Raw genomic sequence first — 41,129 nt, 5'->3', positions numbered from 1 at the left:
AGCCTGTACCGAGCTGAACCTTAATCCGGTCATGGATTCCTCCATCGCCGTCTATACTTCTAAAGATAATGGCGTTACTTTCTCCGCCCCGGTCATTACATGTGAAGGCTTTGGCCAGCAAATATATAATGATAAACCCTTCATTCAACTCGATAACTCTAACGGAAGTCCTTATCTCGGTCTGGCACATGTTGGCTTTACACGATATTATGACAATTTCGCCACCTCAGGCACTTTTTATCAACGTTCTCTCGATCTAGGACAAACGTGGTCGATTCCCATTCTTTTGTCAAATCAAACGACAGGAACCGCCGTATTCGGCACGAATGTAGCAATAGGACCAACGGGACAGGTCTATGTAGCATGGGCGCAGTATGCACCAGGTAATCCTCAATTCCTCATTCGACGATCCGATGATGGAGGTGCGACCTTTAATCCGATTGTTGTAGTATCGAATATTTCCCTCGTCCCAAGTCCCCTTCCCGTACCCGGATTCGCTTTCCGCGTCTTGACCAGCGCCTTTCTTGCGGTAGATATTTCGGCCAATCTCGGCCAAGGAATACTATACGCCGTTTGGCAAGGTTATCAGACTGGTTTTTCGCACATCTACTTATCGAGGTCAACCGATCAAGGAAATACTTGGTCGACACCGATTCAAGTGGATGACAGCCCCACTGGTACGCAAAATTTTTATCCGAATATTGCGGTTTCTCGTAGTACGGGACTCATCCAAATTGTGTATTACACGAATCGCGTCGACTCCAGTATGCTTGATGTTTATGGCACAACTTCAGGAGATGCAGGCGCCACTTTTGCTGTTAATACCCGCCTATCAGACACTTCATTTGATCCTAACGCAGATCCGAGTTATGGGGAGCCTTGTACGTCTTTAGGCGACTATATTGATGTTGCATTCTCATACCCCGACAGACAGATTACGGTATGGACAGGAATGATCAACAACATACAAAATATTATTTCAAACCTATAACCTAAATAAGCTATTTGCATTAGCTGGAATCTTGGTACCCGGAGCAACGTTCATAATACCGGCAGGTCTGTCATCCACATGGAGGGGCGTAATATATGCCGCTCCATTATTATTTCTGCTGTCAAATTGGCTATAACCTAAGGTATGAATACATATTCCAATCCCTTTTTTATGCATATGATAAATCAAAACGTCATAGTGGGGAGTTGTGTTATGAAAGCTTTGGTTACAGGAGGTGCAGGTTTTATTGGTTCCCATCTTACAGATATGCTTATCGATAATGGTGATGAGGTACACATTATCGACAATCTTACAACTGGGTCAATAAAAAATGTAAATCCTGCAGCAACATTGCATATTGAAGATATAAACAGCGATTCATCTTCTCAAATCATTCAAACAGTTAAGCCGGATGTTGTGTTTCATATGGCAGCTCAGGTTGATGTTCAACGGTCGATAGCCGACCCTGCATTCGACGCTAACGTAAATATCGTTGGTACCGTGCGGCTTATTCATGCTTGCAAGCAAGCTGGCACAGGTAAAATCATTTTCTCCTCTACCTCGGCCGTATATGGTGTCTCAAAAAAAGAACGTGCATCGGAGGATGCATTACCTTCTCCGATTTCCTATTATGGTTTATCCAAACATGCAAGCGAGTGCTATATTCGATTGTTTCATGAATTGAACGGCATTAACTACACGATATTACGTTATAGCAACGTATACGGTCCTCGTCAAACTGCAAAAGGTGAAGGTGGCGTTATTGCCATATTTATGAGCAACCTGCATAAGGGGCTTCCGCTTTTTGTGCATGGCAGCGGCAATCAGAATCGCGATTTTATTTATGTGCAAGATGTTGTCGAGGCAAATATAGCTGCGAGCCGCCAAGGGAATCAAGAAACGATCAACATAAGTACAGCCTTGCCTACTTCGATTAATAAATTAGTGCATAGGTTAAATATGATTCACGGCTCAGCCATAGATGTTGCACATGGCCCAGAGCGGCCAGGTGATATTATGGACAGCTGTCTCGATAATTTGAAAGCTGAACAAATATTGGGTTGGCGGCCGAAAGTTAGCTTAATCGAAGGATTAACACAAACATATGAGTATTACCGTAAATAATTGGCTAAAGCGGCGATCGTTTCTCGGCATTCAGCCAAGAATCGATCGCCTCTTTTTTATTCATTTCATGGCAACAAGAACCGTTGTAAAACCATCATCACGGCCTATAATAAGCTCATACGTCTCATTATCTTGTGTACATACCTGTACAATACGAAAACCACAATCCGTCAACAAGCTAGACAATTCATTAGGTCGATAATGGCGATAATGGTGAGGATTCACACCTCCAAGAAAGTACGGGTTATTCAAATGTGGAATAACCTTTTCATTAGGCGCTGAGATAAGAAGAATGCCGTTTACGTTAAGAGAATCATAAAGCTTCAGAACAAATGATCGATCATCCTTCATATGCTCAACGGTTTCGAAGCAGGTAATGACATCGAACTTTTGGATAGGAAGTTCTTCCCGAAACGATCCAGACAAGTCGCTTTTCACATAGACAGTATTGTCGCAGTAGAAATGGTCAATCGCCCAATTTAATGCATGATCCGATCGATCCACCCCAACAGCAAGTATACAAGCTGAGTTTTTAGCCACGTAATGAGTGCCATACCCCGAGCCGCAAGCCGCATCCAATACAAAATCTCCACTGCGAATATAGTTCAATGCAAAATGATATCGATAATGATGATCCATCATAACATCATTAAAAGAAGTCGCATACATTCGTTCCATCTTCGTAATTTCGTCATCCATATCCTTTCCCCCAATAACCAAAAGAATCGAACCTGCTAGTCTATTTAATTACTCCGCTTGAGAGTATTGTTTCACTGCTATTAAAATCAAACTTTTGAACAGGTACATCTATCCGTGTCAGCAATTCGAAACTATGAATCTACTATAATGTATTATTCAATTGAACGAGAAAGGAGATACGCAAATGGCTCAATTGATTGATTTTGCTTCGCAAGAAGTTCTTATCGGCCAAATGTCGCTTCCTCTTAATTTACCAGTTGGTACAGAAGTTCTGCTCACTTCCATCTTTCTTAATATCGCCAATGCCAATGTGCAAGTAGAACTGACTGCTACGGTCGGCTGGGAAGCTCAACTATCTCTGCTGCCCCTTGTTCCTGAAGTCACCTTCCGTATCCGGCGTGGTGGATCCACCCCAGCTAGCACACTCATCTTTCAGACTACAGATTCTGTTTTTCTCGGAGCTGGCAATTTGATACCGATATTGACTTCAGACTTGACTACATCCTTTCAGCGTTCCAACACTCCTGATACTCCTGCAATTGCGGGAACTTATCAACAGTATTTTTTAACGGCACAACTGAGCGGCACGGGCGGGGCGACAATTAATGGACCCGTTACATTATTAGGAACAATTATCGGGTAAATAACGATTAAAAAGGAGTTGATAGTATGGCATTTTTGGTGGATTTTGCATCTCAAGAAGTGCAGCAAAACACACAGTCATTACCTTTATTGCTTGCTGCCGGTACCGAAACGTTATTAACATCCGTATTTCTTAATGTCACGAGCACAAGCAATAAATTAGTACTACAAGCTACGGTCGGTTGGCAAGCTGAATTACTTTTGCTTCCGATTGTACCCAAACTCACATTCCGCATCCGACGCGGGGGGTCTACGGTGGCATTCCCTGAGGTCTATCAAACAACAGATTCGGAATTTTTAGGCACAGGCGGGTTAACCACGAACATCATAACAACAACATTAAATCACGTAGAATCACCTGATCAAAGCCTTGTCGGCACGTTTCAACAATACTTTTTAACTGTACAAAGCAATGGGATAGGAACAATTACAGTTGTTGGTCCGGTTACGTTAATTGGTTCAACGATTGGCTTCTAAATATCAGGATTATTTATTATGCACATGGAAAGGAGTTGATAGCTATGGCTGTAATCATTAACGACTATCAGTATCAAGAAGTTCCGGCTGGAACGGGGTCTCTTCCCCTTACCATTTCTCCCGGTTCGGAGTTACTGCTCACTTCTATCTTTCTTCAAATTACGAGTATAAACAACCGGATCGAATTAAAAGCAACCATCGGCTGGGAGGCGCAATTGCTCATCCTGAATATCGTACCGAAACTGCTCTTTCGCATTCGACGCGGTGGAACGAGTGCCCCTGCGACGGTTGTCTTCCAAACGACTGATTCCGCATTTTTAGGAACCGCAAGTGAAGGTCCTTGGGTACCGCTCGATTTTACGACTTCGTTCCAACACACCGAGACGGCTATTCCTGCTATCGTTGGCACATTCCAGCAATATGCATTGACCGTTGAACATATCGGTCAAAACGTTGCTACGATTACCGGTCCAGTTCATCTGGACGGTACAGTCCTTCTATAAACCAATCGGCCGATACCCTTTCGTTTCGATATTAAGCAGCATGGCGAATTGATTTTCGGTGAGCTGAAAATCAATTCGCTATTTTTAAATATCTTCAAAAATGTTCTGTGATCCCGTTCGCGTGTCCATCCAGACAATGATTGATGAGCCAGTTGCTTTTACAATTAGGTCGTTATAATCACCTATCGACGGTGTCGGGGTTCCTATTGACGGATCCGCATTCGGATCGAAGGAGACGCTTGTCACGCGAAGGTTAGGCGCAAACGAAGAGCCGGCATTGTTTGACTCCGCTAAAAAAACATCCAATAATGAGCTGCTGACACGGTTCGTATAGTACATCACCTTCACCCCGCCATTATCACGCGATACCGTTAAATTGGGTAAAAAGCTTTGCGTTCCTGCCGGGCTATCATCTACTTGAATTGGCGTTGACCATGACATGCCTTTGTCAGTCGACCGAGAGAGGAATATGTGTGAAGAACCGGTGCGGTTGTCTTGCCAGACGGCATAGACGATGCCTTCTCCGTTAAATGGCGAGATATCGACGGCCAAGTAAGCAATTGTCAATACACGAAAACCAAAGGTTGGTACAGGGAGAGGGGTAGGGACTAGTGAGACTGTCGATATGGAAATAATAGGGCCGTACGTCACTCCCCCATCGTCTGATCTGCGCATAAGAAATTGCGGCGTACCAGGCCCATATTGCATCCACCCGGCATAAATTTCACCTGCAGGTCCAATGGCGACACTCGCGCCAAAATTCGATACATTTTGAACTTGATTTGTTAATAGAAAGGGTGTAGACCAAGTCAGCCCTTGATCGAGTGATCGAGTAATCATAGTTTCCGAGCTTTTAAAATTGTTGAAATAACGTGTAAACGCAATATATGCTTGACCCAGATACGGACTGCCATTCGACGTATCCATGCATATCAAAGGCTTATCGTTATATACAGCAGTACCAAATCCTCGATTTACAATAATTGGACTTGAAAAAGAGGCACCATTGTCTGTCGAGCGGTACACGATAATGGACGAGTCCTGTACCGGGTTCACATTTAAAGCTGTTGCAGCAACAAGAAACAGATTAGGATAACCGAATGCAGCTACAGCATCACCTGATGCCGCGAACCCGATTGGAGGAGCCATCAGCATCTGGGTGTATGAAGTCCCGCCATTGATGGATTGGTAGATCGTCGTCATGTTATTTCCCGATCGCAAATCATTCGTTGTCACGATGACTGTAGATTGATCCAGTGAATTCAGAGCGATGGAAGGTTCTTGTTGCGGGCCTGATGGAGTTATTTGTATATTTGCCATGAAATCTCTCCTTTCAATTCGTTATTTTTATTTTTCTTGATACAGAACGGAACCAACAATATGATCATCAACAATTGAAAAGGAATGAGGGATATGCATATTGTACGTTTCTCGCAGCGTAGCGCTTATCCACGCACCATGCCTTCCAGCATGCTTTGGAGGATGGCTTATTTTTCGCACACGCTTCTTATTTAAAAGCTCTTTATAGAGACGTGTGGTCAACTGCTCCATTGTTTTAAGGGACCAATGCTTCATTCCCCACTTGTAGCCGTTAGCAGCCAGCTTGCTGCGAAGCTTATGATCCTCAAGCAGTACATTCAAGCAATATGACAATTCGTCACTATTCCCTGCTTTTGCTACTAGACCCGTATGATAATGCTTCACCATTTCTGGAATGCCGCCAGCATTGGAAACAACGAGCGGCTTTTGAGCGATTTGCGCTTCCATGACCGTAAACGGATGATTATCATTCAAGCTTGCGAGCACGACGATATCAGATTGATTAATCAATGACGGGACGTCGTTTCTGCTGCCCGTAAATATAACGTGACTAACTAAGCCCAAGCGGTTTGCTTTCAACTCTAACTCTGACCGAAGGTTTCCGTCACCAATGAATAAGCATATCCAATCATTTCTTATTTGTTTGAGTTTATAAAGAGCATCTAGTAAACAGCTGTGCCCTTTCACTTTATCGAACCGCGCCGGACAAACGATGACATTCTCAGCATCAGGTATCATTAAGCTGGAGATTTCATTCATTCGTTGCAAATAAAGCTCAACGTTCATCCCATACGGGATAACCTCCATATGCTGGGAAGGTACCACATATCCAACGAGCGTATCATGAAGCCATTTGGTCGGAACAATAGCCAAATCGCTTGAGGTTGCTCCATAATATTCCCGAGCGCATGCATATTTCCAAATGGAATCGGACGGCATTTTTCCTTCGAGCGATATCGAGAAGTCCGTTGCAAGGCACCCATGGATTGTACTTATTAAAGGTATCTCTTCCGGTTTAATTTGCCATATTGCCCGGGAAGAAATAACATCCTGCGTATGAATCAAATCATATTTTCCTAGTCCAAAATAAGCTGCGGCAATCGCATAAGAGCAGAATTCAATTTCCTCTTCAACGATCCAAGGATCAATTTGCGATTGATAAGGAGCATAAATCGCTCTTATTTCTCCTTCGATGAGTTGCTTGAAGAGCCCTTTCTCTACCCGCTGGCCAGTATTAACCATATAATAGCTTTGCTCATCCGGATGCCTAGCGAACACATCCACCTCGTGGCCCAGTTGCTCCAAGCTCGTTTTTAAATCTTGAATATAGACCCAAACTCCTCCGACATGCGGGAGCAACCAGTACGTAGCAAGCAGTATTTTCAATTTACACCACCTCGCTTAACTTGAAGTGCCTTTGCGTACAGCCGCACAGTCCGATCGCTCATCGTATCCAAAGACCACTCTTTCAGTCCATAAGATCTGGCTTTATTGGCCAGTCGTTTCCCAAGAGAATGATCATTGAATAATTCGGAAATTTGTCTGCATAACAAATCCGCTCTTCCAGCTGGAACTAATAAACCGTTCTTTCCATGAGATATCATTTCCGGAATTCCTCCTACTGCTGAAGCAATGATCGGTTTTCCGGCTACTTGGGATTCCATGACTGTAAAAGGCAAATTATCATGAATACTTGGCACTACAACATAATCCGCTTCCTTTAGCAGAGCCGACATATCGTTCCGATGCCCAAGAAACTGGACATGCTGCTGAAGATTATACTGGATCTTCGCTTGTTCAAGGCTTTCGCGCAGAGGTCCGTCTCCGATCAACCAACAAACCCAATCCGAACGCTCCTGTAGAAGCAATGAAAGTGCATGCAATAAAACGTCATGGCCCTTCACCTGATCTAAGCGTGCCGGACAGGCCAGAAGCTTCACCCTGTCCGGTTTAGAGACAGTCATTCCATTTGTGGATTTACGCAAAAAAGATAACGTATCGAATCCGTATGGGATGACATCCATTTGTTTATCATGCATACTCCTCGACTCATATTGTTGCTTAAGCCATTTTGAAGGGAAAATATTCCAATCCGCTACCATGCTTCCATAATAATCAAGTGCATTGCCCCATTGCTCTGCCTTAGTATCGTCAGAAATAATACCTTGATGTTTCCACTCAACCGCCAATTTCCCGTGAAGGGTTACAATGAGGGGAGTACTACGCGGTTTTATTTCAGATACACCGATTGCAGAGATGACATCTTGCGCATGAATTAGATCATAATCTTTTAATGAAAACTCGGATAATGCTTGCCTGAAAGCGATTCGCTCACCTTCCATTGCTGCCAGCCATGAATTGTAGTTCAGTGATTTCTCATTGAACCGAATTCCGATTTGCTGCATGATTGGAGCCAAAACCGCTTGCTTATCAATTGACTTAACTTTATCTACAATGTGGTAATTGAGTCCAGTTTCATTATGCGAGAGGATATCGACCTCATATCCCCTTGCTTCGAGTCCTTTCCTGAGTGCCAATACATAAGTGGATACTCCGCCTGTATAGGGTACACACCAATAGGATACAAGTGCAATTTTCATCCGTCACTCCTCTTTCGACCAAATGGAATTGTACTCACATATGATTTCGATACCAGTCTATTGTTTTCAAAAGACCTTCTTCCAGCTTCATGGAAGGTTTGTAGCTGAGCAAAGTTTGTGAGCGTGTCAAATCCGGTTCTCTTGCCGGTATATCCTCATAACCCGATCCATATGCTTCATCATACGTTTTGGACACAATCGAAGATGTCGAATCGCTAAGCTTAACAATGAGTGTTGCAAGCTCACCAATCGTAATAGAGCGGTTCGTACCGATATTGAATGCAAGTCCGTTAGCTTCCGGCTTGAGTGCTGCTAAAGTCCCAGAGATCGTATCCTCTACATAAGTGAAACAACGTTTTTGAAACCCATCTCCATAAACCTCAAGTAGCTCTCCCTTCAAGGCTGCCTTAATGAATTGTGCTACAACACCGCCATATTGCGAATTTGTTTGCCTAGGTCCGTATGCGTTGAAATACCGAAGCACGGTAACTGGCAGTCCCTTTTGGGCATAAGCAAAGCACATATGCTCATCCAGCGACTTCGCCGTTGCATAGCACCAACGATGAACAGATGGGGCACCATAGATACGTCCGGACATTTCGTGAAAAGGCAGCTCCTCATTTTTTCCRTATATTTCGGATGTTGAAGCAAAAATGACTTTGACATGGCGCGGATATGCTAATTCAAGTACATTGCGTGTACCGTCAATGTTGCCTTCTATAACTTTAATGGGATCATCTACCGTATTTTTAACGCCTAGAACAGCCGCTAAGTGGTAAACAACATCAGCTTTGGCAATCAATTTCTTCATCACCACTCGATCCATTACTGAGCCTTGGATAAGTGTGTGACGTTTATGATTTTGGAGATGGGATAAAAATTCCGGCCGCCCATTCGAGAAATCATCTATTGTCCAAACGGTGTGGCCTTCCTCCAGCAAACGCTCAACTAAATGTGAGCCGATAAAACCTGCGCCACCAGTTACTACTATTTTCATTGAAATCCCCCCCTTTTAAAGTAAGATGACGTTTTTACGGTCTGCGACTTTGCTTGTAGCATTGCGTGTATCTATAACAACAGGTGTGTGTTTCACAAATAGCTCGTAAGGAATATTCGAATGATCCGTTAAAATTAACGTACAATCAATATTTCTCATATTTCGTGCCGTAAGCGGGACTGCATGAAGCACCGTTTCGCCAATTTTCAGTTCATTTACATACGGGTCAAAATAATCTACCTTAACTCCGGATTCTAGCAGCTGCTCTATAATGTGCAGCGCGATGGACTCTCGCATATCATTTACATCTTTCTTATACGTAACCCCGATGACAAGCACATTGCATTCGTTTAGCTCTTTAGGACGCAATGTCTTTGCAACCCGTTCTACTATTAAACTAGGCATATCCTCATTTACCTGACGGCAAAGCTCAATAAAAGGCAGATCAATATGGTGTTCCCTCGACTTCCACAACAAGTATAATGGGTCAACCGGTATACAATGTCCGCCAACGCCAGGACCTGGATAATATTTCGTAAAACCATATGGCTTTGTACCTGCTGCCTCGATTACTTCCCATAGGCTTATATCCAGCTCCTCGCATATCTTCAACAGACTGTTCATAAAGGAGATATTCAAATAACGCTGACTGTTCTCGAGCAGCTTCGTCATTTCGGCAACGCGCGGTGAAGACACAACGACCATGCGTTTAAACACTGCTTCATATACTTCCTTGGCATACGATGTGCATGATGGCGTTACGCCTCCGACAACTTTGGGGATATGCTCCAATTCCCATTTCGAACCGGGATCAATTCGTTCTGGTGAATATGCGAGCGAAATTTCTCTGCCTACTAGGAGACCAGTGGATTCTAAAATCGGCTTAAGCAGCTCCTCACAAGTTCCCGGGTACGTAGAACTTTCCAATACAATGAGTTGACCTCTTCGCAAATGTGGAAGCAAATTTTGTGCAGCTCCAATCACATATTTCAAATCAGGTTGATCATGATCATCTAGCGGCGTAGGCACACAAATGATTATGACATCGACTTTCTCGATGACATTGAAGGTAGTCCCAACATGAAAACTATTTTTACTGAAAAGATTTCGAATCTCGTTTTTCTTATAGTCAGACAAATAGGATTGACGCTTGTTTAACATATTGATTTTTCGTTCATCAGTATCAATGCCATAAACCGTATTTCCTTTCTCAAGAAACAACTCAGCCAATGGCAATCCAACGTACCCTAGCCCAATAATACCAATTTTATAATTAGAAGCATGCTCTTTCACTCTCTCAACTCCTTTGACTAATCTTCTAGCATCATACGAAAATTAATCAAAATCGCATTAGATAAAAGTCTATATTTTACAGAAATAGTAGAATGTCACGAAGTTTATAAGATTTTGAGGATATTGAATTATACCGATTGGATGCAATTATTGATTGACAATCGCCTGTAATGATACGAGAGAAAAATAGGTGGATGTGCGTTAACATTATTGTAATAGACTCATATGATAGTGGAATGACAGACAAATTGACCGGAGGGGAACAAATGCGAATACTAATCGCCTGCAGCTGGTCTCTACCTCATGCAGGTGGCGTAAATACGTATGTCAATCAGTTGTCAAAAGGATTACAGCTCGCAGGGCATCACGTAGATATATTCTCCCCGACGCCGGATGGACAGGGATTCCATGTCCCAGGAAAAAGCTTATTCATTGAAAAAAGCAAACTAACATCTCTTATTGCCGATCAGACTAGTCTCTATATGAATCACTATTTGCCCGGAACTGATCCATGGATAACTAGCACCGAAATTGAGCGGTATTGTATTGAAGCAGCTGCCTTGTACTTCGACTTATCCGATTATGACATTATCCATGCACAGGACATTGTTAGCGCACATGCGTTGTCACGTGTTAAATCTCCTAAAACTCCTTTAGTAACGACAATTCATGGCTGTCTCACCAAAGAGTGGTTTGTTAAGTTGAAAGAATTGGGGTTACTGGAACAAGACACGAATACCCCGCTTTGGCACTATTCGGCCATACGTGAAAATTTGGGTGCAACCGTCAGTGATGTAACAATCTCGCCCTCGCAGTGGTTAAAAGATGTTTTAGTAAATGAATTTTCTGTTCCAGAACATAGTATTACAGTCAGCCATTATGGTTTTGACATTGACGAGTTTCTTCAAAACATGAATCGAGAATCAAATGTTACAAGACCTGCTGAAAAGAAAGTATTTATGTGCCCTGCACGCTTTGATGTTGTGAAAGGTCAAATCCATCTCATCTATGCACTAGCCAAACTAAAAGAAGAACGTACGGATTGGATTTGTTGGTTCGTAGGAGATGGTTTTCTTCGTGAAGAAATAACGCAAACTGCCAATAATCTCGGTCTTACTGATCACGTTATCTTTATGGGAAACCGCGAGGATGTTCCTGAATTGCTTCGACAAGCTGATTTTGTCGTCCTGCCCAGCATGCAGGATAACCAGCCATTTGCCATTATCGAAGCACAAATTGCAGGCAAGCCAGTCATCACCTCAGACGCTGGAGGTATTCCAGAAATGGTAACCCACTCATCGACTGGACTTGTATTTCATGCTGGAGATAGAGATCAGCTGTTTCATTGCTTAAGATCAGCCTTAGATGAAGATGATTCAACATCACTGATTGAGCTGGCAAATCATGCAAAGAGATGGGGAGAGGAACATTGGTCATTGCATGCGATGACTGAACGTGTCGTCGATTTGTATAATCTCGCGAAAAGCAAGCATCCAGAAATCGATAACGGAATTAGTTTGCAACCTTTACAACCTACACAAATTATACAACCTATACAACCTGTTCAACGGAAGAAAAAGAAAGGAAGAAGTAAATGGCGCATCTTACGAAGAAGAAGATATCTAATCGCATTAAAAATAAGAAAACGAAAAAACAGAAAAAGAAGACTCGCAAAAAGAAGATAATTAAACGAGTGCTTAAAAAAGCACGTCGAAAATCAATACTTTTTAACCTGAGAACACCAGAATTGCTAACTGCTCATAATTTACAGCAGATGATCGATTCCAAATTCTCATCAGCCCATGATATTGAACAAAAAAACATCTGGTATCGTATTCTTCAATTAATGCCTATTGGATACACAATTCCCGATATGAGCATTGTGCAACCGCTTATGAATAAGCGTATAAATTAAGATTCTAAATATAAGTAATTTCTTATTAGAATTAAGAATAGTTGCTGATAGATCGTATGAGCAGGCTGTCCTTTAGCTTAATAGAAACAAGGAGCAGCTACCGTAGTAGCTGCTCCTTGCTCTATTTAACCCGTGTAGTTTGGCAACCATTCCGTACAAGTATCTGCACGTAATTGCAGCTCATTATACAGCAACCCGGCATGGTAACCGTCGCAAATATTTATTTCCGAACGAAAAACTCTCCTGTTAGCGGAACGTCGCCCGAGTTTGGTCCGACCATTACCTCAAATTTACCCGGTTCCACAACCCAATCATGGCTTCTAGTAAGTGTACGGAGTTGTCTGTATCCCAGTGTAAGCGTGATGCGCTTTGTTTCGCCTATTTCAAGATGAATTCGCTTAAACCCTGCAAGCTCCTTGACTGGTCTGACCGTACTGCTGAATTCATCCCTAATATAAAGCTGAGCAACTTCCTCACCTGCGACATTTCCCGTATTAGTTACGTTAAACGATACATCAACTGTTCCATCCGGAGCAATTTTCCTTGCTGAAATGTCAAGATCCGAATACGCAAATGTTGTGTAGCTCAGACCAAACCCGAATGGGTACAGTGGGAGCCAGTCCATTTCAACATATTTATGTCCATAGAATGGTGTGCGGTTATAGTATACAGGTAGCTGACCAACCGATCTTGGGAAAGACATCGGAATACGACCAGCAGGATTGACATCTCCGAAAATAACTTCTGCAATAGCATTTCCGCCCTGCTCTCCAACAAACCATGCCTCTATAATCGCGTGCAGATGCTCTGCCTCCCATGTGATCGACATCGGACGTCCGTTTTGGAGGACAAGAACAACAGGCGTTCCTGTTTCATAAATTCTCTTGACGAGTTCAAGTTGTCTGCCCGGAAGATTAAGGTCCGCTCTGTCCAGGTTCTCTCCACTAGTCTGATCGTTGTCACCCACCGCTACAATAGCAACATCCGCCTCTTGTGCTGCTTTAACCGCAGCGTCCATATAATCGTTGCCGAGGCTGTAACCGAGGATTACCCTTACCCCACGTGAATCATTGAGATACTCAACCTTAACATCGTACTCTTCGCCTTCGACAAATTTGAACGCAACCATCTGATTGGAGTCAAGGTCGCCCCAACCGTCAACAAGCAGCGTGCCGTCGATCCACAATCGCATGCTGTCCATGCTGCTGAGTCCAATGTAACCATCCACAGTATCGCACGGTTTAATTTTGCCTGTCCAACGAACGGTGAAGTTATCTGCGTTTACACCGTCAGCAGGTTTTGTGTAAATCCAGTTGAAGTTTATCTGTTTGTCATTTCGCACACAAACAGGATCTCCCTCAAAAGAAAGAGAATTGTAGTACTCACCTACAAGTCCGTCGTTGCCATCATTGTCCTTGAGCCATTTGCCCGGTATAGTCATTAAGTCGGACTCCAGAATTTCGCAGCCCTTGGCGTAGATAACTTCGGTCTTTTCCGAAACAATGTTTTGGATGCCTTTCAAAAGCGTAACCGCATGCTCAGGCACAACTGGGCTGCTGTAATCTCCGTAACGGGGAACATCCGCGCTTGGTCCAATCACTGCAATCTTGCCAATGTCTCTTTTGAGAGGAAGCGTATTTTTGCTGTTTTTCAACAGGCAGATCGACTTTCTTGCAACTTCGAGAGCCGTCTGTACGTGCTCCTCACTGTGCACAACTTTCGAAGAAAGTTCGATATCTGTATATGGATTTTCAAAGATTCCAACTGTAAATTTAACTGTAAGTACACGTCCAGCAGCTGTGTCTACTACTTTCTCGTCCACCTCACCTGATTTTACAAGGTCAATAATGCTGTCCTGGTATATATCATGCGGGAAGTCGTAAAGCTGCATGTCAACGCCGGCTTCAAGACCCATTTTGATAGCTTCCCGATTGTTTTCAGCAACAAAGTGCATGGTATGCAGCATGGAGACAGCCGTCATATCCGCTCGTACGAAGCCCTTCATGCCCCACTTATCGCGAAGTACACCAGTAAGCAGCGAATGGTCGCTAGCTACAGGAGTTCCGTCAATAGAGTTATAGGAACACATTGTGTTCATTGCACCCGCTTGAAAAGCAGCCTCAAATACAGGCAGACAGTAAAATGCATTATCATGATGCCCCATCATGGCCGGAGCACAATTGTGTCCTCCCCTAGGAGCACCGTATCCTGTAAAGTGTTTGGGTTCCGACACTACGGCATCGGGTCTTGTAAGATCATCCGTTTGAAGCCCTCTTACCATGTTCTCCGCGAACATAGACCCTAGATAAGGATCCTCTCCGTATCCTTCTTCCACTCGTCCCCATCGGATTTCCCTAGCTAGATCGAGAACAGGTGCCCAAACCTCATGTATACCGCATCCGATTCCAATTCCAGCAGATACCATTTCCATCTTTTCGTAGTTAAGCAAATCTGCATTTAAGCCTTCTACTGAATCTGAAATTTCATTTCCAGAATAAATATCAAGCTGTCTTACCTTTTCTTCAAGTGACATTCTCGATATAAGGTCCGCAACTCTTTCTTCAATAGGCAAGCTTGCATTCATATAAGGGTAATGTTGTAAGTCTTTTCTTGTGCTCATTGTTTTCTCCTTTTAGCTCTCTGAGTGCTTGATTCTTTCATTTGTTGGCTAAAGTATCTGTCAAACTTCAAATGAACAAGATCACAAGCCTGAATCGCTATATTGCCCAGCCTGGAATAAGATCATAGCTGTATACCGAATTTCATAATTAAGGTTTTATTCGTTGTCCTGAAGTTGAAACAAATTCTCCAGACTCTAAACTATAAGTCTATTAGTAAAAGCATATTCTTAGATGATAAACTCCCAAACCATATTAGTATTTGAACTAACAAGACTTAATTTTGCACTATGTGGACATGAATGGATAATCGGAGATACAGAAGCAATAGCGAACCATTAGAGTTTCGAAAATCGGCGTACTCAGAAAAAACAACCGTTCCCCTATTATGTATAGGAAAACGGTCGCCGCTTATTTTACTACTTCTTCCCCTTCTCCCCATGTCGTCACTCGGACGCTAACTAGAGGCYTCGGAGCGCCTTCGAACTTGCAACTAAAAGATAGCGGTTGTCCACCTGTCCTTACGATTGGCGCATCGGCGGAAGCATGAACGGTTTTCAGCAGATTCCAGTTCTAATCATAAATTTTACCGATTCTGTCACCTTCACAAACGAGATATTGGTTCACGAAAACTTCTGTATCAAACGTCTTGTATACACCGTTCTTATAAAATGTTGGACGTTTAATCGAGGCGTCATCGTTACCATATGAAGGAATGAAGCGCAGTGTAAATTTTAGCGGTTTATCCGCATATCGGTTGAAATGCGTCCAATCTGCTCCCCCTGGCTGGCCTGGCTGCAGCTCCGCCGGGATGCATACGAGCGGTTTTGAGATATGAACAGGGTATAAATTCCACTTTCCTTCACCTGAAGCTTCCAAATGCCAGTCGCTTTTAAGGTCCTTCAACCGTTCCCGTTGTTCGGATGTGAAGGCGCCGGCTTGTCTTGCTGTCTCCCACTCGCGCACGGATGTAAATACCGACTCGATGTTACCGTTTCGCCCAAGCACCTGCATATCGGCAACTAAAGCAAAACCAGCGTTAAAAACACCAGAGTTAGCCATATAGCCATTTGCAAAAACTAACGCTGCTTCACAGTTTTGCCAATCAGCTAGTTCTTCTTCTAGACAACCATAAGGTAATCGGTTGCCTGTCACATGGCGTGATGCACCTGAACTAGCTCCTTCAGTAAGCAAGGTCTCACGCATCGCTTCAAGTATGGCCGGATGCTGGGCAAGACCAAGGTAGTCATTAGAGGACAAATAGAGCAATGTTCGTTCTCCGCGCATCGTATAACCAGGTGATCCGAATACAGAGCTAGTTATACGCAAAGAACGCTCCCTCGAAGCATCAGCCAATAATTCTAGTTCTTCTTCCATCCATTTCATAGTCGGCACCGCATTAAAGGGCATTTAATTCAATCTCAAAGCCCAAATCCTCAATAATTTGATGATCAGCTGATATGTCTTGGCCTGCTGTCGTTAAATAATCCCCTACAAAGAGTGAATTCGCGGCGTACAAAGATAAAGGCTGCAGTGTACGAAGGTTGACCTCTCGGCCGCCTGCCGCGCGGATTTCTTTAGAAGGGCATATGAAACGGAACAGTGCTAGTACCTTCAACGCTTTCATCGATGGCGTGCGACCTGCGTGTTCTAGCGGTGTTCCTGGTATAGCATTCAGAAAATTGATCGGAATTGAATCCGCATCTAGTTCGCGCAGCGCATAAGCCATTTCGACAATTTCCTGATTTGTCTCACCCATGCCAATAATGACGCCAGAGCAAGGAGACATGCCGTATGTCTTTACTTTTTCCACCGTTTCAATGCGTTGATCATAAGTATGGGTCGTCGTGATGGAAGGGTAGTTGGCTTTACTGGTGTTCAAGTTGTGGTTGTATCGATGTACACCTGCTTCAGCAAGTCGCCTAGCTTGATCATCCCCTAGAATACCCAAACATGCGCAAATTTTTAGAGGCATCGTTTGACGAATTTCTTTTACTGCAGCCACCACTTGGTCTAGCTCCCTGTTTGTTGGGCCTTTCCCGGACGCAACAATACAATAGGTTCCAGCTTTACGCGCCATCGCTTCACGTGCACCTGAAAGCAATGTGTCTTTATCAAGCAGGGAGTATTTTTTAACTGGAGCCGTCGAAACGATCGATTGCGAGCAATAGCCGCAATCCTCTGGGCAAAGACCGCTTTTGGCGTTGATGATCATATTCAGCTTCACTTTTTTACCGTAAAAATGTTTTCTCACCGTAAACGCTGCTTGCATGAGCAGCAGCAGCTCGTCATCGGCAGCTTCAAGCACAGCGAGCCCCTCTTCTAACGTTAAGCATTCTCCATGCAATGCTTTTCGGGCAAGCGATTGCCAATCCATCTCTACTTTAATTGTTTTCATCTCTATCATCCTCCCATGGGTTTAACTGCAAGTGCCTCTCTAATAGGCGCGAATTGTATCGATTTTTTGTAAGGTATGTATTAGCATCTGTGCAGTCTCTTCGGTATGCAAACGAGGAAACCGACCGAGAACTTTAAGGCCGCTGAATTGTTCAATTAGTTGTGCATTAGTAGCAACACTCGGATCGTCATCTGTTTCCGCTAATTCACCATCGTTCAGTATGACGCCAACAATAGGCACCCCCCGATGTTGAAGGAATGAAGCGTTCAGAAGTGTGTGATTAATTGTCCCGAGGGTGGAACGGGCTACTATTAGAGCAGGAATTCGGAGTTCCGCAATGAGATCCCCCATGAGTTTGCCATCGGTCAGTGGCACGGCAACGCCGCCAGCACCTTCAATGAGCAGTGCCTCGTATTGTTTTGTAAGCGGAAAACCAGCGGCAATTAGCTCTTTAATCGTAAGCATCTTACCTGCCTGCTTAGCTGCGAGCATTGGCGCAATTGGAGCTTCGAATGTAAATGGCGCAACTGCTTCAGGCCGTTCGTTGATGCCCGTGCTTTTTATCAGCCGCTCAGCATCAGTATGTCCGCTGCCAATATGAGCACCGGTTTGAATCGGCTTCCAGACACCAGCATTCATTCCTTCAGCACGGAGCATAGCGGTAATGGCTGCCGTTATAAGCGTCTTCCCGACGGCTGTATCTGTACCTGACACAAATAATCCGCGTATCGAATCATCGTTAAAAATGTTCAAAGTACTCACACCCCTTCGGTGACGTGAAGTATCGATTTCATCAAAATATTTGTCATGGCATCCAATTCAGCAACATTGCTCGAGAGTGGGGGAATAAAGACGATCACATTGCCAAGCGGCCTTGTTAGCATTCCGAGCTCTCTCGCCCGCAAGGTTGTGCGAACTCCAATTCGATCTGCCCAGTCATACGGGTCTCGTGGAACCTTGTCGCGAACGAGCTCTATTCCAATCATTAGTCCCTTTTGCCGGATTTCACCGACATGCTGGCAATTCTGCAAGCTTTTGCTGGACAAATGACGCCTTTGCTCTAACTCCTTCGATCATATTGCGCTCTTCAAACAGCTTTAAGCTTGCCAAAGCAACGGCACAGCCAAGCGGGTTGCCGGTATAGGAATGACCTTAACGTCTCATCCATTGCCTGCGTCTCACCGCCTGCATGATGATAAGCATAGGGATATGGAATGGTATAAGAAGAAAATAACATGGGGCGAAAAGTGTCATGATACAGAGGAATGGCACCGACGCTCACCGCGCCAAATGTATCTCCATGGTACGCTTGGTTCATCGTTACAAACTTCGTCTTACCTCGTATCCTCTTTTTATGCCATTATTGAAACGCCATTTTGATCGCGATCTCGACACCGGTTGCTCCTGAATCGGAGTAAAACACTTTKTTTAGTCCTTCCGGTGTAATTTCCACCAATTTTTCTGCAAGCTCAATTGCAGGAACATTAGCCAATGATCACCATCCATTATTTTTAATTGTTAACCTTAAATTTAGAAATTTGGTTAACAAACGGATTTTGCTATTCTAGCAGACCTGCACTCCCCTGTAAAGAGAATTCAAAATGAAAGATTAAAGATTAACTCCGTAAGGAATCAACCGAAAGCCTCATGAATAATAACAAAATATAGAATTATACTTTTGTTCAGCTACTCCAAAAAACACTAAAATAGAAACAACAAAAACCCTTCTGCTCGGATCACAAAAGGGTCGATCTTTTAAATTATGAAATATGATTTATTGTTTTTTTAGCTTGCACATGTGTATGAATAATAAATATTTTCAAGCCCTGTTATAGTTGTCGAACAGACATTTTCCCTCGATCATATGCAAGGATGATCATCGTCGCACTTAAGCCAGCACAGATCATATACATCATAGAATAAGAGGTGAAATCAGATATTGGCCCCATAATAACGCCGCCCAGAGAAATTCCTAAATCAGCCATAGCAATAAAAAGTCCGATTAACATATTGCGGCTCTTCTGCGGCAAAACAAATGTTAAATAGGTTGTTAACGTAGGATAGATGAGAGCCTGAGCCGTTCCCATTAAAATGGAACCCGCATAGAAAAAAACAGCTCCTCCCGTTACAGAAAAGCTCACGCATTGCGCCGCCAATGTCAAAAGGAGCATATTCCCCATCATAAACGATGAATGCCATTTTCCGTCCGATGGAATCTTTTTTCTTAAAGCAAAACGGGCCAAAACAACGGTACCCGCTTGAAGCATTAGATAGATTCCTGCATTGCCGTTTTTTAATTCCGAAGCGTATAAAGGAATAAAGGTGGTAAAGGCTCCAAATACCATTGAAGCTACTAACATCAACATGCTGCACTTAAACAAAAATGGATTAGTTACTAACTGACCGAAGGATTTAAACATACTTTCTGACTGCCCTGTCTGATTTGCAGCAGTCTGATCGCTTCCTTGATCCATTTTGGTGCCATAGCCGAACACCCCCGTAAAGATCGCAATCGCAATCATGACCATCGTAAAATAACTCATATCCCCCGTTTGCCAAATGCCCAAAGCCAGAACAGGGCCAAGGATACCCGGCATATACGTAAATAAAGAATAAAGTGAAATGCCTTGGGAGCGATCCTTCTCTGGCAGTGAATCAATGATGCCGATCTGCAATGCCATTGAGAAAAAAGCAGTTGAAACTCCTTGTAAAATACGGGCAATTAAATAACCCTCTAAACCCGTAATCGTATAGAGGATTAGAGCAAAACCATTGACGATAAGAATAATGCGCAGCACTTTTATCGGTCCGTGCATTTGAATAATTCGGCCTGCCCACGGTCGAAAAAACATGGTAGTGAACAAATACGCCCCCATGATTAAACCGATCGTTGTGTTGCTGGCTCCGAGTGACTCTCCACGCAAAGGTATAATGACATTTAATATGGAATTGCCGCTGAAATAAAGAAGAGCCAGCATATACAATCGTATAAAAGGCCAAGATAATGCTCCACTCACAACTTCCCTTCCTCCTAACTTCTGCATGCAAATATCCTATTCTCCAAAACTCATTCAGCTAAAAAGTGATAAGCATCTGCAGCAATTTTTTCGCATATTCCGACTTGACGTCTTTTAATTGTTCGATTCTCACTATTTCTTCAATTTGACCATCTCTAAAAATAAGGACTCTATCGCAAATGTAGGCTGCAGCCTGTATATCATGTGTGATAAATACATAACTCATGTTGTACATTTTTTTTAAATCTTTTAATAAATCAAGCACTTGGGTTTGAACAGATACGTCTAATGAGCTGATTGCTTCATCTAACACAATGCATTTTGGTTCTGTGGAGATGGCTCTTGCAATACATACCCTCTGTACCTCTCCGCCCGATAGTTCATGTGGATATTTATTTCTATAGGATGGATGTAATCCAACTTGATTTAACAGCGTATCAACCATACTATGTTTTTTTTTATACCTTTTTATTGGCTCCATAATGGCTTCTTCGACCGTAAAAAAAGGGTTAATGGACGACTTATAGTCTTGAAATACCGCGCTAATTTTGCCCAAGCGCACTTTTCTATCCCCTACACTCTTGCCATCAAATAAAACACTGCCTCGGTCAGGCTTTTCAATGCCTAATAACAAACGCCCTAAGGTTGATTTTCCGCTGCCGCTCTCTCCAATAATACCGAGACATTCACCCGCTCCACATTCAAAACTAATATCATTCAACACTTTTTGTTTCTTTTTCGAAAAAAATCCGCCTTTTTCATACGATTTATCCACATGATCAATTTTCAGCATGGATCAACCCTCCCCCATGATCAGCTTAAAGTGATTACTCAACGCCATTCTAGTAGACAACAAATATTTTGTATATTCATGCACTGGTTCTGAAAAAACAGCTCGGATGCTCCCTTGTTCGACAATCTCTCCATCCTTCATAACCAAAACGTCATCAGCCATTTTTTTTACAACGCCGAGGTCATGAGAAATAAAGATCATCGAGCAGCCCATTCGCTCACGCAATTGCATAAATTGTTCAATCACTTCAAATTGTGAAATGGTATCCAGACCCGTTGTTGGCTCGTCTGCGATAATAATGTCGGGCTCCAGTACTATTGCGAGCGCAATCATAACTCGCTGCAGCATGCCCCCCGATAGCTGATGCGGATACTTATTCATCATTTCGATCGGATTGTTCAACATCACGCTTGCCATAGCTTTTTTCATTTTTTCTACAATTTCGTTCGTACTCCAGCCGAAATGTTCATAAAGGGTTTCCTTCAAATGAATGCCGATTACACATGAAGGGTCAAATGCACTCATCCCGTTTTGCATAATCATACATAGCTGCTTTCCCCTTTTTTTCCTCATTTCATGTTCAGAAAGATGATTTAGATGTTCACCTTTAAATACGATTTCGCCGGATTGGCGCAGCCAGGCTTTATTCAACCCCATAATCGACCTGCTGGTGACAGACTTGCCGCTCCCGCTTTCCCCTACTATAGCAAGGCAGCTGCCTTGCTTTAACTCGAATGAGCTGTTATGAATGATCACATGATTCGTTTTCATATCCCATACTTTTAAGTTTTTCACCGCTAATACATTCATGGCTTTAATCTGCCACCTCTTTTTCGCGGAATCTTTTTTTGGTCACGATTCGTTTCTCTTGAAGCAAAGAATTAGAGCTCATTAACTGAGGATCGAGTGCAATCTGAAGGGCATCCGACAAGAAATTAAATGCCGAAACGATAATAATAATAGCTATGCCTGGGGCTAACATGAGCTCAGGTCTTGTAAACATAACTTCCCGCGCTTCATTCAGCATCATTCCCCATTCCGCGTCGGGCGCTTGAATGCCTAATCCTAGAAACGAAAACCCTGATATTTGCAAAATCATCGAACCGATCGCGCTGCTAGAGATGACTGTTATGTCCGCAAATGTAACCGGAATCATGTGCTTATAAATAATTTTTACATTGCTGATGCCAGATGCTTTAGAAAATTTGACATAATTAAGTTCGGAATACTGCATCACAGACGTTCTGATTACCCGAGCAAACCATGCCCATTTCATAACAACAAACGCTATCAAAATGTTTTCAAGACCTACGCCTAGAATGCCGACTATCGCCAGTGTCATAACATATAGCGGGAAAGAAAGCATGATATCGCAAATTCTCATAATAAAGGCATCTACTTTTCCTCTAAAGTAACCCGCGATAAAGCCTAATAGAGCGCCTATCCCTATCGATATCGCTAATGCAGCCAATACCCATAAGACACTGGGACGAATGCCATAAATTAATCGGGATAGAATACATCTCCCCAAGTGATCGTTCCCGAGCAGGTATTCCCAAGACGAAGATGCATATCTTACGCTCATCTTGACTTCGTTAGGATCATGCGGGGCAAAAAAAGAGGGGAATAATCCGACAATAAGCGTTGCAGCAATAACGATTAAGGATATGCTGCCTATTTYATCTTCGCTTATGTTTTTTAATCGTTTCATCTAGATCTCCTTCCTCATTTTAGGATTCAAAGCGGCATTTACGATGTCCGAAACGGTATTAAATAATACAAATGCGACTGCCACTATCAGAATATAGGCTTGGATCACAGGGAAATCTCTGCTTAGAATCGATCTTATACTTAAACTGCCTAACCCTGGCCACGCAAAAACATTTTCAACAACGACGGTGCCTCCTAAAATAATCGGGATAGCCATACCGAATATCGAAATAGCAACCTGCAAGGAATTTCTTAATATATGCATCGTAATTTTCTTCTCAGACAAGCCAGATGCCCTGCCATATAGAACATAATCTTCATTTAGATTGCTTATCATCGAGCTTCTGACGTTTCGAAAATAAATCCCTGCATAACTTATCGCAATCACAGTTACCGGCAAAATATAGCTTTTATACGAATCCATTCCGCTCGTAGGCAGCAAATCCAATTTAACGGATATATACCAAATTAAAATAGCTGCAAGCCAGTATGACGGCATGGATGTTAGTAAAAATGAGATGCCCCTTACTGATTTGTCTATCATTTTCCCTTCATTTATTGCACTAAGCACCCCCAATAGGATGGATAAAACAATAACAACGATAGATGAAACCAGCGTTAGCTTTAACGTATTCAGAAAAGCTGGTCCAACTAATGACCAAATCGGTTTTCCTGTAACGTACGAATCTCCAAAGTCTAGATGCAAGCAGGCAGCGACCCAATGTAAATAACGAATGATAAATGGCTGGTTCAAGCCAAGCTCTTCGTTCGTTTGAGCAATTAAAGCATCTGTTATATTGGGTATGCCTTGCGCTTGCAATATCAATTCAGCCGGATCTTGCGGTGAGAGATTAATCAATACAAACGTTATAAACGAAATAATTAATAGAAGAGGGATTGCTAACAATAGCCTTCTGATGATGTACCTTGCCATAAAAAATCTCCTTTCCAAAGAAAATATCAAATGACTCTATCCTTCTTTGCTCAAAATAAAAAGGGAGAAATCCCCCTTTTCATTTTTGAGTTCTATTCAAAGCTCATTCGCTCGAATGGCAGCTCAAATTGTGTTTGTTTAAACGTGATGTTCTTTAAGTCTTTTGGCGCCACAATCGTGACACTGCCATTCGAGATTGGAATAAAGACAGCTTCATCATGAACGATAGTTATAATCTCAGCGTATAATGATTCCCGTGCAGCCTCATCCGTGGATACCATGACCTCATCAATTTTCTTGTAAAGCTCACTTGCTTCCGCAATTCCGCTTGTTGTATGCAAATAAGCATTCTCAGAAGTAAAAGCAGAGATAGTGCTTTGCGGATCATAAGCGAGTCYCCATGTTTGATTGAATAATAAATCATAATCTCCGGTTGATCTTCTTTTGGCAATTGAGGTTGATTCCTCACCGATAATTTCCAATTGAATACCTATCTCCTTCAAAGAGCTTTGAATAAATTCAGCCTGCGTTTTTTGGGAAGAAGAATTACTGTCATAATATAATTGGATCGCTAATGTTTTGTTTTCTTTTACTCTAGCAGCAGCGCCTTTCTCCAGTTTCCATCCTGCACCTTCCAATAGTTGCTTCGCTGCTTCCAAATCATAGTCTCGTTTCTTCAATTCGACATTCGCATAATTGACGTTAGCTGAAAATAGGGAATGGGCTGCTGATTCAGTTCCGTTAAAAATATCCTTACTAATCGTATCTCTATCAATAGAGTGCCAGATGGCTTCACGAACAGCTTTTTCACTTACGGGATGATTGGATTTACTGCTGTTGGCCACGATCATTTTTGTGTTCATCGCTTCACTTCTAACAAGCTGGTAATTGCCTGTTTTGATTAATTGTTCCATCGCTTCAACATCGATACTGTCTGCACCACGATCGTCAGTGAACACAAAGTTCACTTCACCCTTTTGCAAAGCTAGGAATGTCGTCTCTCCAGCTGGGAGAACTTTAGAAGTAATTTTTTTAATTTTAGGTGCGCCGCCCCAGTATGCGTCATTTGCTTCAAACGAAGCATACTCATCGGTTTTATGGTCCGTAAGCTTATATGGCCCTGTGCCGTTGTAGCCATTTACGCCATTTTTCGTTTCTCCATCAATAAAGTTTTTAGGGGAGATGAATACATACGGCCTAGTCATGGATAATTCAACTAAGGTTGGATAATAGGATTCAGACAGTGTGAGTTCAACTGTATATTCATCTAACGCTTTAACGCTTACTATTTTTGTCGACAGCTTGATCCAAGTATGCTTTTCTTTATTATGTTGTACCGCTTCAATATTTTGCTTTACAGCCTCTGCGTTAAAAGGTTCACCATCATGGAACTTCACATCTTCCCTCAAATGAAAGGTATATAATTTTCCATCCTCAGAAATTTCCCATGATTCAGCCAGTAAAGGCATGATTCCCTCCTTTGTGTTTTCGACTAAAGATTCGTACACCATTCCTTGTGCTGGCATTGAACCTGCATACAGATGCGGATTCATATCATTAATGTCTTTGGCCGATGCATATACAAGTTCTGATTTCTTTTCCTTATTTGTTGAATCCGATTTCGCATCTTTGGCGCCGCTGCAGCCTGCCAGCACAATTGAAAGCATCAGCATGGCTAATACAACAACAAGATAATTTCCTTTTTTCACAATATTGCCTCCTAAAATATATAAGTTCATTATGCTTTCAACATTTACGCTTCTAAATTTTTGCCAATTTCATTGCAGATCCTATTCAAGTCTTCCTCAAAACTTTGAACGGCAAATGCAGCAGATAATCTAACTTCCTTTTGAGATTGAGCAATTTCTTCCAATTTATTCTCATAGGTATGTAAGAATTTATCGATGGTAGGGCAGCTCGAAGCTACATACTTTGCAATTCCCTGAATGATTTTCAGACGATAATAATCTTCCTTCGGCATTCTTGGAATATCCAGATCACCTTCCCTATTAACGAACATCTTTCTGATAGGGACTGCAGAAAAATCAAAATATTTCCCATCCTTATCTGGTTCAGAAAAAGGATCGATCAATAGCGAGGTATAACGGATATATAACAAATACTCTTGATGAATAGTTTCGAATGTGGGGAAATTATCTATATCATGACGTGATAAACTTTCGAGTCGTACCGGATAATTGTCATCCGTCATAAATTTAAGTAAATTAATACCTTTTATATGTAACTTACTGATAATATTCATAATTTCTTTCCAATGGGCCAACATCTCACGAATGAGTAATGGTGTAATTGGCCCTTCAGGATAAATTTTATAAACATACTTTATGGTTTCTCGATCCCCAAAAATCGTGCTTAATGAAACGTCATTCATAAAGAGCGGCGGATGAACATATAACGAAATATTTCTAGTTTCTGCTTCAATTGGTGATTCCATGATGTCTATCGCAATACCTAATTGTTTATATGCTCGACAGAGTTCATCGACATTAGGGGATGGGTAATTTGTGGAGCCTATAAAAACTTTTTTCTTAACCGCTGTCGTTAGAACATGATTTGTGGGTATACCGTCCATCCATCTTGTGTCACCAAAGTAGGTGGAAAAACTAATAATTTCCGTACTCGGATTATAATTATTCATATAATGACGAATTAAGCTATTCGAGCCTAACGTCGGTGAAATTAATAACATRCACTTTACTTTCCTTAAAAGCTTAGGATCGATTTGTTTCAACACTTCGATATAGGCATCCGTTGTGACCGCAAATATAAGGGTATCCCATTCACCTGTGATCGTTCCGTACCCTTTAAAAACGTGATCAACAAAACATTCGCCCTCCATAGAACGATGTTTTTCGTTCTGAATGCTTACTCGTATAAGCTGATTGCTCTGTTCAAGCGCTTCAAAAAATGACTCAGAACGTACGGATTCTCTCCCTACTATCGCTATACGGCAATCCCAATATTTTTTTAGATTCACAGCGAGTTGAATCGAAGCTGGTCCCGTGCCTAACAGCAAAACACGTTCGAAATCACTCATAAAGGCCTTCCTTCCCTTGAAAAAGCACATTATGCTTTTTTGTACAATGCAATATCAAACAAATGATCTGGACGTCTTACTTGTTCAACCAACTTCCACTTTTGAGCATTCACCTCTTTCAACGGGAAATTGAATAATGATTTTAATTGTTCTCCATATCTCACTGCCACAACGACATGCTCATTGGTCAATGAATATAGTTGATCCAATATGTCATATTTATTTTCAACGGTTGAGCTAAATATGATATGAGTCGCCTCTGTCGTAAATTCAAGATTTTCCACCAGTCTTTTCTCTAATCGAATTTTCAAGCCACTGCCAAGTTTCTCCACAACGCTCCGTCCCAGCTCAATAGCTTCATCATCAATATCTAAGCCAACGACCTCCGCTCCTGTTCGCTTAGCAATTAAAATGGGCGTCATCGGAAATGCACCTGAGCCTATTAATAACACTTTTGAATCCGAGGATAGTTGGAAGCTCCCAAATTCTTCTTCGATGCACGATTCTATGTTTTTGAAATAATCGGTTATCCCAGCATTTCCTTCATGAAGCTTCAATGCACGATATTTCTCCATAATCGCAACGCAAAATGCCGATTTTCTTCTCAAATCCACCACAAGTTGAAGAATATCATTGGAATCATAATGTCCAAGTAGATCCCAAGCTTCATGGTTACTTCTGTTTGTTACGAATTTCGAATATTCATCTATTAAATTTTCCATCTCCGAGCTATTGTTAACCGTATGATCATATCGACCTGCTAATTGATCGAATTCATCTGAAAATTTAATCAATTTATTTTGAAACCCTTTCCCAGATCATACTGTCTAGATGCGGAACATAAATCAGCGGAGCTAATTCAGCAGATTTTGATTTAAATAATAAAATACCAACCAAGTTTGCTTTTAAAGTTGATCCAAATAATTTAGCTAATCTTTGCGCTTTATCTCTATTCCATTTATCAAATTGCTCTACTTCTATCACAATATGAGTAAACTCGTGGTAACTCACTAGAATAACATCGAGATCGCAACCGTCATGTTTAATCGTTCTCTTTTCTATCTTGTTAGGAACTGGCATAGCCACTTGACATAAATATTCATCTGCCATTTTTCTTACCTGGCACATGATTAATTTATCTGTTCCTGATACCTCTAATCGCATTTCCGCCAAGGCATCCTGATCCAACCCTTTTTCTGACGCAATAAAAGCTGCCAATGACATGCACGCATTACCGCAAAACTCACCTCCAGCCATAATCAAATGGGCATCCGCTTCTTTTTTATTCGATTTTTCGATAAAACCTACTTGCTCTGCATTCACGTTGTCATAGGACATCATTTTTGTTGCAATATGCTTATACTCATCAACAGGATGATTCGATTTAACTAAAATCGTCATATTTTGTGTTGGATTAAACTTAATAAAATCTATTTCCTGTTTCATCACAACTACCCTCAACCCTCCGATTTTTTATTGGTATTCCTTTAATTAGAGTTTCCCAAGGTATAAAGTGTAATTATTACGATATACCATCGATTTATATGTAATGATTACGATTATCACTCTCAGGTTTGATTATAGCATGATGTTGAAACGTGTCAATATTGATTTTGGTTTTTTTTGGATTTTCAATACTATTTGACGCTACTAAACAGCGGTTGCACGAAATTTAATGTTTTTCAAAAAGAAAAGCCACCTAAAAAGGCGGCTTACAATTCAAAAGAGTGCAAAAGAATATTTTCCATTCCCCACTCCCAGCTTTAAATCCAATAACAAAGTAACAATTTCCTCCCATTAACCTTTTTCATCTGTCCTTGATAGGATGAAAGTGTTCTGATTAACGGGAGCTCTCCCTTGTACATGCTCTTAAAACTCTCTACTGACTTACTATTGTAAATTGTTTTTTATCCAGCTAAGCAGTAACGTTGGTTATAGTGAAGCTTTTCGTCGTACAAAAATTTGTACCAAAATTTTCTTAAAGTTAGTTTTTAACACAGTTTGTTACGTAGCAATATCATGTTGAATGGCTTTACTGCAATCTAAGAAGTCTAACCGCTCTACTTTATACAAATCATAGATCTGTTGCGAATTATTTATCGATTTATATATTTGATGGTTTATATCATTTGCTAATTTGGTGTACGGTAGTTTCTCTATCGCCTTCCTCGATCGAATATTTTGTTTACGGACTTTCAAAAATACCGTTTCGATACTATGTTCAAGGAATAGTTCAGTAAAAAAGGATTCCTTCGCTCGTTGGTTATAACCTTTTCCAAAATAAGGAGCTCCAATCCATGTGGCTAAGAAGCCGCTTTTATTAACAATATCATATAGATCAATAGTACCAATGGGATGTCCATTCTCATTTATAATTGTTCTAGATATACATGTCTCCTGTTCTTCTTCAACAATCAACTGTTTGGTTATGAATAAGTATTGTTCATAAAATTGACAATTATAACGAACGTAAGGAAAAACCGCAGGATCCATCATTAAGTCATAAAGTGAATGGCATTCCTGCAAATCACGTTTTTTTAACATCAAATCTACCACCTAGTCCTTTTATTTCGCTATTTCTAACCATTAAAGTATATAAAAGAACTTCGATGCTTTAATTAAATCTATATGGTCTTTGTGTAAATTCATCGTAGAATTTACTTACGATTTATCTGCGGCAGAGAATGATGTGAGCTGATCTTATCAGCTTGTCCACAATCCCTCATTTATAGCGTATCCTTTAGCAGATAGGTCACTAAATGAGCAATAAAAATAGCCACCTGGAAGGGCAATGTCATTAGGTTAAGCTTTGAGACAAGATCAGAAATCAAAACGAAATCCGAAGCGGCAGAACGTTTTTGCGAATCAGTGCTTCAACCTCGGGCGTGGGTTCATCATCCCTTGAGAGCAGGAAATGTCTTCAATCTACTTCAAGATAGGGAGGAATGGATTTATTCAACACTAGGTAACCCCCAACAAAAAAAAGAAACCTATAAAGGCGATGATGCCAATTTAGGTTTGTTTTAATAAAATCCTTATGATGGTTCTTCAAAATCCCCATATAGTTCAGAAATTTCTTTTATGATTTTATAGAAGTAGTTCTCATGAAAAGATCAACCTATTCAAAATGGTGTATGTGATCGATAAAATACCTAGTATTTTTCAATTGCCTAAAATCAGGAGTAACGGATCAAACCTCCATTCACGTGAATCACTTGACCAGTGACGTACATGGATTCATTTGATGCGAGGTACACAAAGGCTGGTGCTATCTCGAAAGGTTGTGCTGCACGTCCGAAAGGGCTGTTAGTGCCTAAAGTAGATACATGTTCCTTGGAGTAGGTACTAACATTGAGCGGAGTCCAAGACGGACCTGGAGCGACCGCATTTACCCGGATACATTTCTCAGCCAAAGATAGTGCCATACTGCGAGTAAAACTTACTATTGCACCTTTAGTTGCCGAGTAATCAATGACATCCTTGTCTCCTTCGTAAGCGACCCTTGAAGTTGTATTGATGATGGCGCTGCCTTTATCCAAATAAGGCAGCGCTGCTTTAGTCAAATAAAACAAGGGGAATATATTGGTTCGAAAAGTGTTTTCGAGTTGTTCATCGGAAATGTCCATTAAACTGCTTGTAAAAGGTTGAACGGCTGCATTATTGATTAAGATGTCTAGTCTATTATAGTGACTGAGCGTTTCAGCTATTATATTTGGCGAACTGGCTGGATCGCGAAGATCTCTGGGCAGCAGCAGACAGCGAGTGCCAAATTGCTCAACATACTTTTTGGTTTCTTCCGCATCAATATGTTCATTTAAATAAACAATAGCTAGGTCAGCACCTTCTTTGGCGTAAGCGGCGGCAATTGCACGCCCAAATCCGCTATCGCCTCCTGTTATAATCGCAACCTTCCCTTTCAGCTTGCAGCTGCCTACATATCCAGGATAATCAAAAATAGGACGAGGTACCATGAGATACTCCAGACCAGGGACATGATCCTGATGCTGTGGTGGAAATGCTATAGGCTCCTGTACTAACTTGGTTCGATAACCAAGAAAGGGGTACACTGGATAGGAGAATTGCATGGTTTACCTCCTCTGAATATTTGTTTTTGTTTGTGCTAGTTTTTTTAAAAAATACCGCTAGTAAATGAAAATGTTATACTAACTTTTCTTTGAAAGATCCGAGCCACATCTAAACCTATTCTTAATGTAGTATGTTTATTATCAATTCTTTTCAAAATAAGTGTTTTCTTTCGATAACCTCTTATCTCCTCCATCCATTTTCGCAACTACAGACATTCTAATGGATTTCACAACAATGAAAGACAATACAACCGCTACAATAGTAATAATGGCAAAAAAGAAAAGAACCTGTGACACTTGTAATCCTCCTTTATTTAAACTACGGAGAATAGTATAATTTGGCATAAACTAACCTTATTAATTCAAGCACCTTCTAATTAAAAATGACATCATAATTAATACGACTATTGAAATGATCAATGTTTTACGGTTAGTCATTGAAATGCGTATATCGCTGGAAGAAATACTTGCCCTCTCGGCACCTCGGTGCTCATCCGATTAATAGCATATCGATCTGCCAAAAGCTCTGTCCATATTGCATTATTGCGAATTACCGCAATAAGCGCAATCCATTCAATATAACTAAAATAGTACTTCCTTCATGTCCAACAACACCCAAAGGAAGGGGGACTCCCATTATAAAATTGGAAAGAATCAGTGATGTAATCACTAATACTGCAAAAACCAAGTTTTGTTTAACAATCAGCTTCATTCGCCTTCCAAGCACAATGGCTTCTTTAATTTTTTCTAAATCATCATTCATAAGAACCAAATCAGCTGTTTCTAGTGCAACATCACTTCCTGCTACACCCATTGCAATGCCAACAGATGCTGTCGCTAATGCGGGGGCATCATTCACTCCGTCCCCAACCATAGCCACATGGCTATATTCCTCTTTCAAGCGCTTTATCATATCTAACTTATCAGTTGGTAAAAGTTCAGCGTATACAAGATCAATACCTGCCTCACAAGCAATAGCTTCTGCAGTTCTTTTTTGATCGCCGGTTAGCATAGCAACCTGAATGCCAAGCCTCCTTAATTGAAAAATCGTATTTTTAACTTGTGGTCGAATACGGTCCTGCAAGGCAATTATTCCTGCAATTCCTACTGTATTTGCCACTAATATAACCGTTTTGCCTTGCTGCTCTAGTTGATAAATTTGTGATTTAATTGGATCACTACACAAATCGTCATCAAACATCCCTGGCTTCCCAATCCTCCAAAAATCCTCATACATCTTGGCCTGTACTCCCCAACCTGTTAAAGCTTGAAAATCAGTCGGACGTATTAGCGTTACTGACATTTCACTTGCTTTTTGAACAATGGCTTTTGCAATAGGATGAGTAGTTAAAGATTCAATAGAAGCTGAAACTTGAAGCAACTGCGATTCACTAAATTGCTGGAATGGAAAAATGTCAGTCACTAACGGTTTCCCATAGGTCAAAGTACCCGTTTTATCAAAAGCAATCAATTTTATTCCGGATAAATTTTCCAAATGCAAGCCACCTTTCAATAACAATCCTTTCCTAGCGCAATTTGATATTGCCGAAAGCATAGCTGGCATAATCGAAGCAACCAATGCACATGGAGAGGCTACAACAAGAAACACCATTGCACGATAGAAGGTTGTACTCCAATCCCAACCCATTAACCAATAAGGAACTGCGATAAGGATTGCTGTTGAAATGATAATAAACCTAGCATATATTCGCTCAAATTTTTCAATAAATCGTTGAGATTTTGGCATTTCATTTTGAGCCTCTTGGACCAAACGTATAATTTTGGAAAACAATGTTGATTCACTTGATTTAGAGACTTCAACAAACAATGCTCCTTCCCCATTTAACGTACCAGCAAATACTTCATCGCCAACTGCTTTATCAACTGGCATGCTCTCTCCTGTAATGGAGGCTTGATTTACTACAGATTTCCCCTCTTTCACAATACCATCAGCAGGAATTCGTTCTCCTGTTTTGACTACAACCATATCACCGACAGTTAATTCTTCAATTGGCACTTGTTTTTCCTTACCCAAATGAAATAATACAGCAGTTTCCGGTTTCAATTCCTTTAAAGTAGATATATCTCTTGAACTTCTTGCCATTGTAAGTGTCTCTAAAGCACCACTTAATGAGAAGATAAAAATTAATACAGCACCTTCTGCCCAATAACCAATACATGCTGCACCAATCGCAGCCACGATCATTAACAGATTCACATCTAGATCTTTTTTATGAACAAGTGTTAAATATCCCTCTTTGGCTTTTACATACCCACCAACAATATAAGCAAGTAAATAAAGACAAATTGAAATACCTATTGAAAAGTACCCTATAATCCATGCTAATCCAATTATTACGCCACTCACGATTACCGCTGACATTTCACCGTAACGATCGATCCAATGACTAAGCTTCTTTTGTTTAACAGTTTGGTTTCTATTTTCTGTACGTTGAACAGCTTCAATAATTTCAGACATGTAAAACACTCCTTTTCATTGAGAATGATCATTATTTTTACTACCCTTAAAACAGTTCATGCTGCCCCTGGACTYAGGGACAGCATGTTTTGAGAATGATTATTAATGTTGTATTGATGCATAAATTTTGCATCAGGTAAAAACTTTGTTTAGAATCATTATAATTAACACGGATAGAGAAGTAAACTAATTTTTTCGTTCGTTAAATTTTTAGTCAATCATGCAACACTTTTAGAGGAGGGTAATAACATAGTTCATGTAGGCTGCACTTTTAGTGTGCCCCTTTGGCATCTACAAAGGATTATATGCCCAAGCTTAGTCTTCGACGAAGCTGAATAAAATAAGAAGCACATAAAAAAAACTTGCAATTAGTTTCCTTGAGGAATAATATTTGGTTATTACAAAAAGAGTTTACCTAGGGAAACATTTAAGCATTGTGAGGGAGTGATGTTACAATGAGTGATCAAGTTAAGCAAGTAGAGGCAGATATGGGATGGCTACGACACAGCTCTAATGTAAGCTTGGAGGAAGTTAACAATTCCATTAGCATTCCAAGTAAAGCAAGATTTTGGCGGAAATTTTTTGCTTTTGCTGGACCGGGATCTTTAGTGGCTGTAGGTTATGTTGACCCTGGAAACTGGGCGACTTCGATTGCTGGAGGAGCACGTTTTGGCTATACCTTATTATCCATTATTTTAATTTCAAATTTAATAGCGATGTTGCTTCAGTCATTGGCTGCAAAATTAGGAGTTGTGACGGGCAGGGATCTAGCCCAGGCAACTAGAGATGCAGTTGGTCTAAAAACCTCCTTTATTCTTTGGATTTTATCAGAGGTTGCAATTATTGCATGTGATTTAGCGGAGGTCATTGGATCGGCCATTGCTCTTAATTTACTATTCGGAATCCCTTTATTACTCGGTATCTTAATTACAACACTGGATGTGCTGCTTTTGTTGCTTTTACAGAAGAAAGGGTTTCGTATTATTGAATCCATCATCCTCGTATTAATGGCGACGATATTCGTTGTATTCGTATTTGAAGTGATTGTTTCAAAACCAGAAGTAACAGCGTTATTAGGCGGTTATGTACCGAGGTTTGAAATAGTTACAAATCCAGAGATGTTGTTTATCTCTTTAGGAATTTTAGGAGCAACAGTTATGCCGCATAATCTTTATTTGCATTCATCCATCGTGCAAACTAGACAATTCAAGCGAAATACAGAAGGACGAAAAGAAGCCTTGAAGTTTTCTATATGGGATTCGAACATTTCATTATTTATTGCCTTCCTAATAAACTCCGCCATTCTGATTCTAGGTGCARCTGCTTTCCACGGAACCGGTTTGAATGTTACTGAAATTGAAGGAGCCTATGCGCTATTAAGCCCAACTGTAGGTATAGGCATTGCAAGCACTTTATTTGCGGTTGCTCTGCTTGCATCTGGTCAAAATTCAACAATCACGGGAACATTAGCAGGTCAAATTGTAATGGAGGGTTTTATAAACTTAAGAATTTCCCCTTGGCTCCGTCGTATGATTACTCGATTAATAGCAGTCGTACCCGCGTTTGTTGTTACATGGATTGCTGGTTCAAAGGGAACTGGTAATTTACTCTTGTGGAGCCAAGTAGTACTCAGTTTACAATTGCCTTTTGCAGTTATTCCACTCGTATTATTTACTAGCGATAAAAGGAAGATGGGTGAGTTTGCAAACCGAAACTGGGTTAAAGTATTAGCTTGGCTTTCTACTGTGATCATTCTAACGTTAAATATTTTCCTAGTCGCTTACATTGTAATAACCGGTCATGATTTAGGTTAACTTCTGTAACATTATCTTCCGACAGAGGATTCCACTGCCTGCATTTCCGTTCGAGCAAGTGCCCGTGAAAAAGAAAGAACGCGCCCACAACGCTGTGGGCGCTCTCGTTTGATTCTGGCTTTCATCAAAGCGTGTTCAACCATAAACACCTCGTTTAACACCTGTATTTCAAACCCGTTTGGACCCGCTTAGCTGTAACTCTGTGTATCGGTGCAGATCACCGACAGCATTCTCATTTATTTTTATGACAAGTTCCGCGACCTATTCACTAGTTTCTAGCTATCCCAATAACTAATGTTTTTACATCCTTTTTATCCTATCCATGCGAATCAGATCCTCAAGATCCACGCCAATAATGTCGATTGCATTGACGTTATGTACACGATACGATGTCAACCAGGTATGGCAGGAGTAGTCATACTTTCAAGAAACAAGGTCGAATTAATGACTAGAGTTTCTTCAGGCCAAGTTCGCGCCATAATCCGCCACCMTTGCTTTTTCAACTGCGATTCATCAACCGCTTCGTACATGATTCGCTTCATTCCCTCAGCTGTTCGAACAGCTACTAGAGAATCTGGGGATGTACGTTTAATTTGATTCAGCACCCCAATCTTATCTCTAACGAGACTAGCCACGAATACTCTACTATAAGAGCTATAATCAAAATCTGATCCATTCTCCAATACAACAGTCACTTTATTCCCTAATCCCATACGCTCGAGCAAAAAGCATGATGCATCATAGGCCACAGGATCAATTTCCAGGCAGAGAACCTCAACATCCCCGATTAGATGCAAAATAATAGGACTTAGCGGCATCGGTCCACTTCCAACAAAGACAATCCCCGACTTCTCTTTCTGACCATCCGCTCGAGTAATCCGTCGAAGAGTGGACAGCTCCTCACTAACTAATGCCATATAAATGTTCCAGTAAGACAGCCTTCGAATGTTATCCAAGACGGTATCCTCTGATTTGCTAATGTGAAGAGAATCGCCTAACTCTACTAAAAATTCGGCTTCTGACAACTTATCCTGCAAATTTCGTTGGTTCATTCGAATATATTCGTTGCTAAGAACGGCCTGTACCTCCTCCGGTAAGTAGTGGGAACGTAATTGAAGTGAAAGGCGTCTAATCATATTCGTAACTAATTGATTAGCAGGAGACAGATCAACTTCTTTTTGAAGAAGTTCATTTATTTCACGGATAAAAGCGATAAAGCCATCAACCATTTGTATCCTTGTTGTGTTGCCTGTAAGTAAAATAGAACCAGATGAATAAACATCCATTTACCCATTTCCTCCTTCATTCTCGATCCAATTTCTTACTACAAAATATATTCATATGGTCAAGGTTGTATACGAATATAGGAACGTGGATGGAACAAAGTAAGGGGACGCGAATGTTCGCGTCCCCTACTCACTCAATGTGTGTATGCGGATGGAGACAAACCAAATTTCTTTTTAAATAATCTGCTGAAATATAAAGAATTTGTATAACCTACGCTAACGGCAATATCGTGGATGGAGTAATTGCCTGCTTTGAGTAGGTCACTGGCTCTTTCCATACGATAATTAATAACATAGTCAATCGGACGGAATCCGGTATATTTGTGAAAAAAGTCATTCTCTCGATTCATGCAACCAATTAGAACTTGATGTAAGATGCTTAAGAATAATTCCTTGACACGAAGTTTTTCAATCCCTCCAGATGCATGAACATTCTGATGAAGCATGATTAGTAATTCTATCGCTCTTGGATTTGCTCAATCAGAATCGATTACATCAATAGAGCGGCGTAAGAGGTTTCCCTATTTCAAGCAGAACCTCTCGCTGGAATAAAAACCGCCTGAAGGCTGTGACAGCCGGTTCAGACGGTTTGGTTTGGAGAACACGCTTTTCACAGATTCCTACCTAAATATTTCCATATTCTCTTGCAGAAACCCGTCCAGCGTTCGGGGCTGTCTGCCGAGTAAACGCATGACATCGTCCGTTGGCCTTTCCGGCACCAACGTAGACATCGTCTGAATTTCTACAACGTGGTTTGCGAGCCAAGGGGGCATGCGCCCTTGCTCAGTCAGATTGCGAAGCATCACTTGAGGCTCCACGTTTATGTAGCGAATCGTCTTGCCTAGCAAAGCGGATAGCTTATCCGCGATCTGCGGATAGCTGTAGATCTCCGATCCGGTAAGCCTATAAATACGACCGGCTGCCTCCTGGTTGGTCAGAACTTCAACTGCAACGTCTGCTATATCCCGGCAATCGATGAAATTGCAAGGCGCATCGCCCATGACACCGAAGAAAGCACCTTGAGCTGTAATCGTCGGAACATGGCGCAACAAATTTTGCATGAATGCATAGGGACGCAATACCGTGCGAGTCATACCGGACTCGTCCAAAAACGACTCGATATCGCGATGCCAGCCTGCGACTGCCACGGGCGAGAGCTCCTCGAAGGCTGGACTGGATATTTTGACGATATGCTCGATGCCGGCTTCGGCGGCGAGGCGAATGATCGACATTTCCATCTCGACCTGTTTCGGGCTGTTGGATATGGTCATGAAGAGCTGCTTCACTCCGGCAAACGCGCGGCGAAGCGATTCGGGATCGGTGGCATCTGCCCCTGCCACCTCGATCGTGGATTTACCTGCATCTCCGAGCCGGTTGCGCAGCATCTCCGGTTCCCTGCTGAGCGCCCGTGCGTTTACCCCCAGATCGGCCAAACGTTTCAAAAGTTCGCTCCCTATCGTGCCTGTTCCTCCAATAATCGCTATCATCTTCTATCTCCTCCGTTTATCGTATCATTTTTYTCCAACGCCTTGCGCCAACGCCATGTTATGATTGTGCTTGCAATCGTGCCGGATAACGGAAAATCGATCCATATGCGATCAAACCAAATCGAATAGTCGCTCAAACGAACTGAATCCGGCACTTTGTTCGTCACCCATGCGGCGTAAAAGCCGAGCGAAGCGCAGATTATCGCGAACATGACAACGACTAGCAAACGAGGCGGTCCAACAACCCAACGTATGCTTCTCCCCCGTTTGCGCAGCCAGACCCCCAATAGCCATGCAATCAGCGCGGACGTTCCCCCAATTGTGGTTAACGCAGCGATCTGAAGGCTCTCGTCGCCTGTGATCAGTCCCCCGATTCCTGCCATGACGGCGGGCGAAACATAGGCCATCAGTACTTCGCGCCATAGCACAAAACCTTTTAATTCGGAACCTTCCGTTGCAAGGCTATAAGCAGGATCTGTTTTGTGCGAATGCTTCACATTGCTCATGTTGTCACCCCTTTCTTCCATGATTTGCTGCAACTATTTATATCGCCATATAATTAGGCGCCTAACTATATGGCGGTAAATAAGGGCTAGCATGACTAGCCCGTTTTACCCTTTCTTTATGCTACCATTTTCCTTGGATGCGCCCGGCTCGTCGGACAATGCTGACATGCCTTGCGTCACCCGCCCTAACAAATCGAGAAATACACTGCGCTCCTCGACCGTAAGCAAGCGGACCATCGCTTCCAGTCTCTCGAAGTGCTCTGAAGCCATGTTGCGAAGCTTGCTCGCTCCATTCTCAGTTAAGATGACTGACTTCTGACGGCCATCCGCCGAACTGGTCCGGCGGGATACGTAACCGTCCCGTTCGAGATTGTCGATAAGCCCCGTCACGGTAGCACGCGTTACGCCTAGATGCTCCGCTAATTGCGAGGGCAGTTCTTCGCCCTGGTGATCTTCAAGATCCGCTAATAAACGATACCGGCCAGTGGACAAACCGAATCTGGAAAAATGAATTTCCGCGGCATGTTCAAGCTTGGCTCCAGCGGCCATCAGCCTAGACGCGACAAGTACGGCTTGCGCATCGACGTTCAACCCGTAGCGCTCAATCTGACGTTTCGTTTGGACAAGTGAAGGAACAGCTTGACTATCCATCATTACATTTTTATCGTTCGTCATAAATATAGTATGGCACCTAATCATATTTGGGTCAACAATTTTTTTTCGCTGTCATCCCAGCTCCTCTCCCCTTCGTGATTGTCCAGTAACACAAATGGGCGAATGCGTATAGACTAGCGTTGAATATCATGATTCTTTGGCATTGGAGATATGAGAATTGAGCAATACAAAAACAACTAAGGATAAAGCACAGCAATTTCCCATGAAAAAACTTTCACCCGTAAGCATTGTAAGAGAGCTTCCTCCCGTCCGCGGTAATTTAAGGACCTCCTCCTCAAATTCTAACCGCCAACGAGCACTCCGTTCTGGGAAGGATCGACTTTCTCTCAAATCGAGCCTGCCATGGCTTTTCAATTCGGAATTCCAATATTATTAGTTAGAGAGAGGAACTGACGTCAATAATGGCGTTTGGGCTGGAGGAATCACACCTCTCAACATATTTATTGATTGGGATTCCGAGAACCAGTTCGTTAACGATTTCATTAACAGTGTTCAATGGATAGAGGTCTTTGCAAACTGGGCTGCAGAGGTAAGAGCTAACTATATACTTAGAACGGAACCCTTGTTCAATAATCAACATTAATTAAAAATCCACAGCCTTAATGGCTGTGGATTTTTAAGAATGAAGGTGAACCAAGTGGTTGCAAAACCATAATTCGCCGGAGTGTGGTGATTTCACTAAAACAACATGATTTGATCCGGTCCGTGTTTTGCCCATATGCATTTAATGAGGTAATTTTTCATATAAAACCTGCGGGAGGCACAAATGCTCGTTTCTCCATCTAAGCCAATCTTGGTTTTTGCCCATCATTCGCCAAGGGAGATGTTTAAATCTGCCTCGATTTCGAATAGCTTTTGCAAATATTGTTCATAGAAACATTCTTTAGCCTTTAACAGTTCTTCATTTCCTTGCACAAATTTGTTATCAAAAAAATGCAAATCTCCAAATAGCGCCAAACGCATCATTTTATCTCTCCCCTATCTAAATTTGAGTCGATTTCATTATTCGCCAGAAGGTACATCAATTGGCTGATCGATAGGAACCGGAATTCCGAAATTGGGATTACCCTGTTCACCCCATCCGAATTTTTGTGCTCTAGTACTTCGATGCGCACTTCCTGCGCCTGATACTGAAATAGCGTGGTAGATTATCCAATCCTCCTTGCCATCAGGTGACTTAACAAAACTATTGTGCCCAGGCCCAAACACTTCGTTTTCCAAGCTCTTTTGGAATACTGGACTTTCGGTTTTTATCCAAGATTTTGGGTTCATCAGATCATCCTGTTCAGAGCACGTCAGCAAACCTAGTGAATAGTCATCAGACCAACAAGTGCTAGCCGAGAAAACAAGAAAAATCTTCCCGTTATTTTTCAAAATGACAGGTCCCTCATTAATCGCCATGCCACCTTGCATTTCCCAAGGGTCCGTTGGTGCACTTAGCAGGACGTTTTCTCCTTCTATTGTCCAAGGATTGATCATTTTTGCTATATAAATCGCAGACCCATACTCTGGAAAATGGCCATATCCCGCATATAGAAAAAAAAGACTGCCCATATGTTCAAATACCGTACCGTCCAAGCCTGCATATTCTGTATGAATAAATCCTTTATCCGTCCAGCTTCCTTCAAAAGGGTCATCTTCTTCATTTTCAAGGACGAATATTTTACGAGTGCTGTCCCCGCCCCCATCATTCGCCGTATAATATAT

The 41,129-nt window shown here is 41.8% G+C and carries 36 protein-coding genes and 2 pseudogenes; 7 read left to right on the top strand and 31 right to left on the bottom strand.

Translation table 11 applies throughout. The annotated features are described in order from the left end of the window. A partial coding sequence (locus AB4Z17_RS25470) for a sialidase family protein (RefSeq protein WP_441962871.1) occupies positions 1-991 on the top strand: 991 nt, incomplete at its 5' end. Between the two features lie 213 nt (positions 992-1,204). Beyond that, positions 1,205-2,116, top strand: a complete 912-nt coding sequence (locus AB4Z17_RS25465; protein WP_441962869.1) for an NAD-dependent epimerase/dehydratase family protein — start codon at positions 1,205-1,207, stop codon at positions 2,114-2,116. Between the two features lie 60 nt (positions 2,117-2,176). Here the strand turns inward: AB4Z17_RS25465 and AB4Z17_RS25460 are convergent, their stop codons facing one another. Beyond that, positions 2,177-2,815, bottom strand: coding sequence for a class I SAM-dependent methyltransferase (locus tag AB4Z17_RS25460; protein ID WP_441962867.1), 639 nt, complete (start codon positions 2,813-2,815; stop codon positions 2,177-2,179). A 184-nt stretch (positions 2,816-2,999) separates the two neighbouring features. Between AB4Z17_RS25460 and AB4Z17_RS25455 the strand changes: the two genes are divergently transcribed. Genes AB4Z17_RS25455 through AB4Z17_RS25445 form a run of 3 tightly spaced genes read left to right on the top strand, consistent with a single transcriptional unit; the run spans position 3,000 to position 4,437 of the window. Further along, positions 3,000-3,458, top strand: a complete 459-nt coding sequence (locus AB4Z17_RS25455) for a hypothetical protein (RefSeq protein WP_441912140.1) — start codon at positions 3,000-3,002, stop codon at positions 3,456-3,458. Positions 3,459-3,484: 26 nt separating this feature from the next. Next, the gene (locus AB4Z17_RS25450) at positions 3,485-3,934 is read left to right on the top strand and encodes a hypothetical protein (protein ID WP_441912138.1); all 450 of its coding nucleotides are present in this window, start codon (positions 3,485-3,487) and stop codon (positions 3,932-3,934) included. A gap of 44 nt (positions 3,935-3,978) precedes the next feature. Then, the gene (locus AB4Z17_RS25445; RefSeq protein ID WP_441912136.1) at positions 3,979-4,437 is read left to right on the top strand and encodes a hypothetical protein; all 459 of its coding nucleotides are present in this window, start codon (positions 3,979-3,981) and stop codon (positions 4,435-4,437) included. An 84-nt stretch (positions 4,438-4,521) separates the two neighbouring features. Here the strand turns inward: AB4Z17_RS25445 and AB4Z17_RS25440 are convergent, their stop codons facing one another. From AB4Z17_RS25440 to AB4Z17_RS25420, 5 genes are read right to left on the bottom strand one after another with little or no spacing between them, the layout of a single operon-like run. Beyond that, positions 4,522-5,757, bottom strand: coding sequence for a sialidase family protein (locus AB4Z17_RS25440; protein WP_441962865.1), 1,236 nt, complete (start codon positions 5,755-5,757; stop codon positions 4,522-4,524). Between the two features lie 27 nt (positions 5,758-5,784). Then, positions 5,785-7,143, bottom strand: coding sequence for a glycosyltransferase family 4 protein (locus AB4Z17_RS25435; RefSeq protein WP_441912133.1), 1,359 nt, complete (start codon positions 7,141-7,143; stop codon positions 5,785-5,787). After that, positions 7,140-8,357, bottom strand: a complete 1,218-nt coding sequence (locus AB4Z17_RS25430) for a glycosyltransferase family 4 protein (RefSeq protein WP_441962863.1) — start codon at positions 8,355-8,357, stop codon at positions 7,140-7,142. Before AB4Z17_RS25430 ends, AB4Z17_RS25435 begins: the two co-directional genes overlap by 4 nt. A 34-nt stretch (positions 8,358-8,391) precedes the next feature. Beyond that, positions 8,392-9,354, bottom strand: coding sequence for an NAD-dependent epimerase/dehydratase family protein (locus tag AB4Z17_RS25425; RefSeq protein WP_441912129.1), 963 nt, complete (start codon positions 9,352-9,354; stop codon positions 8,392-8,394). Between the two features lie 15 nt (positions 9,355-9,369). Further along, entirely contained in the window at positions 9,370-10,647 is a 1,278-nt protein-coding gene (locus tag AB4Z17_RS25420) for a nucleotide sugar dehydrogenase (RefSeq protein ID WP_441962861.1), read from the bottom strand. Positions 10,648-10,913: 266 nt separating this feature from the next. On the opposite strand from AB4Z17_RS25420, the gene AB4Z17_RS25415 reads away from it, so the two are divergent. After that, positions 10,914-12,332 carry a glycosyltransferase family 4 protein gene (locus AB4Z17_RS25415; protein WP_441962859.1) on the top strand — a complete coding sequence of 473 codons (1,419 nt, stop codon included), beginning with the start codon at positions 10,914-10,916 and terminating at the stop codon, positions 12,330-12,332. A gap of 450 nt (positions 12,333-12,782) precedes the next feature. Here AB4Z17_RS25415 and AB4Z17_RS25410 read toward each other — a convergent pair whose 3' ends face one another. The 18 genes and pseudogenes from AB4Z17_RS25410 to AB4Z17_RS25325 form a co-directional block, all read right to left on the bottom strand. Beyond that, on the bottom strand, positions 12,783-15,182 hold the full coding sequence (locus AB4Z17_RS25410) for a glycoside hydrolase family 3 C-terminal domain-containing protein (protein ID WP_441962857.1): 2,400 nt from the start codon (positions 15,180-15,182) through the stop codon (positions 12,783-12,785). A gap of 571 nt (positions 15,183-15,753) precedes the next feature. After that, positions 15,754-16,566: an aminotransferase class I/II-fold pyridoxal phosphate-dependent enzyme gene (locus tag AB4Z17_RS25405; protein WP_441962855.1), complete on the bottom strand. Its 813-nt coding sequence runs from the start codon at positions 16,564-16,566 to the stop codon at positions 15,754-15,756. A 13-nt stretch (positions 16,567-16,579) separates the two neighbouring features. After that, positions 16,580-17,578, bottom strand: coding sequence for a biotin synthase BioB (gene bioB, locus AB4Z17_RS25400; protein ID WP_441962854.1), 999 nt, complete (start codon positions 17,576-17,578; stop codon positions 16,580-16,582). A 39-nt stretch (positions 17,579-17,617) separates the two neighbouring features. Next, on the bottom strand, positions 17,618-18,331 hold the full coding sequence (bioD, locus tag AB4Z17_RS25395; protein ID WP_441962852.1) for a dethiobiotin synthase: 714 nt from the start codon (positions 18,329-18,331) through the stop codon (positions 17,618-17,620). A 5-nt stretch (positions 18,332-18,336) separates the two neighbouring features. Continuing rightward, a pseudogene (locus tag AB4Z17_RS25390) lies at positions 18,337-19,070 on the bottom strand (aminotransferase class III-fold pyridoxal phosphate-dependent enzyme); the annotation flags it as partial. Positions 19,071-19,407: 337 nt separating this feature from the next. After that, the gene (gene cntE / locus AB4Z17_RS25385; RefSeq protein ID WP_441962850.1) at positions 19,408-20,595 is read right to left on the bottom strand and encodes a staphylopine family metallophore export MFS transporter CntE; all 1,188 of its coding nucleotides are present in this window, start codon (positions 20,593-20,595) and stop codon (positions 19,408-19,410) included. A 58-nt stretch (positions 20,596-20,653) separates the two neighbouring features. Next, positions 20,654-21,388, bottom strand: a complete 735-nt coding sequence (locus AB4Z17_RS25380) for an ABC transporter ATP-binding protein (protein ID WP_441912117.1) — start codon at positions 21,386-21,388, stop codon at positions 20,654-20,656. Positions 21,389-21,391: 3 nt separating this feature from the next. Next, entirely contained in the window at positions 21,392-22,198 is an 807-nt protein-coding gene (gene cntD / locus AB4Z17_RS25375) for a staphylopine uptake ABC transporter ATP-binding protein CntD (protein ID WP_441962849.1), read from the bottom strand. A 4-nt stretch (positions 22,199-22,202) separates the two neighbouring features. Then, complete coding sequence (gene cntC / locus AB4Z17_RS25370; RefSeq protein WP_441962847.1) at positions 22,203-23,099, bottom strand: staphylopine uptake ABC transporter permease subunit CntC; 897 nt, start codon at positions 23,097-23,099, stop codon at positions 22,203-22,205. Next, positions 23,100-24,032 (bottom strand): nickel/cobalt ABC transporter permease, encoded by a 933-nt coding sequence (gene opp1B, locus AB4Z17_RS25365; protein ID WP_441962845.1) that lies wholly within the window; start codon positions 24,030-24,032, stop codon positions 23,100-23,102. Positions 24,033-24,124: 92 nt separating this feature from the next. Continuing rightward, the gene (gene cntA / locus AB4Z17_RS25360) at positions 24,125-25,741 is read right to left on the bottom strand and encodes a staphylopine-dependent metal ABC transporter substrate-binding lipoprotein (RefSeq protein ID WP_441962843.1); all 1,617 of its coding nucleotides are present in this window, start codon (positions 25,739-25,741) and stop codon (positions 24,125-24,127) included. 44 nt (positions 25,742-25,785) lie between these two features. Continuing rightward, positions 25,786-27,090, bottom strand: a complete 1,305-nt coding sequence (locus AB4Z17_RS25355) for an opine metallophore biosynthesis dehydrogenase (protein WP_441962841.1) — start codon at positions 27,088-27,090, stop codon at positions 25,786-25,788. A 29-nt stretch (positions 27,091-27,119) separates the two neighbouring features. Then, positions 27,120-27,884 (bottom strand): class I SAM-dependent methyltransferase, encoded by a 765-nt coding sequence (locus AB4Z17_RS25350; protein ID WP_441962840.1) that lies wholly within the window; start codon positions 27,882-27,884, stop codon positions 27,120-27,122. A gap of 1 nt (position 27,885) precedes the next feature. After that, positions 27,886-28,539, bottom strand: coding sequence for a diaminopimelate epimerase (locus tag AB4Z17_RS25345; protein WP_441962838.1), 654 nt, complete (start codon positions 28,537-28,539; stop codon positions 27,886-27,888). 555 nt (positions 28,540-29,094) lie between these two features. Beyond that, entirely contained in the window at positions 29,095-29,634 is a 540-nt protein-coding gene (locus AB4Z17_RS25340; RefSeq protein ID WP_441912107.1) for a GNAT family N-acetyltransferase, read from the bottom strand. 632 nt (positions 29,635-30,266) lie between these two features. Next, entirely contained in the window at positions 30,267-31,175 is a 909-nt protein-coding gene (locus AB4Z17_RS25335) for an SDR family oxidoreductase (RefSeq protein WP_441912106.1), read from the bottom strand. A gap of 141 nt (positions 31,176-31,316) precedes the next feature. Further along, positions 31,317-31,472, bottom strand: coding sequence for a hypothetical protein (locus AB4Z17_RS25330; RefSeq protein ID WP_441962837.1), 156 nt, complete (start codon positions 31,470-31,472; stop codon positions 31,317-31,319). 253 nt (positions 31,473-31,725) lie between these two features. Next, on the bottom strand, positions 31,726-33,654 hold the full coding sequence (locus tag AB4Z17_RS25325; protein ID WP_441962835.1) for a heavy metal translocating P-type ATPase: 1,929 nt from the start codon (positions 33,652-33,654) through the stop codon (positions 31,726-31,728). 455 nt (positions 33,655-34,109) lie between these two features. On the opposite strand from AB4Z17_RS25325, the gene AB4Z17_RS25320 reads away from it, so the two are divergent. Further along, positions 34,110-35,468: an Nramp family divalent metal transporter gene (locus tag AB4Z17_RS25320; protein ID WP_441962833.1), complete on the top strand. Its 1,359-nt coding sequence runs from the start codon at positions 34,110-34,112 to the stop codon at positions 35,466-35,468. 392 nt (positions 35,469-35,860) lie between these two features. Here the strand turns inward: AB4Z17_RS25320 and AB4Z17_RS25315 are convergent, their stop codons facing one another. The 7 genes and pseudogenes from AB4Z17_RS25315 to AB4Z17_RS25285 form a co-directional block, all read right to left on the bottom strand. After that, positions 35,861-36,754, bottom strand: coding sequence for a nicotianamine synthase family protein (locus tag AB4Z17_RS25315; protein ID WP_441962831.1), 894 nt, complete (start codon positions 36,752-36,754; stop codon positions 35,861-35,863). 134 nt (positions 36,755-36,888) lie between these two features. After that, positions 36,889-37,230: pseudogene (locus AB4Z17_RS25310) on the bottom strand (helix-turn-helix transcriptional regulator); the annotation flags it as partial. 144 nt (positions 37,231-37,374) lie between these two features. Next, positions 37,375-38,241, bottom strand: coding sequence for an SDR family oxidoreductase (locus AB4Z17_RS25305; protein ID WP_441962830.1), 867 nt, complete (start codon positions 38,239-38,241; stop codon positions 37,375-37,377). Beyond that, positions 38,238-38,747 (bottom strand): hypothetical protein, encoded by a 510-nt coding sequence (locus AB4Z17_RS25300; protein ID WP_441962829.1) that lies wholly within the window; start codon positions 38,745-38,747, stop codon positions 38,238-38,240. Before AB4Z17_RS25300 ends, AB4Z17_RS25305 begins: the two co-directional genes overlap by 4 nt. Before the next feature lie 105 nt (positions 38,748-38,852). Beyond that, entirely contained in the window at positions 38,853-39,422 is a 570-nt protein-coding gene (locus AB4Z17_RS25295) for a MarR family winged helix-turn-helix transcriptional regulator (RefSeq protein ID WP_441912096.1), read from the bottom strand. Between the two features lie 807 nt (positions 39,423-40,229). Further along, entirely contained in the window at positions 40,230-40,388 is a 159-nt protein-coding gene (locus AB4Z17_RS25290; RefSeq protein ID WP_441962827.1) for a hypothetical protein, read from the bottom strand. A gap of 36 nt (positions 40,389-40,424) precedes the next feature. After that, positions 40,425-41,129 (bottom strand): glycoside hydrolase family 43 protein (locus tag AB4Z17_RS25285; protein ID WP_441962826.1); only part of this gene is annotated, 705 nt, incomplete at its 5' end.

The sequence above is a fragment of the Paenibacillus sp. TAF43_2 genome, assembly GCF_052113545.1.
In the GTDB taxonomy this organism is placed as follows: Bacteria; Bacillota; Bacilli; order Paenibacillales; family Paenibacillaceae; genus Pristimantibacillus.
The sequence above is the reverse complement of the archived record's forward strand: the minus strand, read 5'-3'. Positions and strand labels throughout refer to the sequence as shown.

Coding starts and splice junctions, on each gene's coding strand:
- AB4Z17_RS25465 (WP_441962869.1), top strand. CDS start 1,205: ATGAAAGCTTTGGTTACAGGAGGTGCAGGTTTTATTGGTTCCCATCTT.
- AB4Z17_RS25460 (WP_441962867.1), bottom strand. CDS start 2,815: ATGGATGACGAAATTACGAAGATGGAACGAATGTATGCGACTTCTTTT.
- AB4Z17_RS25455 (WP_441912140.1), top strand. CDS start 3,000: ATGGCTCAATTGATTGATTTTGCTTCGCAAGAAGTTCTTATCGGCCAA.
- AB4Z17_RS25450 (WP_441912138.1), top strand. CDS start 3,485: ATGGCATTTTTGGTGGATTTTGCATCTCAAGAAGTGCAGCAAAACACA.
- AB4Z17_RS25445 (WP_441912136.1), top strand. CDS start 3,979: ATGGCTGTAATCATTAACGACTATCAGTATCAAGAAGTTCCGGCTGGA.
- AB4Z17_RS25440 (WP_441962865.1), bottom strand. CDS start 5,757: ATGGCAAATATACAAATAACTCCATCAGGCCCGCAACAAGAACCTTCC.
- AB4Z17_RS25430 (WP_441962863.1), bottom strand. CDS start 8,357: ATGAAAATTGCACTTGTATCCTATTGGTGTGTACCCTATACAGGCGGA.
- AB4Z17_RS25415 (WP_441962859.1), top strand. CDS start 10,914: ATGCGAATACTAATCGCCTGCAGCTGGTCTCTACCTCATGCAGGTGGC.
- AB4Z17_RS25410 (WP_441962857.1), bottom strand. CDS start 15,182: ATGAGCACAAGAAAAGACTTACAACATTACCCTTATATGAATGCAAGC.
- AB4Z17_RS25405 (WP_441962855.1), bottom strand. CDS start 16,566: ATGAAATGGATGGAAGAAGAACTAGAATTATTGGCTGATGCTTCGAGG.
- bioB (WP_441962854.1), bottom strand. CDS start 17,578: ATGAAAACAATTAAAGTAGAGATGGATTGGCAATCGCTTGCCCGAAAA.
- AB4Z17_RS25380 (WP_441912117.1), bottom strand. CDS start 21,388: ATGCTGAAAATTGATCATGTGGATAAATCGTATGAAAAAGGCGGATTT.
- cntD (WP_441962849.1), bottom strand. CDS start 22,198: ATGAATGTATTAGCGGTGAAAAACTTAAAAGTATGGGATATGAAAACG.
- opp1B (WP_441962845.1), bottom strand. CDS start 24,032: ATGGCAAGGTACATCATCAGAAGGCTATTGTTAGCAATCCCTCTTCTA.
- AB4Z17_RS25340 (WP_441912107.1), bottom strand. CDS start 29,634: ATGTTAAAAAAACGTGATTTGCAGGAATGCCATTCACTTTATGACTTA.
- AB4Z17_RS25335 (WP_441912106.1), bottom strand. CDS start 31,175: ATGCAATTCTCCTATCCAGTGTACCCCTTTCTTGGTTATCGAACCAAG.
- AB4Z17_RS25325 (WP_441962835.1), bottom strand. CDS start 33,654: ATGTCTGAAATTATTGAAGCTGTTCAACGTACAGAAAATAGAAACCAA.
- AB4Z17_RS25305 (WP_441962830.1), bottom strand. CDS start 38,241: ATGATAGCGATTATTGGAGGAACAGGCACGATAGGGAGCGAACTTTTG.
- AB4Z17_RS25295 (WP_441912096.1), bottom strand. CDS start 39,422: ATGACGAACGATAAAAATGTAATGATGGATAGTCAAGCTGTTCCTTCA.
- AB4Z17_RS25290 (WP_441962827.1), bottom strand. CDS start 40,388: ATGATGCGTTTGGCGCTATTTGGAGATTTGCATTTTTTTGATAACAAA.